The following is a 57,060-nucleotide window of genomic DNA, read 5'->3' as shown; positions in this document are numbered from 1 at the left end:
ATGAACGGGCCTTCGAGGTGGACGCCCGCCAGCAGGCCGTCGTCGATGGCCTTGCCGAGCACGTCGATACGGTCGCGCAGTTCGGCCTCGGTGGCGGAGACGAGGGAGGCGACCAGCGTGGTGGTGCCGCGGCGGCGGTGGAAGTTCGCGGCGGCGGCCACGCCCTCGGGATCGGTTTCCGGGAAGCCGAATCCGCCGCCGCCGTGACAGTGCACGTCGATCAGCCCCGGCAGGATGATCGGCGGCTCGTCCGGCAGGTCCGGCAGATCACCGCCGAATCCCGTTGCCGGGCCCACATAGTCGAGGCGCGCCCCGTCGAACGACACCACCCCGTCGGCGAGCTCGCCCGCCTCGGTGAGGGTGACGACCCGGCCGCGCAGGGTGGTCGTCACGTATCTCGCCCCAATGCCCGGCGCGCGGCCTGGTGCGCGTCGTCGGCGGTGCGGGCCGACAGCACCGCTGCCGCCGCCGCTCTGCACTGCTCCAGGGTGACCTCGCCGAGCTGGGCCCGGACGCCCGCGATCGAGCGGGGCGCCATGGACAGCGTCTCGACGCCGAGACCCACCAGCACACAGGCGAATTCGGGATTAGACGCGGATTCGCCGCAGACGCCGACCTTGACGCCGCGCTTGCGCGCCCCGCCCACCGTCGTGGCGACGGTCGCGGCCAGCGCGGGCTGCCACGGATTGTGCAGCGCCGCCAGCGACGACGCCATGCGGTCCGCGCCGAACAGGTACTGCGACAGGTCGTTGGTGCCGATCGAGAAGAAGTCCACCTCCGCGCCGAGCTGCTCCGAACACAGTGCGGCGGAGGGGATTTCGACCATGATGCCGCAGGTGCCGATCCCGGCGTCGCGGGCGCGGGCGGCGAAGTACCCCGCCTCCTCCGCGGTGGCGACCATCGGCGCCATCACCTGCACCGGCGTGCCGGTCTGCCTGGCCGCGGTGTCGATGGCCGTGAGCTGATCGAGCAGCGTCCCCTCATCGACGCTGCTCAATCGCAGACCGCGCACGCCCAGTGCCGGGTTCTCCTCATCCGGCAGGTCGAGGAACGGCAGCGGCTTGTCGGATCCGGCATCGAGGGTGCGGACCGTGACGGGCCGGTCACCCAGGACTCGGAAAATCTCGGCGTACTGCTCGGTCTGCTCGGCCACCGTCGGGGCCGACTTGCGGTCCAGGAACAGGAATTCGGTCCGGAACAGGCCGACACCCTCGGCGCCGAGTTCGACCGCCAGCCGCGCATCGGCCGCGGAGCCGACATTGGCCAGCAGCGGTACGGCGTGCCCGTCGGCGGTCCGGCCCGGACCGGTCGGCGCGGCCGCCTGCCGGGCGCGCAGCGCGAGCACCTCCTCGCGACGCGCCGCGGTCGGCTCGACCTCGACCACGCCGGCCGTGCCGTCCAGCACGACGTCGGTGTGCTCGGCGATCCCGGCCGCGTCCGGTGCGGCGACCACGGCCGGAATACCCAGCGCCTTGGCCAGAATGGCGGTGTGCGAGGTCGGCCCGCCCGCCACCGTGAGCAGCCCGATGACCCGCTCCGGGTCCAGCGTCGCGGTATCGGCGGGCGCCAGATCCTGGGCGGCGAGCACGAAAGGCGTTGCACTGTCCGGGATCCCGGGCGGATCGACCCCGAGCAGCTCGGCGACCACCCGCTGCCCCACATCCCGCAGGTCCGAGGCCCGTTCGGCCATCATGCCGCCGAGCGCGGCCAGCTGCGCCCCGAAATGCGCCACCGCCTCGGTCACCGAGTGCGCGGTCGGCGTCCCGCCCCGGATCTCGGCGCGCACCTGATCCAGCAGTGCCGGATCCGCGGCCAGCGCCGAGGTCATGAACAGGATGTCCGCCGCCGGGCCCTGCGCGTCGAGGGCCTGCGCGGAATACCGGCCGGCGACCGTCTCGAAAGCGGCCTCCGCGCGGGCGATTTCGGCCTCGACGTCACTCCCGGGCGCGTCGTCCCGGCTGGTGACCGGCGCCGGCGCCAGCCACTTCACCGATCCGACGGCGATCCCGGGAGCGGCGGCGACACCGCGCACCTCACGCGTCAAGGTCTGTCTCCAGCATCGCGACCAGCGTATCGAGGGCCGCGTCGGCGCCGTCCTCGGCGTGCAGGGTGACGGTGTCGCCCTGCTTGACACCCAGGGTCATCACCTGCAGCAGGCTGTTGGCGGCGACGGGGTCCTTGTCGCCGACCGAGATCTGGACGGGGACACCGGCTTCCCCGGCGGCCTTGGCGAACAGGGCAGCGGGACGGGCGTGTAGTCCGGTCTCGGACGCGACTACGGCGGTGCGGGTGATCATGCTGCGATGTTCTCCTTCTCGAACTCGGTCTCGTCCGGTTCCCGGCCGGGTGTCGGCAGGTTCCAGCGCTTGATGATGAAGCTGAAGGTGACGTAGTACAGGGCCGCGTAGCCGAGCCCGATCGGAATCAGCAGCAGCGGATGGGTGGCCTTGCCGAAGTTCAGCAGATAGTCGATGGCACCGGCCGAGAAGGTGAACCCGTCGTGGATCCCGAGCGCATTGGTGAGCGCCAGCGAGGTGCCGGTGAAGAACGCGTGGATCACCAGCAGCGGCCACGCCACGAAGATGAACGAGAACTCGAGCGGCTCGGTGATGCCGGTCAGGAACGCGGTCAGACCGGTGGACAGCATGATGCCGCCGATCATCTTGCGGTGCTCGGGGCGGGCGTGGCGCCAGATGGCGATGGCCGCGGCGGGCAGGCCGAACATCATGATCGGGAAGAAGCCGGTCATGAAGGTGCCGGCCGACGGGTCGCCGGCCAGGAAGCGCGGGATGTCGCCGTGCGCGCCGTGGTAGTCGCCGATGACGAACCAGACCACCGAGTTGATGATGTGGTGCAGGCCCAGTGGCAGCAGCATGCGGTTGGCGAAGCCGAAGATGCCGCCGCCCGCGACCGAGTTGTCGGCGACGGTGGTGCCCAGCCAGGTCAGCGCGGCATTGAAGGCGGGGTAGACGAAGGACATGAGCACGCCGATCACGACGGCCGCGCACGCGGTCAGGATCGGCACCAGCCGGCGGCCGGAGAAGAAGCCCAGGTAATCGGGTAGCTGAGTGCGGTGGAAGCGCTGCCACAGCGTGGCCGTGGTCAGGCCCATCACGATGCCGCCGAGGACGCCGAAGTTGACGAGCTGCGCGGCCGGGGCCTTCGCGACGTCGACGACCGGGCAGTTCCAGTGCGCCACCCGGAACAGCCAGCCCAGCACCGGGCCGCAGCTGCCGTCCAGCACCACCGGTGACATGGCCTTGAGGACACCGGTGAAGGCGAGGTAGCCGACCACCGCCGCGAGCGCGGTGGAACCGTCGGCCTTCTTCGCCCAGCCGATGGCGATGCCGACCGCGAACAGCAGCGGCAGGTTGTCGATGAGGGTGCCGCCCGCGCCGGCGAGCACGGCGGCGGCGGACCGCATCGGCGAGAACCGGCCGAGCATGTCGTCCTGTCCTAGCCGGAGCAACAGTCCGGCAGCGGGTAGCGTGGCGATCGGCAGCATCAAGCTGCGGCCGAGCTTCTGCAGTCCGGATAAATCGAGCTTCTTGCGGGAGCTCTCGACGGCATCGGCCATGGATGGTCCTCAGTCTGTGAATGGAGTCACGCGTACTGTTCACGATCAGTTAGCGTCACTGGTTATAACCAGACATATACTGGTTATAACCAGCTTTGTCTACTCGACACGCACGGAGGAAAAATGTCGAAAGTGGATCAGATCATCGCCGGACTGGGTGGCGCGGACAACATTGTCGAGGTGGAAGGCTGCATCACCCGCCTGCGCTGCGAAGTGAAGGATGCGAACCTGGTCGACGAGAAGGCACTGAAGGCCGCCGGCGCCCATGGCGTTGTCAAGATGGGTGACGCGGTTCAGGTCGTGGTCGGGCCGAGCGCCGATGCCCTGGCCGAAGACATCAACGACCTTATCTGACCGCCATGAGCACCGAGATTCTCGCACCGCTCGACGGGCGTGCCATGCCCCTGTCCGAGGTTCCCGATCCGGTCTTCTCGGCCGAGATGGTGGGCGCGGGCGTGGCCATCGAACCCCTCGACACCGATGCCGCCACCACCGTGGTCGCCCCCGTCACCGGATCGCTGGTGAAGCTGCACCCGCACGCCGCGGTCATCGTCACCGACGACGGCACCGGCGTGCTGCTGCACGTCGGCATCGACACCGTCGGCAAGCCGGACCTCTTCGAGGTGAAGGCCGCCGAGGGCGACCGGGTCACCGCGGGTGATCCGCTGATCTCCTTCTCCCCCAACGCCGTTCGCCGTCTCGGCCTGAGCGCGGCCGTGCCGGTGGTGGTCATGGACAGCAGCCCGGGATCGGCGCGGAACGCCCTGACCGGCCCGGTCACCACGGGCTCGGTGCTGTTCTCCATGTGAGACAGGAAGGACTCCGCACCAGGCCGGAAAAGAATTGAGCCGCTGCCCGATCGGGCGGCGGCTCGTTCCTTGCCGGTAGGCCGGTCAGCTGTCCTCGGCCGAGACGGTCATGTAGACCTGGTACCGATCGGCCCGGTACCAGGACTGCGCGTGCTCCACGGCCCGGTCGCGCGAGTACGAGATCCGGTCGAAAGCCAGTAGCGGCGAACCGGTTTCGGTGCCCAGCCAGCCCGCGTGCCGCTCGTCGGCGGCCACCGCGCGCACGCTCTGCTCGGCCCGGTCGATCGGGCAGTCGTACTCGCGGGAGAACAGCGCGTAGAGCGATTGCGTCAGTTCGTGATCCAGCAGCTCCGGCAGCAGATCGGCGCGGTACCAGCCGTCGTCGATGGACATGGGCAGCCCGTCGGCCAGCCGCAGCCGAACCAGGTGGTACGCCTTGGCGTTCGCGGTCAGCCCCAGCGCGGTCGCCGAGGCCGGGGGCGGCACCGCATGATCGGTGTGCAGCACCACCGTGCTCGGGGTGCGGCCCAGCCGGCGCATGTCGTCGGTGAACGAGGCCATGTGCAGCCGGGAACGGGCCACCCGCTCGGCCACGAAGGTGCCCTTGCCGGGGACGCGCGTGATGACGCCCTCGGATTCGAGCTGACCCAGTACCTCGCGCACGGTCATGCGGCTGACCCGGTAGTCGTCACACAACTGGCGTTCGCTGGGCAGCATCTCACCGGGACGCAGATTCGCGCACAGGGTGGTGAGCGCCGAACGCAGTTGCGCTTGCTTGGTCACGCGCCCTGACACGTCGATCCGGTCCTTTCCGCCCCCGCCGGCTGCGGGCGCGGTCACTTCTCGTTGCGCGCCTTGGGGAATCGCTTCTGGTGTGCGACCCAGCCTGCCATCTTGGCCCAGTGGCCCTTCGCCGGGGTGACCTTGGAGATGAGTTCGCGGTCCCACTCCTCGGTCTCGGACAGGCCGTTCACGGTCTCCACGAGGGACTTGGCGGCCGCCATGGACCCGACGACGCGGTCGCCCAGGACACCGTCGGCGCCGACCAGGGTGATGCGGACGCCGACGCGGCCGATGGGCTGCAGCACCGCGGTCGCGGAACCGCCGTGCTCGGCGACGAATCCCTTCACGGAATCCACGACGGACGGCGACAGCTTCTCGGATGCCGGGGCGGTGGTAGCGCTCATGCGCTGCAGTTTACCCACGGGTAATTCAGCGTCCATGAACCGCCGCACATCTCACACTCCGCGAGCCGCCGCGCACCGCGAGGCCGCGGCGATGTAAGACTGACTCCATGCGCGCCATCCAGGTTTCCGAGCACGGCGGTCCCGAAGTCCTGCGGTACGTGGAGGTGCCGGACCCGCAGGCCGGGCCCGGGCAGTTGCTGGTGCGGACGCAGGCGAGCGGAATCAACTTCATCGACACCTACATTCGGACCGGGCGGTACCCACAGGCGGTGCCCTACATTCCGGGATCCGAGGGCAGCGGCGTGGTCACCGCTGTCGGGCCCGACGTCACCGAGTTCCGGGTCGGGGATCGGGTGGCGTGGGCGGCGGCGCCGGCCAGTTACGCCGAGCAGGTGGTCGTGCCTGCGGCCGTGGCGATTCCGGTGCCGGACGGGGTGGATGCGCCGGTGGCGGCGTCGGCGCTGTTGCAGGGCATGACAGCGCACTATCTGATCGAGTCGATCTACAAGCCCGAGCCGGGCGAGAGCGTGCTGGTGCACGCTGGAGCCGGTGGTGTCGGGCTGATCCTGACGCAGCTGCTGGCGGCGCGCGGGGTCCGGGTGATCACCACGGTATCGACCGACGACAAGGAGAAGCTGTCGCGGGACGCCGGGGCGGCCGAGGTGCTGCGCTATGACGACGACATCGCGGCGCGGGCGCGGGAGCTGACCGACGGGGCGGGCGTCGCCGCGACCTATGACGGCGTGGGCGCCTCCACCTTCGAGTCCAGCCTGGCCGCCACCCGGATTCGCGGCATGGTGGCGCTGTTCGGCGCTGCCAGCGGGCCGGTGCCGCCGTTCGATCTGCAGCGGCTCAATGCGCTGGGCTCACTGTTCGTGACCCGCCCCACACTGGCGCACTACACCCGGGATCGGGCCGAATTGCTGTGGCGCGCAGGCGACATCATGAACGCCATCGCCGACGGCACGCTGCACATCCGGGTCGGCGGCAGCTATCCGCTGGCGCAGGCCGAGCAGGCGCACCGGGATCTGGAGGGACGCCGGACCACCGGCTCGATCGTGTTGGTGCCCTGAGGTTTTCGTCAGTCGAGATCGCGGCCGGTGAGGCCGCGGTAGACGAATCGGGTGAGGGCGTCCACGGCCTGCTCGTCGGTGAGCGCCAGGCCGCCCTCCTCCACCGCCTGCAACAGGCCGGTGGCCGAGACGAACATCATCGCCAGGCTGGCGTCGGCGGAGCCGGGTAGGCGCAGGCCGGCGGGGACGAAACCGTCGAGGTGGTCGGCCACCTCGTCGCGCTGCTCGGTGGCGAAACGCGCTGCGATGCGGGCGAAGTCGTCATTGACCAGGGCCGCCTGCTGGACGGCGCGCAGCACCGGCCAGTTCGTGCGGGCGAAGGACCAGTAGCTCGCGATGTGATAGCGCACCGACTCCGGGTCGGTGAAGTCGGCGGTGTGCGCCGGGTCCTCGGCGGAGGTATCGCTCTCGTCGGCAAGGTCTTTCAGCAGCGACTGGAGCAACTCCTCCTTGCTCGCGAAGTGGTTGTAGAACGAGCCCGCGGCCCGGCCGGCGGCCGCGGTGATGTCGGTGATCTTGGTGTTGAGGTAGCCGCGGTCGGCGAACAGCTGCCGGGCGGCGTGCTTGAGCGCCTGTTCGGTCTCGGCCGACTTCTCACTGCGGCGGGCTGCCACCATCCACCTCCTTGACAGCGGAAGGTACCACCCACAATACTGAATCCACATTCAGTGAATTTCAATTCAGCATTGGAGTTGCCATGAATCCGCAGGTCCTCGTCGCGGGAGCCGGGCCGACCGGGCTCGCCCTCGCCATCGATCTGGCGCGTCGCGGCATCGGGGTCCGCATTGTCGACAAGGCCGGGGAGTTCTTCGCCGGGTCGCGCGGGGACGGGCTGCAGCCGCGCACCCTCGAGGTGTTCGACGATCTCGGGGTGCTCGACGCGGTGCTCGCGCAGGGCGCGCCGCAGGCGCCGCTGCTGGTGCACCTGGACGGGCAGTTCGTGATGGAGCGGCGGATGAGCGCCTGGCGGGAGCCCACATCCGCGGTGCCGCACCCGAATCCGTGGGTGCTGGCCCAGGCCGACACCGAGCGAGTGCTGCGCGAGCGGCTGGCCGAGTTCGGGGTCCGCGTCGAAACCGCCACGGCCGTGGCCGATTTCAGCGCCGACGCCGACGGAGTGACCGTGATCCTGGAGCGCGCGGGTGCGACCGAGACCGTGCGGGCCGGTTATCTGGTCGGCGCGGACGGCGGGCGCAGCACCGTGCGCAAGACGCTGGGGATTCCGTTCGAGGGCACCACCGACGAGTCGATCCGGATGCTGCTCGGGGACGTGTGCGCGGATGCGCTCGATCACTCGGTCGGGTACTGGTTCGCCGACAGCTCCTCCCCCATGGACGGCATCGCGCTGATGCCGCTGCCGGGTGGGCGGAAATTCCAGTTCGCGACCGGCCTGAACACCGAGTCCGGCACCGAGCTGGCGGACCTGCAGGACCATCTCACGCGGCGTTCCCGCCGTGGCGACATCGTTCTGAGCGACCTGACCTGGTCGACGGTGTGGCGGCCGAATGTCCGTCTCGCACAGCGGTATCGGGCCGGGCGGGTGTTCCTGGCCGGTGACGCCGCGCACGCGCATCCGCCGACCGGCGGGCAGGGGCTCAACACCGGCGTGCAGGACGCCCACAACCTCGGCTGGAAACTCGAAGCCGCGCTGCGTCATCCGGGGCCCGCGAGCGAGGCGCTGCTGGACAGCTACGAGACCGAGCGCCGCGCCGTGGCCGCACGGATCCTCGGGTTGAGCAGCGAGCTGCTCGACAAGACCGTGAAGGGCGATCCGGATGCCATGGATCGCGAGGGCACCCATCAGCTCGACATCAGCTACCGGGACACCGGCGACGACGCGGCGGAGCTGCAAGCCGGCGATCGTGCCCCCGACGCACCCCTGGTCGATGCCAACGGAAAGACCGTGCGGCTGTTCGACCTGTTCCGCGGTCCCCACGCCACGCTGTTGCTGTTCGGCCCGGACACGACGGCCGATCAGGCCGGATTCCCCGCGACGGACCTGCGAACCGTGCGCGTGGTCCGGCCGGAATCCGCCTCCGGCAATGGTGAATTCACCGACGCCGCGGGGGACGCACAGCGGGCCTACGACGCGGCCGACGGCAGCTGGGTGCTCGTCCGTCCCGACGGATATGTCGGATCCCGGAGCACGCCTACCGAGCGGTAACTGCCGGAGTTCGCATTCCGGGCGTATCGGGGCGAAAGCCCCTGGGATCCCGAGTCCCGGGCCGACCGTGCAGAATGATCATGCTGCCGCGCAAGACGATTCGCTGAGACCGTACATTTTCGGCCACACGAGGGTGCCGCGACCCCGTAAGGTGGTCGCGGCGAGGGTTCGGGCGGCCGGCAGGTAGAGGCGCATCGGTCAGAGGTGGTTCTGGGATGTTGGTGAAGGTCCGTAACGACGACCCGTCGCGGCTGTCGAGCACCGAACGCACCGTGGTGAACTGGCTCAAATCCTGGAGCGGCCCGCACGCCGTGCCCGGTATCGCGGTCGTGCAGTGCCAGGACGCCGATGTGGTGGTGTGGACGCCGCAGACCTGTGTGGTGGTCGGCGTGCACGGGTTCACCGAGCGGGTGACCGGGACCCTGGCGTGCGCGCAGGATCAACCGTGGACCGTGGACGGCAAGCCCGCGCCCATCGACGGGGACGCCGATCCGCTGGAGCGGGTGCGCCGCCAGACCGTGGACCTCGCCGGGCAATTGCGCTCCGCACCCGGACGCGAGCATGTACCGGTCAGCGGGCTGGTGCTGCTGGTGCCGCAGCTGGGCAGTCGCGTGAAGCTGGAGAAGGGCGCGCTGCCCACCGGTATCGACGTGCTGATCGGCGACGGGCCGTCGTCGCTGCGCGCCTATTTCACCACGCTCGCCGAGGGCGCCCCGGCGTCGTGGGATGCGGGACAGGTCGGGCAGGCGCTGGGGGCGCTCGGGTTCGCCGCCGCCGCAACCTATTCCGATCTGGTGTCGGAGGGATTCCCGGTGCCGGACTCGGCACGCGACGCTCCCCTGCCGTTCCCGAACCGGCCGACCGAGGTGATGGTGCCGTCGGTCCCGTCGGTGCCCGTCCATTCCGGCGAGGGCACGGGCGGGAGCGGCCCGGCCGAGCCGGGACCCGCTGCCGAATCCGCGAGCGGCGGTGATCGTCCTGCCGTACAGCAGGATCCGGCGCGCCGCACCGGCGCGGGCAGTGCCGCCGCGGCCGCGATCGCGGGTGCTACCTCGGCGACCGCGGCCGAGCGGGCCTACCGCGCGCTGGCGGGCAGGTCCGAGCCGACGACGCCGAGCCGGGGCACGCCACCGCCTCCGACACCGATCCCGGGCGCGGCCCCGGCCGGGCGGCCGACGCAGCCCACACCGACCCAGCCCCTGCCCGCACCGCCCGGTGCGCCGCCGTTCGGGCAGCCGCCGCAGCCCCGTCAACCCGCGCCGCCGGGTTTCGGGCCGGGCCCCCAATCCTGGCCGCAGCCCGGTCCTTCCGGTCCGTCGCAGGAGCGTGAGAGGTTCCCGCTGTGGAACGATCGGCAGGCCACGAGCGGGACCGGACAGAAGCGTCGCAAGGATCTGCCGATCATCGGCGGCCTGGTGCTGGCGGTGATCATCCTGGTGATCGCCATCGCCTGCACGGGCCGGACCACGCCGACGCCCAGCAAACAGCAGCCGCCGCACTCCACGGTCGTTCAGGCGACCACCTCGATGCATGCCGTGGACCCGACGCTGCCGTCGACGACCATCGCACCCGCCTGTTTCCCGTTGCAGCCCTGCAACTGACCGCTCCCCCGCGTCGGAATCCGGTGCGGGGCCAGGGAAGCCGGAAAGTCTCCACCCCGGCCGTGGTGCCGAGGATGAGCACGCCGTTCCACCGACAGGAGCACTCCGCAGAGGCCGAGCGCTGTCATCGTATTCCGAATTCCGTGCGCCATCATCACCGCTCATTCGTCGGCCCGGCTGTGCTCCGCCATCGTGACACACCGCCACGGAGCCACCGATGAATTCCGCCGCACGGTACCGTCCCTACCGATATGACCGCACACATCCTCGAAACGCCCGAAGCCGATCTCGCCTACGACCTGCTGGGACCCGCGCCGTCCGCGAGCGCGCACCGGCCGCTCATGATGATCGGCCAGCCCATGACCGCAGACGGATTCGCCACGCTGGCTTCGTATTTCCCGGAGCGGACCGTGATCACCTACGATCCGCGCGGGCTCGGCCGAAGCGTCCGCAAGGACGGGCGCACCGACAATTCGCCGACCGTCCAGGCCGAGGATGTGCACGCGCTGATCACCGCGCTCGGCGTGGGCCCGGTGGACCTGTTCGCCAGCAGTGGCGGCGCGGTCACCGCGCTGGCCCTGGTCACCGCGCATCCGGACGATGTGGCCACACTGGTGGCGCACGAGCCGCCGATGATCCCGGTACTGCCCGACGCGGCGGCCGCCGAGCGCGCCCGCGCCGCGGTCCGCGACGCTTACCAGGCCAAGGGATCCTTCGCGGGCATGGCGGCGTTCATCGCCTGGACCTCGTGGCAGGGCGAGCTCACCGACGCCTACTTCGCCCAGCCGCCGGCCGATCCGGCCATGTTCGGCATGCCCACCATCGACGACGGCACCCGCGACGACCCGCTGCTGTCGGAAGCCTCCTGGGCGGTGACCGACTATGCCCCCGATGTCGCGGCGCTGCAGGCGGCGAGCACGCGGGTGCTGATCGCCGTGGGCGAGGAGTCCAAGGGCGTCTTCACCGGCCGCACCGCCGAGGCCACCGCGGCCATCCTGGGCAGCAGCCCGGTCGTGTTCCCCAGTCACCACGGCGGATTCACCGGTCCCGACGGCGGCTATCCGGGGCAGCCGGAGGCCTTCGCCGAGCGACTGCGCGAGGTCCTCGACGAGAGGTGAGGGGCTCACGCATAGTCCGGTAGCGGATATTCGCCCTGTTTGCCGATCAGATGGGTGAGCAGGGCGCGCGCCGGGTGCAACGGTCGCGACACCAGCACCCGCATCAGGATCTGCATGATCGCGACGCCGCGGCGGGTTTCGGGATGGCGGAGCCGCACCGATTTCTCGGTGCCCTTCTGCACCTCGGTCACCAGCGGCCGCAGGATCTGCTCGTATCGATCGAAGGCCCGCTCGAAATCCGCAGGCGCGCTGAGGAGTTCACCCGCGAGCAGGTAAGCGCCGATCAGCGCGAGCGCGGTGCCCATACCGGTCATCGGCGATCCGCAGTAGGCGGCGTCGCCGAGCAGCACCACCCGGCCCTGCGACCAACGCGGCATCCGGACCCGGGTCACCTCGTCGAAGTAGAAGTCGGGCGCCGCGGGCATCGCGTCCAGAATCGCCGGAATCACCCAGCCGCAGCCGGTCAGCCGTTCGCGAATCAGGTACTGCTGCATCGTGATATCTCCGCGCAGGGCGGGATCGGCGGGTATCCGGGTGGAGATGATGGCCATCGAGGTCGCCGGATCCGGATCGGGCCGCAGCGCGACCGTGCTGCCCGGCACGGGCAGCACTCCGACCCAACCGGTTTCCAGACCAGTGCCCGGCGGCGTCGGAATGGTGAAGAAGGCGATGTAGGCCCCGAGATACTCGGAGTACCGCTCCTCCGGGCCGAACACCCGTTCCCGCAGGGCCGAATGCAGTCCGTCCGCGCCGATCACCACATCGAACTCGTCCGTCGCGCCGGAGGCGAACCGGACCTTCACCCTGTCGCCGTCCTGCTCCAGCTCCTCGACCCATTCACCGTACCGATAGTCGAGTACCCCGGATTCCGCAGGCAGATCGGCGATCTCGTCGAGCAGCACCTGATTGAGCTCGCCGCGGGCGATCTCGATCTCGGCGACGAGCCCCTCGCCGCCGAACATCTCCGCCGGCATCCGGGAGCGCTGCCGGCCCGCCTCGTCGACGAACACCATCCCCCGCTCGTCGAGCTGCCGCTTGCGGATCCCGGGCATCAGCCCCATCCGCTCGGCCACCTTGCGGCTGGGCCCGCGCAGGTCGACGGCCTGCCCGCCCGGCCGCGGGACCGGCGCCCGCTCCACGACGGTGACGGCCATCCCGCCCCGCAACAGCTGCAACGCGACCGCGTTCCCCGCGATCCCGCCGCCACACACCAGAATTCGAACCGGCCGAGACATGACGAACCCTCCTCGCAGTGCTTTCGGTGCAGCCGACGTTCCAGGAGTCGAGCCAAGTCAGTGTTCCAGCGAATTCCGAGTCGGATCAATCGATTATCCGCCGCTCCCCACACCACACCGGCACCGGCCGCCCCCTCGGGCATGCCTGTCTCCGCAGAGCTACGACCGGTCTTCGGAGGACTCCCGATGCCCAGGGCCGGGTAAATGATCTGCTCGAAAAGCGGAGGGCTGCTTTCGCTTACATGCCTTGCGGGTCGCCTGGAGGGCCATCCGCACGGTCGCCCGTCGCCCCCGACCGGCGGGCGACCTCGGGAGTCAGCGCCTGGGGCGCGGGCCGATGATGGAGGCGCGCTCCATGATCCGCACCTGCGGCCAGTAGTCGCTGGCGGCATAGTGCTGGACGGCACGGTTGTCCCAGAAGGCGACCGTGTCGGGCTCCCAGTGCAGGCGGACCTGGTGTTCGGGGGCGTCGGCGGTACGGCAGAGGCGATCGATGAGGGCGCGGCTCTCGTCGAGGTCGAGGCCGTGGATGTGGTCGGCGAAAACGCGGTTGACGTAGAGGTGTTTGCGACCGGTGACCGCGTGCGTGCAGACCACGGGGTGGCGGACCGCCGGATGTTGCGCGCGCATCTTCTCCCGCTGTTCGTCGTTGAGCGTGTGGCCGAAGGCACGAGTGAAATCGTGGACGGCGTCGAGGGTTTCGACGCGTGCGCGGGTCTCGGCGTCGAGTGCGTCGTACGCGGCGTACATGTCGGCGAACAGGGTGTCGCCGCCGATCTCGGGAACCGAGATCGCGTGCAGGACAGCGCCCATCGAGGGCTGCTCGCGCCAGGTGACGTCGTGATGCCAGGCATTCTCGAATCCGCTGACCTGAGCGCTCTTCTCGAACCGGACGAGCTCGGGGCAGTCGGTGCTGGAGGGGATGAAGGGGTGCACCTCGAGCTCGCCGAAGCGGCGCGCGAAGGCCACGTGCTGCTGCGGGGTGAGCGGCTGGTCACGGAAGAACAGCACCTTGTACTCGTGCAGCGCTTGCCGCACCTCGGCGATCACCGCGTCCGGCTGCTCGCGGGTCAGATCGACGCCGGAGATCTCGGCGCCCAGCGTGGCACCCACCGGGCGGGCGTCGAAACTCTGCCAGCGCAGCCCGGCCAGCCGGTCGCGTTCGGCGGCGAGGTGGGTGAACGGGCCCGACCAGACCGGATATCCGGGGATCTGAACGGTTCGGGGCGTGATATCGGCGGTGGGGTCTTTGTCGGCGATCACAGTCATGACGGTCTTCCTTCGCTGATCGAATGGACTGTAGTCAGTTGACTACACCTGATGTGCGCTACTGTAGTCGTATGACTACACCCGCCGCAAGGACTTCGCCGGACGAAGGCGGACCGCTCGGACGCGACGCCGTCGTCTCGGCAGTGCTCACCCACGCCGCCGACCTGTTCGCCGAGCGCGGCCCGGCCGCGACCTCCATCCGCGATATCGCCGACCGGGCCGGGGTCAACCACGGATTGGTCTTCCGCCACCTCGGGGCCAAGGACAAGGTGGTCACGGCCGTACTCGATCACCTGGCCGCCGAAACCGCGGCACTCGCCGCGGCGGGCGTGCTCGCACCGGACGACCCGCGCCTGCGCCGGCACTGGAGCGTGCTGGCCCGTGCGATCCTCGACGGCTACCCGGTCGGGCAGATGCAGAGCCGGTTCCCGGTCATCGAATCCCTGATCGATCAGGCTCGGACGCAGCACGCCGACGACCGGGACGCCGCCCTGGCCGTCGCGAATGTGGCCGCGTTCATGCTCGGCTGGCAGCTGTTCGAACCGTTCCTGCGCAATGCCGCCGGACTCGAGGACATGCCGGCCGAGCAACTGCGGCGAGCCGTCGGCACCGAGGCGGCGGCGATCCTGCGCGGTCCGCTCCCCCGCCCCAGCACCGCGAGTGAATGAGCCGGTGCGCGAACAGGTCCCGCGTGCCCGGGCCTATTGCCTGGTGAACCAGAGGTGGGTGACGGCCCTGGTGCTGATCATGTCCGACAGGCGATAGCCGGACAGGGTGCCGAGATCCTGGAACAGCCGTTCGCCGGAACCGAGCAGGATCGGGACCTGCACCACGTGCAGTTCGTCGATCAGGCCCGCCGCCAGGAACTGGCGGATGGTGCCCGCGCCGCCGCCCAGGCGGACATCCTGACCTCCGGCCGCCTCGCAAGCCTGCTTCAGGACGGCTTCGGGGGTGTCGGAGACGAAGTGGAAGGTGGTGCCGCCCTGCATCGGAAGCGCAGGGCGGGGGTGATGGGTCATGACGAAGGTGTCGTGGTGATACGGCGGGTTGTCGCCCCACCAGCCGGTCCAGGAGTGATCGGGCCAGTCGCCGCGGACGGGGCCGAACATATTGCGGCCCATGATGGTGGCCCCGATACCGCGGTCTCCCGCGGCGAGGAGGTCGTTGTCGGCGCCGAGGTCGCCGCCACTCTCGCCGATCATCTCGCGGCCGTATCGGGTCAGGAAGACCCAGTCGTGCAGGCGTTCTCCGCCGATCCCCAGCGGGGCGTCGGGGCCCTGATCCGGTCCGGCGGCGAAACCGTCCAGGGAGACGGCGAAATTGTGGACGCGAAGTTTCGGCATGACGCGGTCCTCTCGGGTGAGCGGGCGGCGGTTCCGCCCCTACCCTGTCATCGAACGGCCGGGAGCCGAATCGACACGCGCGCCGGGATCAGCCGAAGAGGGTGTGGCCGATGGTGTGCCAGCCGAGCACCGAGTCGACGGCCAGGCCGCAGAACACGACGGCCAGATAGTTGTTGGACTGCAGGAACAGTCGCAGGGGCTTGACCGATTCGCCCTTGCGCACACCGGAGTACAGCTGGTGGGCCATGAGCAGGAACCAGGCGCCGGCCACCAGCGCGACGGCGGCGTAGATCACACCGGCGGCGGGGACCAGGGCGAAGGTGGCCAGGACGGTCAGCCAGGTGTAGATGACGATCTGCTTGGTGACCGTCCGCTCGGTGGCGACGACCGGGAGCATCGGCACGCCCGCGGCCTTGTAGTCCTCCTTGTACCGCATGGCGAGCGCCCAGGTGTGCGGCGGTGTCCAGAAGAAGATCACCAGGAACAGCACGATGGCGGGCCAGCCGATGTTTCCGGTCACAGCGGACCAGCCGACCAGGGCGGGCATGCAGCCGGCGGCCCCGCCCCACACCACGTTCTGCGAGGTCCGGCGCTTGAGGCCGAGGGTGTAGACGAAGACGTAGAACAGGATGGTCGCCACGACCAGCGCGCCCGAGAGCAGATTGGCCTGCCACCACAGCCAGGCGAAGGAGGCCAGACCGAGGGTGACGCCGAAGACGAAGGCATTGCGGGTGGGTACGGCCTCGCGGGCCAGCGGACGCTTGGAGGTCCGCTTCATCACCTTGTCGATGTCGGCGTCAGCGACGCAGTTGAGGGTGTTGGCGCTGGCCGCGCCCATCCAGCCGCCGAACAGGGTGACCAGGATGAGCCGGATGTCGACGTGGCCGCGGTCGGCCAGCAGCATGGTGGGAATCGTTGCGACGAGCAGCAATTCGATGACCCGGGGCTTGGTCAGCGCGATGTAGGCGAGCACCCGCCTGGCCGCCGCCGACAGCGGGCCGCTGCCCGTGACACGGTCGGCGAGCACCGCCCCGGAGGAGCCGTGAGCGCCACCCGGCTGTTGCCCAATCCCCACTGTTTCTCCTCGCACGCCGTGCATTATCCGATCCGGTCTGGAACTAGCAGCGCGCTCTGCCGATCTCCAGACACAGCCCAGTCCGGCGCGGCCACTACTACAGAGCATGGTAGACCTACGGCGACCATGCTCCCGACCAGGTCCACCCCAGCGCGGCCCGAGACCGGTTCGCGATGCGTACGCCGGGTAGTCACGAACAGGTCCGGGAAACGCCACGAACCAGAGACGCGGCGGGCAGTGATTGCGGGTTCCCGTATGACCACGAAACGCCGCCCTTTAGGGTGGTTGTAGATCGGTGCGGCCGCGTCGCACCCGGATCGAACGCAGCGAATCCCCCGCCGCCCACAACCGCATCGTTGACGAGAAGGTCAGGAGAACCTCGGTCGTGTCAGTCACAGACGACATCCGCGCGCTCACTCAGCCGAACCACCCCACCGACTGGACCGATCTGGATACCAGAGCCGTCGATACGGCCCGGGTCCTCGCCGCCGATGCGGTCCAGAACACCGGCAACGGCCATCCGGGCACCGCGATGAGCCTGGCCCCGCTGGCCTACACGCTGTTCCAGCGCGTGATGCGGCTGGATCCGAGTGATCCGGCCTGGGCGGGCCGCGACCGTTTCGTGCTCTCCTGCGGTCACTCCAGCCTCACCCTCTACATCCAGCTGTACCTGGCGGGCATGGGTCTCGAGCTGACCGACCTCGAGCGCCTGCGCAAGTGGGGTTCGCTGACCCCGGGGCACCCGGAGTACCGCCACACCGACCACGTCGAGATCACCACCGGTCCGCTGGGCCAGGGCCTGGCGTCGGCGGTCGGCATGGCGATGGCGGCGCGGCGCGAGCGTGGGCTGTTCGATCCCGAAGCGGCACAGGGCAAGTCGCCGTTCGACCACTTCATCTACGTGGTGGCCTCCGACGGTGACATGGAGGAGGGCGTCACCTCCGAGGCGTCCTCGCTGGCGGGCACCCAGCAGCTGGGCAACCTGATCGTCTTCTACGACGACAACAAGATCTCCATCGAGGACGACACCCGCATCGCCTTCACCGAGGACACCGCCGCGCGCTACCGCGCCTACGGCTGGCACGTGCAGACCGTCGAGGGCGGCGAGGACGTGATCGGCATCGAGGCGGCCATCGCCGCGGCGCAGGCCGTGACCGACAAGCCGTCGATCATTCTGCTGCGCACCATCATCGGCTATCCGGCCCCGAACAAGATGAACACCGGCTCCTCGCACGGCGCCGCGCTGGGCGCCGACGAGGTCGCGGCCACCAAGAAGATCCTGGGCTTCGACCCGGAGAAGAACTTCGACGTGGACGGCGCGGTCATCGCGCACTCGCGCGGCAATGTCGCCGACCGGGCCAAGGCCGCGCGTGCGGTCTGGCAGGAGCAGTACGACGCCTGGGCCGCCGCCAACCCGGAGAACAAGGCGCTGTTCGACCGCCTGCAGGAGCGTCGTCTGCCCGAGGGCTGGGCCGAGACCCTGCCGACCTACGAGGCGGACCCGAAGGGCATGGCCACCCGCAAGGCCTCCGGCAAGGTGCTCGCCGCGCTGGCGCCGGTGCTGCCGGAGCTGTGGGGCGGTTCGGCCGACCTGGCCGAGTCCAACAACACCACCATGCCGGGTGTGCCGTCGTTCGGCCCGGAGTCCATCTCCACCGGTGCGTGGAAGGCCAACCCGTACGGCCGCACCCTGCACTTCGGTGTGCGTGAACACGCGATGGGCTCGATCCTGAACGGCATCGCGCTGCACGGACCGACCCGACCGTACGGTGGCACCTTCCTGGTGTTCTCCGACTACATGCGCCCGGCCGTGCGCCTGGGCGCCCTCATGCGCACCCCGGTCACCTATGTGTGGACCCACGACTCCATCGGCCTCGGCGAGGACGGCCCGACCCACCAGCCGATCGAGCACCTCGCCGCGCTGCGCGCCATCCCGGGCCTGAACGTGGTCCGCCCCGGCGACGCCAACGAGACCACCTACGCCTGGCGCACCATCCTGGAACGCGATAGCGCCGAACGGCATTCGCACTTCCTGGTCTCCGAGCCGCCGCACCAGGACGGCCCGTCCGCGCTGGCTCTGACCCGCCAGGACCTGCCGATCCAGGAGGGCACCAGCTACGAGGGCGTCCGCAAGGGCGGCTACATCCTGGCCGAATCCTCCACCGCCACACCGCAGGTAATCCTGATCGCCACCGGTTCGGAACTGCAGCTCGCCGTCGAGGCGCGCGCTACGCTCGAGGCACAGGGCATCGGCACCCGCGTGGTGTCCATGCCGTGTGTGGAGTGGTTCGACGCGCAGGAGCAGTCCTACCGCGACGAGGTCCTCCCGCCGTCGGTGCGGGCCCGCGTCTCGGTGGAGGCCGGTATCGCGATGCCGTGGCACCGTTTCACCGGTGACGCCGGCGAGAACGTGTCCATCGAGCACTTCGGTGCCTCGGCCGACTACAAGACGTTGTTCCGCGAGTTCGGCATCACCGCCGATGCCGTCGTCGCCGCTGCCACCCGCTCGCTTGCCAAGGTGAAGGGATAGTCCTCATGACCCAGAACGCGAACACCGCGGCCCTGTCGGCCGCCGGGGTTTCGGTGTGGCTGGACGACCTGTCGCGCGATCGCATCAAGTCCGGAAACCTCCAGGGCCTGATCGACTCTCGCAATGTCGTCGGTGTCACCACCAACCCGACCATTTTCCAGGGCGCGCTCTCCAAGGGCCACGCCTACGACGAGCAGGTCACCGAGCTCGCCGCCCGCGGAGCCGATGTGGATTCGGCCATCCGCACCATCACCACCGATGATGTGCGGGCCGCCTGCGACGTGTTCGCCGAGGTCTTCGCCGCGAGCAACGGCCTCGACGGCCGGGTTTCGATCGAGGTCGACCCGCGCCTGGCCTTCGACACGGACGGCACGGTGGCCCAGGCCATCGAGCTGTGGAAGATCGTGGACCGGCCCAACCTGTTCATCAAGATTCCTGCTACCGAGGCCGGTCTCCCGGCCATCACCCGGGTGATCTCCGAGGGCATCAGCGTGAACGTGACGCTGATCTTCTCGGTGCAGCGCTACATCTCGGTGATGGGCGCCTACCTCGACGGTCTGCGCAATGCCGCGACCGCCGGGCACGACATCGCCAAGATCCAGTCCGTCGCCTCGTTCTTCGTCTCCCGCGTGGACACCGAGATCGACAAGCGTCTGGAAGCCATCGGCACCCCGGAGGCGCTGGCGTTGCGCGGCAAGGCCGGAATCGCCAACGCGCAGTTGGCCTATGCGGCCTACCAGGATGTGTTCGACGGCGGCAAGCACACCGACGTCTACGCCAAGCTGGCGTCGGCGGGCGGCAACAAGCAGCGCGCGCTGTGGGCGTCCACCGGTGTGAAGAACCCGGAATACCCGGACACCATGTACGTCACCGACCTGGTCGCCCCCAACACGGTGAACACGGTCCCGGAGAAGACCCTCGAGGCGGTCGCCGACCACGCCGAGATCGTGCCGAACGCGGCCGTCGGCAAGGCGGCCGAGGCGCAGGCGATCTTCGATCAACTGGTCGCGGTCGGTATCGACCTGGACGACGTGTTCGGTGTTCTCGAGACCGAGGGCGTCGACAAGTTCGTCGCCTCCTGGCAGGAACTGCTCGCGGCCACCACCGAAAAACTGCAGGTCGCGGGAGGAAACTGACGGTGGCAGGCGCGGCGACGACGGTCGCGACGCCGAACCCGCTGCGCGATTCACGCGACAGCCGGGTTCCGCGCATCGCTGGACCGTGCAACGTGGTGATATTCGGCGCAACCGGCGACCTGTCGCGCCGCAAAGTGCTGCCGGCCATCTACGACCTGGCGAACCGGGGGCTGCTGCCCCCGGGCTTCTCGCTGATCGGCTTCGCGCGCCGGGACTGGACCGATGAGGACTTCGCGAACCTGGTTCACGAGTCGGTGTCCTCCTCGGCGCGCACTCCCTTCCGGGAGGAGGTCTGGCAGCAGCTGAAGGCGGGTCTGCGTTTCGTTCGCGGCACGTTCGAGGACGACGCGGCCTTCCACAAGCTGGCCACCACCCTCAAGGATCTGGATCGGGATCGCGGGACGGGCGGCAATACCGCCTTCTACCTGTCGATCCCGCCCAGTGACTTTCCGATCGTGCTCGAACAGCTGTCGAAGAACGGGCTGGCCAAGCCGTCGGATTCGCCTGCGGGACAGCCCGATCCGTGGCGGCGGGTGGTGATCGAGAAGCCCTTCGGGCACGACCTGAAGAGCGCCCAGGAGCTCAATGCCCTGGTGAACACGGTGTTCCCGGAGCGTTCGGTGTTCCGCATCGACCACTACCTGGGCAAGGAGACGGTGCAGAACATTCTGGCGCTGCGCTTCGCCAACCAGCTGTGGGATCCCATCTGGAACGCCAACTATGTGGACCATGTGCAGATCACCATGGCCGAGGACATCGGTCTGGGTGGTCGCGCCGGCTACTACGACGGCATCGGCGCGGCCCGCGATGTCATCCAGAACCACCTGCTGCAGCTGCTGGCGCTGACGGCCATGGAAGAACCGGTGAGCTTCCAGCCCAAGCAGCTGCAGATCGAGAAGATCAAAGTGCTCTCGGCGACGAAACTCGTCGAGCCGCTGGACGAGACGACGGCGCGCGGCCAGTACACCGCGGGCTGGCAGGGCAGTGAGCCGGTGGTGGGCCTGCTGCAGGAGGAGGGTTTCGACCCCAACTCCCGCACCGAGACCTACGCGGCCATCACCCTGGCCGTGGAGACCCGCCGCTGGGCGGGCGTGCCGTTCTATCTGCGCACCGGCAAGCGGCTGGGCCGCCGCGTCACCGAGATCGCGGTGGTGTTCAAGCGGGCGCCGCACCTGCCCTTCGACCAGACCATGACCGAGGAGCTCGGGCAGAACGCGCTGGTCATCCGGGTGCAGCCGGATGAGGGCATCACCATGCGATTCGGGTCCAAGGTGCCCGGGTCGTCGATGGAGGTGCGCGACGTGAACATGGACTTCAGCTACGGCGAGGCGTTCACCGAGGACTCCCCCGAGGCCTACGAGCGGCTCATCCTGGACGTGCTGCTCGGGGTGCCGTCGCTGTTCCCGGTGAACGAGGAGGTCGAATTGTCCTGGCGCATCCTCGATCCCGCGCTCGCGCACTGGGCCGACACCGGCAAGCCCGACCCGTACGAGGCGGGCGGCTGGGGCCCGGAATCCGCCGACGAGATGCTCGCGCGCAGCGGGCGGGAATGGCGGCGGCCGTGATCATCGACATGCCCGACACCGACACCCGCGAGGTGTCGAAACGTCTTGTGCAGCTGCGGGAATCCAATGGCGTGGTGACCATGGGGCGGGTGCTCACCCTGGTGGTGTGCACGCTGGACAGCTCCGAGGCCGAGGACGCCATCGACGCCGCCAACGACGCCAGCCGGGAGCACCCGTGCCGGGTGATCGTGCTCGCGCGCGGTGACCGCATGGCTCCGACCCGGCTGGATGCGCAGATCCGCGTCGGCGGTGACGCCGGGGCGGCCGAGGTGATAGTGCTTCGGCTGCAAGGGGATCTGGTGCCGCACGAGTCGAGTGTGGTGATCCCGTTCCTGCTGCCCGACACCCCCGTGGTGGCGTGGTGGCCGCGGGGCGCGCCGGAGTTCCCGTCCAAGGATTCGGTCGGCCGCCTGGCGACCCGCCGCATCACCGACGCGACCTTCGCCTCGGATCCGCAGGAGACCATCAAGGGCCGGCGGCAGTCCTACGCGCCCGGCGACACCGATCTGGCCTGGAGCCGGGTCACCTACTGGCGGGCGCTGCTGGCGGCGGCGCTGGACGAGGCTCCGTTCGAACCCGTTGAGTCCGTGACGATTTCGGGCCTGCAGGAAGAGCCGGCGCTCGACATGCTGGCGGGCTGGCTGGCCGCGCGGCTGGACTGCCCGGTGTTGCGGCGCACCGGCGAGCTCAAGGTGGAGATGCACCGGCCCACGGTGTCGATCTCCATTGCGCGTCCACAGCACGGCCGCACCGCGACGCTCAGCCGGACCGGGGAACCCGATCAGAGTTTCGCGCTGGCCCGTCGCGAGACCAAGGACTGCCTGGCCGAGGAACTGCGCCACCTCGACGCGGACGACATCTACGCCGAGGCCCTCACCGGAATCGAAAGGGTGACCTATGAGTAAGCCCGCCGTCGAAACCTTCGCCACCACCGACGAACTCGTGCAGGCCGCGGCCGCGAAGTTCGTCGCCCAGGTGGTGGAGGCGCAGCGTCTGCGCGGCTCCGCCTCGGTGGTCCTGACCGGTGGCGGCACCGGTATCGCCCTGCTGGAATGGGTCCGCAAGGCCCCCGGCGACATCGACTGGACCAAACTCGACGTCTTCTGGGGCGACGAGCGTTTCGTCCCCACCGGCGACGCCGAACGCAACGAACTCCAGGCCCGCCAGGCCCTGCTGGACCACGTCCCGGTCGACCCGGCCCGCGTCCACCCCACCGAGACCTCCAGCGGCGACTACCCCGACCCGCTCGAGGCCGCCGGCGAGTACTCGGCCACCGTCCACGCCCACCTGGCCGAACACGGCGCCTTCGACCTGCACCTGCTGGGCATGGGCGGTGAGGGCCACATCAATTCGCTGTTCCCCCACACCGCCGCCACCCGCGAGGGACACGAACTGGTTGTGGCCGAAACCAATTCGCCCAAGCCACCGGCGGTCCGCATCACCCTGACCCTCCCCGCCATCCGCAAGTCCCGTCACGTGATGCTCATCGTCTCCGGCGAGGCCAAGGCCGCCGCGGTAGCCGCCGCCCTCCACGGTGCCTCCCCCCTCGACATCCCCGCCGCCGGCGCCATCGGCACCGAATCCACCACCTGGCTCCTCGACGAATCCGCCGCGGCAGATCTCCCGAGCTGAACGGGCGCTGGCCGACGAAAGGGGCGGACTCGCCACAAGAGTCCGCCCTTTCGTCTTGTCACCGGTCTCGCCCGGATGAGAGCAGCCCCGGCGCCGCTGCTCGACATCGGACCATCGCGACCGGTTGCTGGTGATGATCTCCCAATCCAGGTAGCGGGCGACCGCGACACGAATGTCGCGACCGTCCAGCACGGCTATCAGGTTCGAGACGTCTGGCCGAATCCACGTCGATGCGCGGTGCGGCTCCCGCGCCAGGTTAGATTGCTGGGCGAGAGCTGTAGTGAGGTGATCCGTGGGTGACACGCGGGGTGAAGTCGATGACGATGCCGTGCGGCCGCAGGTGCGGTTGCGGGTGCTGGGCGGCCTGGCGGCCACCGTCGCCGGGCGACCGGTCGATCTGGGCGGTGTGCGGCAACGAACATTGCTGGCGGCGTTGATCGTCGCGTTCCCGCACGAAGTATCGGCCGATAGGTTGCTGGAGCAGGTCTGGCACGATGCCCCGGATCCGTCGGTGAGTTCCCTGCATTTCGGGATCTCGAAACTACGCGATCGGCTCGAACCCGACCGCCGCCGCGGCGCCGAGGGTGTGATCGCCCGCTGCGGTACCCGCTATCTGCTGGATCTCACCGCGGACCGGATCGACGCGCACCGCTTCGCCGAGCAGGTCTCGGTCGCCGAATCCGCATGCGCAGCAGGCGATCTCGATGCCGGTTTGCGAGCCTACGAGGCGGCGCTGGGCGAATGGCGGGGCGCGCCGTACGCGGACGTGGCAGACGCCGATTTCGTTCGGCCCGAGATCACCCGGCTGGTCGCGCTCCAACTGCGGGCGCGCAAGGCCCTGGTGGAGTTGCGCCTCGACACCGGCCGCGTCGACGCCGCACTCGCCGACGCGGAGGATCTGGTATCGGCGCATCCGCTCGACGAGCGAGCCTGGGAGCTGGCCGTGCTGGCCCGCTACCGGGCCGGGCGCCAGTCCGATGCGCTTGCGGCCCTGCGGGATGTCCGCCGCCTGCTCGACACCGAGCTCGGTATCGAGCCGGGCGTCCGCTTGCGCGAGCTGGAGACCGCGATTCTGCGCCATGACGAGGCGCTGCTGCTCGGATCGGCGAAGCCCGCGCCGGGCGTCCCGCCCGCGACCGCGGCGGTCTGGCCGATGCCGGTTCCCCGCACCCAGTTGATCGGCCGCACAGGCGAACTCGGCGATATCGGCAGGGCCCTGCGCACCGCACGGCTGGTGACACTGGTCGGCACCGGCGGCGTCGGCAAGACCCGGCTGGCCCTGGAGACCTGCGGCCGGCTGCCCGCCGGGGACGGCACGTGGTGGGTCGATCTGGCCCCGATCGAATCCGATGAGCTGGTCACCGCCACGGTGGCCGCGGCCGTGCAGGTCCGGGGCGCGAGCTCGCCGGATCGGCTCGCGGACATCCTCGCGGACAGGGAATGCACGCTGCTGCTGGACAATTGCGAGCATGTCCTCGACGGAGTCGCCGCCGTGGTGAACACGCTGTTGAGCCACTGCCCTCGGGTCCGGATCCTGGCCACCAGCAGAGAGCCGCTCGAGCTCGACGGTGAGCGCGTCATCGAGGTCTCGCCCCTGGACGAGGCCGACGCCGTCGAGTTGTTCGCCGCCCGGGCCGCCGGTGTGGTCGACGGCTGGGCGCTCGATGCGCGGGTGCGCGAACCGGTGCGGCGGATCTGCGCCGACCTCGACGGCATTCCGCTCGCGGTGGAACTGGCCGCCGCACAGCTGCGGATGCTGTCCGAACAGCAGATCGCCGACGGCCTCGCCGACCGATTCACCCTGCTGGCCGGGGGCGCGCGCACCGCACCCGCACGCCAGCGCCGGTTGGCCGACACCATCGACTGGAGTTACCGTCTGCTCGATCCCGGCGAGGCGCGGCTGCTGCGTGATATCGCCGTCTTCGCCGGAAGTTTCGATATCGACGCCGCGGCCGCGGTGCACGGTGCGTCCGCACCGATGGCGGTCCTCGAACCGCTGACCGGTCTGGTGCGCCGATCGCTGTTGCGGGTCCAGCCCGCGTCGTCGCCGCGGCGCTATCGGATGCTGCAGTCGATCCGCGAATTCGCGCTGGCCCGTTGCGAACCCGACGAACTCGCCCGGGTGCGGGCCGCGCACCGGCGCACCGTGCTGGAGCGGTCCCGGGCCGCGGCGGCGCATCTGCGCGACGCGCGGTCGGCGCAGATGCTGGACGCGCTGAGCGCCGATATCGCCGAACAGCGCAGTGCGATCGCGTCCGCGTTCGCGGCGGGTGACCACGGCTATGTGCTGCGGCTGGCGGCGGCCCTGTACTGGTTCTGGTACCGGCGCGGGTTCATCGGGGAAGGCATCGCGGCGATCACGGGCGCGCTCGCCGCGACCGTGCCGCCGGCGCACGAGGTCGACGGTCCGACGTTGTCGGCCGCGCTGGCCGGTCTCGGCGGGCTGTACTACCTGTCGGGTGATCCGGTCCGGGGTGCGGAGGCGACCGAGCGGGCCGCGCGTGTCGCGGCCGAGGCCGATGATCGGGCCACGGTCGCGTGGATGCGGTCGTGGACAACGTATATGCGCGCGGTCGTCGCGCCCTCGGCCGCGTCGGCGGACGCGGCCCGGGCTGCGGTCGCCGAGGCCGGTGCGGTCGGCCGGCCATGGCAGCTGGCCGAGGCCCTGATGATCGAGGGCATGATCCTGCGCTTCACCGAGCGCCCGGATGCGGCGCGAGACGCACTGCGCGAGGCGGTTTCGGTCGCCGAGCGGTGCGGGCACCGCTGGCCGGTCGCATCCGCGTCGTGGACCCTGGCCCGCTGTGCGATGGCCACCGGCGACGCGGCCGACGCCCGCACGGCGTTGCGCACCATGCAGACCGCGCTGGAGCTGGACGGGGATGTCACCTCGTGGCTGGTGATGGTGCACACGGCCGCGGCGCTCGCCGCCCGCTGGGGCCGCCCTGCCGACGGCGCCCGCCTGCTCGGGGCGGTGCGGGCGCTGGGAGGGCGGATCGGGTTCCTGCCGGAGGTGATGGATCCGCTGGACGCGCCACGCGAGGCCGACGCGGTCCGGTCGGCGTTGCCCCCGGCCGACTTCGACGCGGGCCTGGCGGCGGGTGCGAGCATGACGCGCGCCGAGGTGAACGCACTGGTGAGCGCGATCGGCGCGGAACCCGCCGGTGTTGCTGGGCGGGAGCTAAGTTCGCGCTAAGCGCGCCGCGGTCTCCTGGAAATCGATCAGCACCATCGACTTTCAGGAGCCCCATGTCCAGCGTCTTCGATCCGCCCGCGCCGACCGCCACCGGGCGGCGGCCGATGCCGAGTTCCGTGCTCGCCGAACGCCTGCGAGCGGCGGTCGCCGGTGAGGTCCACACGCCCGGCCAGGACGGCTACCGGTTGTCGGCGACCGGATTCAATGTCGCGACCGAGCATCGGGCCGCGGCCATCGTGGTGGCCAGCAGCGCCGCCGACGTCGCGGCCGCCGTGAGCATCGCGAACGCGACCGGCTACGCGGTCGCGGTGCAGGCCACCGGTCACGGGGCCGCTCCTACGCCGCCGGAGAGCATCCTCATCGACACCGCATTGCTGGACGCGGTGTCGATCGATCGCGATCAGCGCACCGCGACCGTCGGCGCAGGCGTTCGCTGGCAGCGTGTCCTGGACGCGGCCGCCCCGTTCGGCCTCGCCGCGCTCGCGGGGTCGTCCACGAGTGTCGGCGTGGTGGGCTACACCCTGGGCGGCGGTCTGGGCCCGATCGCCCGCACCTACGGTTTCGCCGCCGACCACGTCATCGGCATGGAGGTGGTGACCGCGGACGCCACCCTGCGCCGGGTCTCCCCCGATACCGAACCCGAGCTGTTCCGGGCGCTGCTCGGCGGCGGCGCGGCATTCGGGATCGTCACACAGATGACCTTCCGGCTGTTCCCGATCCGCACCCTGTACGCGGGCGGCCTGACCTACCGGATCGAGGACGCGGCGCAGGTGCTGCGGGCCTGGCGGAATTGGATGGCAACCGTGCCGGAGACCGTGACCAGTTCGGTGGCGATCCTCAATCTGCCTCCGCTGCCGGAGATTCCGGAGCCGCTGCGCGGAGCCACGGTGTTGCACCTGCGCTACGCCCATGTCGGCGACCTGGCCGAGGGCGCCGCGCTGCTGGCGCCGCTGCGGCCGGTGGCGGCGCCGTTGCTGGACACCGTCGCCGAAATGCCCTACGCGGCACTGGCTTCCATCCACAACGACCCGGTCGACCCGATGCCGGCAGCCGATCGCGCGACCCTGCTGCGCGAACTGCCCGACGCCGCCATCGACGCGCTGCTCGAGGCTGCCGGCCCGGCGGGCGGCCTGCCCATCACCATGGCCGAGATTCGCGCCCTCGGCGGCGCGCTCGCGCGAGAGTCGCTCGCCCCGACCACGGTCGCGGGCCGGCAGGCCGCCTTCAACCTCCTCACAGTCGGTGTGCTGGCGCCACCGATCGCAGCGCTGGTCCCGGCGGCGCTGGACACTGTGATCGCTGCGCTCTCCACCTGGAGTCTGAACGCGGCCACACCGAACTTCGCCCCGGATCCGCACGGCCGGCCCAGTGCGGAGACCATGACCGCCTGGACAACCGCACAGCGCGATCGCCTGGTCGAGGCGCACCGCCGCTACGACCCCTCCGGCGTGTTCGCCCCGGCCGCCCGCTGGACCGCACCCCGGCATTGACCTCCGGCGGCGAGCCGGTGTCCGGCGGGACCTGCCACCGGTCGACAGACCACGCGGGGTGCGGCAGGTCCGGTCCGGGGGCACCGGCTCGAGCCGGGTGCCGGCCGCCGTCCGGGCTCGGAATCGGGTAGTTCACTACTCGCGAGCTCGCGCCCGGATCGGCCTAGCGTCGGGCACAGGCGTCGAAAGGTTCGGCGTGCGTGGAGGGAATGCCATGATCGACATCATCACGTTGCGGGGTACCGGGGAGCAGCGGAACAGCGATGGGACGCCGGCGGGCATGCTGCACGATGTCGCCAAACTGCTGGATACGGGGAAGTTCCGGTGTTTCGAGCCGGATTGGCCGGCTTCGATCGGGCCGGATCCGGATGCGTGGGGGCCGTCGCTGGATACCTCGGTGCGGCTGGGGGTGGCGGCGGGGGTCAAGGCATTGCAGGATTCGCCGAATGTGTGTGGGCTGATGAGTTATTCGCTGGGCGGGATCGTCGCGAGCACGATTCTGCAGGGAGTGCGAGCGGGCATCTACACCAATGTCGACGGGTCGCCGCTGGAGATCGCGTTCGTGGTGAATATCGCCAATCCGATGCGGCGGGCGGGGCAGTCGGTCGGGAATCTGTGCCCGGCAACGACGTACGGGCTGCACGGGCAGCGGGGGGCGTGGCCGCTGGGGATGGATGTGCGGGAGTACTCGAATCCCGGCGACATCATCACCGCTTCCCCCGCCGATTCGCCGCTGCGGGCCATCGATACCGCGATTTCGCCGTTCTCGCTGGTCGAGGGGGCACGGATCGGGAATCTGACGCCGGTGATCTTCCATGAGCTGCTGGAGTTCCTGATGCAGAATCCGGTGGCGAACCTGAATCGGTACGAGGCGGCGGTGCGTGGGCTGATCGGGTATCTGACGCCCTGGCCGGACGGGCAGCACGTGCTGTATTCCGGGCACAATATGCCGGGCACGGGCATGCTGTGGACGACGCATGCGGCGGAATACCTCAACGCGAACTTCTGAGACGTCTCAGCCGAGAGTTGGCGTCGAATTGCCGTGCGCCGGTGACAGATTGTCAGCTTTCAGTGCGAATCACCCTGTGCCGGTGCAGTTTCCCGCCAGATATCCGGCGGCACCGCGATACGGGAGCGGCCGTGGCGGTCGAGGATGCGGCCGAGCAGTTTCTCGTGCCGCAGGGTGATGGTGCGTTCGGTCACGACGAGCTCGGGATGCAGTGTGGCGATCTGGTCTTCGAAGCGGGTGACCTCGGCGACCGAGTGCAGTCCGGCCTGCAGCACCAGATTGTGGGTGCCGCTGACGGCGGCGCAGTTGCGGGTCTGCGGGAGCCGGATGAGCCCGTAGCCGATCTCGGGCAGCGCGGCGGTGGGCGCGGTCGCCCAGAAGGTGACCGCGACCGGCCAGCCGCCCAGCGGGCGCGCGAAATCGCAGCGGAAGCTGAGCAGTCCGAGCCGGGTGAGCTCGTCGATGCGGCGTTTGACGGTGGAGGCGCTGGTGCCGAGGGCGGCGGCGAGGACGCTGTGCGCGGCGCGGCCGTCGCGGGCCAGTGCGCCGATGAGGGCCCGGTCCAGCGGGGTGACGCCGCGGCCGCGGTCGACCCCGGCCGGAGCGGGCGTGGTGCGCAGCTGGTCGCGCTGGCCGGGGGCGAGGGCGTCGATGCGCCAGCTGCCGCCCTCGGCGAACCAGTGGGTCACGATGCGGGTGCGCACGGCCGCGATATGCGGGACGGCCGGCAGCACGTCGAGGGTGTAGCGCGACATCTGCCCGAAATCGCCGGTGGCCACGGTGGCGAGAATGCGATTGCTGCCGCCCGCGCGTTCCAGGGTGAGCATGTGCGGATGCGCGGCCAGCGTGGCGACCACCGCATCGGTCTGCCCTGCGGCGCAATCGATGTCGACGAAGGCGGCGCACAGCAGATCGAACACCGACGGGCCGGGTGAGACGCTGATCCACGCCTCGCCGCGGTCACTGAGCCGTTGCCAGCGGCGGGCCACGGTCACCGGGTCCACGCCGAGCACTCGCCCCAGGTCGGTCCACGACGCGCGGGGCCGCAGCTGCAGGGCGTGAATGAGCGCGAGCTCCTCCTCGGTCAGCAGCCTGACGTCATCCTGCACGGTCCGGCACCCTCTGCTCGTATCCTGCGATTCACCCGTGCCCGATGCCCAGTCTCGCACAATCGCAGTGTCGCTTTCGGCAGAGACGGAACTGGAGAGTGCGTCGTGGCATTCGGTGATTTTCAGAACGAGATCTACTTCGACGGGTTGCGCGGGGTGGTGCCGGCGCTGCCGGTGAGCTTCGCGGAGCTGGCCGAGCGGGCGCAGGCGGCGCTGCCGCCGGCGGTGTGGTCGTATGTGGCGGGCGGCGCGGGCGACGAGCGCACCCAGCGGGCCAATGTGGCGGCCTTCGATCGGTGGGGCGTGATTCCGCGCATGTTCGTGGGCGCCAAGCAGCGTGACCTGTCGGTGGAATTGTTCGGAAGCACCTGGCCCGCACCGGTTTTCATGGCGCCGGTGGGTGTGATCGGCCTGTGCGCGCAGGACGGGCACGGTGATCTGGCGACCGCGCGGGCCGCGGCGCGCACCGGCGTCCCCATGGTGGCGTCCACGCTGAGCGTGGATCCGATGGAGGACGTGGCGGCCGAATTCGGTGACACCCCCGGCTTTTTCCAGCTCTACACCCCCACCGACCGGGATCTCGCCGCCAGCCTGGTGGAGCGGGCCGAGCGGGCGGGGTTCAAGGGCATCGTGGTCACCCTCGACACCTGGGTGACCGGCTGGCGGCCGCGCGATCTGTCCACCGGTAATTTCCCGCAGCTGCGCGGGCACTGCCTGGCCAACTATTTCACCGATCCGGTGTTCCGGGCGAGCCTGGCGCAGTCGCCGGAGCAGGATCCGCAGTCGGCCATCCTGCGCTGGATCCAGGTCTTCGGCAATCCGCTGACCTGGGCGGATCTGCCGTGGCTGCGGTCGCTGACCAAGCTGCCGCTGATCGTGAAGGGCATCTGCCATCCCGAGGACGCGCGTCGCGCCCGGGATCTGGGCGTGGACGGCATCTACTGCTCCAATCACGGTGGCCGCCAGGCCAATGGCGGGCTCCCGGCGCTGGACATGCTGCCCGAGGTGGTGGCCGCCGCCGAGGGGCTGCCGGTGCTGTTCGATTCCGGGGTGCGCTCGGGCGCGGACATCATCAAGGCGCTGGCGCTGGGCGCGTCCGCGGTCGGCATCGGCCGCCCCTACGCCTACGGGCTGGCGCTGGGCGGCGCGGACGGCATCGTGCACGTGCTGCGCACGCTGCTCGCGGAGGCGGATCTGATCATGGCGGTGGACGGGTATCCGGCGCTGAAGGATCTGACGCCCGACGCACTGCGCGCGGTCTCGGTCTAGCTCGTCACTGCTCGATGCGGCGGAAGGGGTGGACCGATTCGAGGGCGTAGGCGAGTTCGAGCAGGGTGCGTTCGTCGCCGTGGAGGGCGGAGAACATCATCCCGATGGGGAGACCGGACTCGGATGCGCCCATCGGGAGCGAAAGGGCCGGGGCCCCGGTCACGTTCGCGAACGGTGTGTAGGTGACGTAGTCCAGCAGGCGGCCGAACACCTCGTCGAAGGGCTGACCGGGGCTCAGGTAGCCCAGGCGGGGTGTGAGATTCGCCAGCACCGGGGACACCACGAGTTCGACGTCGTGGAAGGAGGCCGCGTAGGCGCGGCGGAGGCGCGAAAGCCGGTACAGCACAGCGGGTGAGCGCAGGGCGGAGCCGTGGAAGCGGGCGGCCAGGCCACGGGTGAAGGGATCGAGGCGGGCGGGGTCGAAGGACCGGCCGAAGCTCAGTTTGCCGGTGTGGCTGCCCAGGAAGGCCAGCATCGCCCAGTAGGTGGCGAAATCCTCGGCGAACCCCCGGTCCACCGGGTAAGGGATGGGCCGCACCTCGTGGCCGAGGCCCTCCAGCAGCGTGACGGTCTCTTCGAGGACCGTGCGAATCTCCGGGTCCAGGGTTGCCCCGGTGATGGGATCGCTGAGCAGGCCGATACGCAGCCGCCGCTGGGCGGGCCCCTCGACGAGCCCGATCGGCGGCAGCGCGGGATTGCGCCAGAAGCGTTCGGCCGCCGCGAAATAGGTGGCGGTGTCACGGACCGTGCGGGTGAGCACGCCCTCGGAGACCAGGTTGATCGGCATGGAACGAGCCTGCGGGCCGTCGAGGTGACGGCCACGCGTCGGTTTCAGGCCGACCAGCCCGCAGCAGGCGGCAGGAATCCGGATGGAACCGCCACCGTCGTTGCCGTGGGCGATCGGCACCGCGCCCGCCGCGACGAGGGCGGCCGAACCACCCGACGAGGCGCCCGAGGAGAACTCGGTGTCCCACGGATTGGGGGTCGGTTCGGCATCGACGAATTCGGTGGTGGCGTTCAACCCGAACTCCGGCAGCGTGCTCTTCCCGAGCACGGTCACACCGGTGCCCAGAAACTGTTTCGCGAAGGGTCCGTGCGCCTTCGCCGGCCGGGCCCGCCAGGCCGCACTGCCGTGCTGGGTCGGCAGCCCGGCCACGTCGGTGTTGTCCTTCACGAAGGCCGGCACGCCGTACAGCAGCGCCTCCCGGTCCCCCGAGATCAGCGGCGGATCCGCCTCCACCACAACCGCGTGCAACACCGGATCCACGTGGGCCACCCGCTCCCGGGCCGCCTTCGCGACCTCGGCCGCACTCAACTCACCGCTGCGGATCAGCGCGGCAATGGCCACCCCGTCATGCTGGCCGAGCGCGTCATCGCCGAAAGCGTGAACTCGAACTGCCATGAACCGGGCCTCCTGATCGACAACACCCGATATCTGCCCGACGGTACGCCTCTCACTGGACGCCCGAACAGCAGGATCCTCGAATCGACCGGTGACCGGGCCTGGTGTCCCGGGCCACCGGTCCGGTCGGGTTACGCCGGGAGGCCGAGGCTCTTCAGGGCATCGGTCAGGAAGGTGTTGACCGCGTCGGGGCGCTCGAGCTGGACCAGGTGGCCCGCGGCCGGGACCTCGACGACCTCGCGGAGGTCGGGGACGTTGGCGCGCAGGGTGGCCAGGGGGTCGCGGCCGCTGAAGCCCTCCATGTCGGGGTCGTTCTGGCCGTAGAGGAAGAAGGTGGCGACTTCGACCTTGGCGTCGGCGTAGGCGGCGGTGAGTTCCCAGTTGCGGTCGAGGTTGCGGTACCAGTTGAGGCCGCCGGTGAAGCCGGTGCGCTCGAAATCCTGGACCAGGGTGTCGAATTCGGCTTCCGAGAGCCACGGCCAGGGCAGGGCGGGCGCCTGCGGGAGGACGTCGAGGTAGCCGAGGCCGGGCGGGTTCTTCCAGGTGTCGAGGTAGTGGTAGTCGCCGGAGAGCGAGTAGTAGACCCGGGCCAGGAAACCGCGCGGGTCCGCGGCGAGTTCGGCGTCGGCGATGCCGGGGGTCTGGAAGTAGGACAGGTGCAGGAAGTGGCGTTCGGCCGCCTTCGTCCAGAAGGCCGACGGGGCGCGCGGCGGGCGCGGGGCGAACGGGTTGTTCAGGACCATGGCGGCGGCCACCCGCTCGGGGGCGCGCAGGCTCAGCTCCCACACCAGCTGGGCGCCGAAGTCGAGGCCGACGAACACCGCCCGCGCCGCGCCGATGTCGTCGAGCAGGGCCATGAGGTCGCCGATGACGGCGGCGTTGGTGTACGCCTCCGGGTCGGCGGGCGCCTCGGTGCGGCCGTATCCGCGCAGGTCGGGGGCGAGGGCACGGTAGCCGGCCGCGGCGACGGCATCGAGCTGGTGGTGCCACATGAACCAGGTGTGCGGAAACCCGTGACAGAAGACGACCGGGAAGCCCTCGCCCTGATCCGCGACGTGCATGCGGACCTCCCCGGTGTCGATCGTCCGATGCGTCAGTTCCACTCCGCCTCCAATTTCTAGAACACGTTCCTATTTCAAGGTAATGTCCAGAGGTCGTGAGCGAAATACCCAAGATTCTCGCCGGAAAGGTCGCGGTGGTGACCGGCGCGAGCCGCGGCATCGGCAAGGGCATCGCCCTGGAGCTGGGCGCGGCCGGGGCGACCGTGTACGTCACCGGGCGCACCGTCACGGCCGGGCACCTGCCGGGCACCGTGGCCGGGACCGCCGCCGAGATCGACGCCCTGGGCGGGATCGGGGTGCCGGTGGTCTGCGACCACCGTGACGACGCGGCCGTGGAGAAACTGCTCGCGCAGGTGCGCGACGAGCAGGGCCGGCTCGACGTACTGGTCAACAATGTCTACAACTCCCCCGCGTCGGCGCGCTGGATCGGCCGCAAGTTCTGGGAGGTGCCGCCCAGGGCGTGGGACGAGGGCTTCGATATCGGCGTCCGATCCCATTACGTGGCAAGCGTTTTCGCCGCGCCGCTGCTCATCGAGTCGCAGGGCCTGATCGTGAGCGTGTCCTCCCCCGGCGCGATCCGCCAGATGCACAACGCGGTCTACGGCGTCGGCAAGGCCGCCGTGGACCGGCTCACCGCCGACATGGCGCACGACCTCGACGGCACCGGCGCGACCGCAGTCTCGATCTGGCCGGGCATCGTGAACACCGAACTGCTGCAAATGGTTCCGGCCGACGCACAGGGCCGCCGCCTGGTCACCCTGCCCGGCGAGGGCACCTTCGATCTCGACCAGGCCGAGACCCCGCACTTCGCCGGCCGCGCCGTGGTCGCGCTGGCCGCGGATCCGGATCGCCTGGCGCGCACCGGAAAAGCCTGGAAGGTCGCCGACCTGGCCGAGGCCTACGGCTTCACCGACCTCGACGGCCGCGTCCCGCGCGCCGACTAGACATCACGAATTACGTTCCCGAAGAACAGGAGTGGACAACCCTATGCGACGCGTTTTCGTCGTCGGCGTGAACATGACGCCGTTCGTCAAGATCGGTTCCCGCGAGTGGACCTACCCGGAGATGGTCGCCGAGGCCGTGAACGGCGCGCTGAAGGACGCGGGCGTCACCTACGACCAGGTGCAGCGCGCCGCGGTCGGCTACGTCTTCCAGCCCTCGGCCGCCGGCCAGCGCGCCCTCTACGACATCGGCCTGACCGGCATCCCGATCGTCAATGTGAACAACAACTGCGCCACCGGTTCCACCGCGCTCATGTTCGCCCGCGAGTGGGTGGCCGCCGGCATCACCGATGTGGCCCTGGCCGTCGGCTTCGAGCAGATGACCAAGGAGGCCATGGCCGGCCCGGCCACCAAGCCCAAGGTCACCACCGTCGACGCGCACCTGAAGGTGAACAGGGAGCACTTCGAGTTCTCCGCCGCGCCGATCACCACCCAGTTCTTCGGCAATGCCGCCCTCGAGCACATGAAGCGCTACGGCACCACGCCCGAGCAGCTGGCGGCGGTCGCGGTCAAGAACCACGAGCACTCGACCCGGAACCCGCTGGCGCAGTTCCAGGATGCCTACACCCTCGAGCAGGTCCTCGGCGACAAGCCGGTGCACGGCCCGCTGACCCGCTCGCAGTGCTCGCCCATGTCCGACGGCGCGGCCGCCGCGGTCGTGGTGAGCGAGGAGTTCGTCAAGGCCAACGGTCTCGAGGGACAGGCCATCGAGATCCTGGCCCAGGAGCTGGCCACCGACGACGGCACCTCCTTCTCCACCGGTTCCATGATCGACGTGGTGGGCGCGCCCATGACCCGGGCCGCGGCCTCGAAGGTGTTCTCCCGCGCCGGAATCGGCGTCGCCGACGTCGACGTGATCGAGCTGCACGACTGCTTCTCCATCAACGAGCTCATCACCTACGAGGCGCTGGGACTGTGCGGGGAAGGCGAGTCGGGCGCGCTGATCGAGTCCGGCGCCACCACCTACGGCGGCACCTGGGTGGTCAACCCGTCGGGCGGCCTGATCTCCAAGGGCCACCCGCTCGGCGCGACCGGCCTGGCCCAGTGCACCGAATTGAGCTGGCAGCTGCGCGGACTCGCGGGCGAGCGGCAGGTCGCGGGCGCGCGCACCGCGCTGGCGCACAATCTGGGCCTGGGCGGCGCGGTGGTCGTCACCCTGTACGCGGCCCACACGGCGTGACCATCGGACGGAGTTGAGAATCCCATGACCACACTCGATCCCGACACCCTGCTGCGGCTGCCGGTGCACAACGGCCACGCCCTGGTGGCCGGGCTGAAGCGGCACCGCAACCGCCCGGTGCTCACCCTCGGCGACCACGTCCTCACCGGCGGTGAGGTGCTCGACGGCATGAGCCGCTACATCGACGCCTTCGCCGAGCACGGCGTCACCACCGGCACCCCGGTCGGCGTGCTCGCGCTGAACCGGCCCGAGGTGCTGTTCACCATCGGCGCGGGCCAGATCGTGGGCTCGCGGCGCACCGCCCTGCACCCCATCGGCGGCCTGGACGATCACGCGTATGTGCTTGCCGACGCGGGCATTTCGACGCTCATCCTGGATCCGGTGCCCGCGTTCGTGCAGCGCGCCCGGGAGCTGGTCGACATGGTGCCGACGCTGACCAAGATCCTGGTGCTGGGCCCGGTGCCCGAACTGCTCGCCGACGTCGGCGTGGATCTGCTGGCGACCGCCGACAAGTACGCGCCGCATCCGGTGGAGGCGGTGGAGCTGCTGCCCTCCGACGTCATCTCCATCAGCTACACCGGCGGCACCACCGGCAAGCCCAAGGGCGTGATCGGCACCGCGCTGACCATGAACACCATGACGCAGATCCAGCTCTCGGAGTGGGAGTGGCCCAAGCGCCCCAAGTTCCTGATCTGCACGCCGCTCTCGCACGCGGGCGCGGCGTTCTTCCTGCCGGTCGTGCTGCTGGGCGGGCAGTGCGTGGTGCTGCCGCGTTTCGACGCCGGAGAAGTGCTGCGCGCCATCGAGGAGCACAAGATCTCGGCGACCATGCTGGTGCCGTCCATGCTGTACGCGCTGCTCGATCACCCGGATTCCCAGACCCGCGACCTGTCCTCGCTGGAGACGGTGTACTACGGGGCCTCGGCCATCGACCCGAATCGGTTGCAGGAGGCCATCGATCGCTTCGGGCCGATCTTCGCCCAGTACTTCGGGCAGTCCGAGGCGCCGATGGCGATCAGCTACCTGGGCAAGGACGAGCACGACAAGGAGCGGCTCACCTCGTGCGGGCGGCCCTCGGTCGCGGTCCGGGTGGCGCTGCTGGACGGCGAGGACAAACCGGTTCCGCAGGGTGAGGTCGGCGAGATCTGTGTCTCCGGGCCGCTGCTCGCCGCCGGCTACCTGAATCTGCCGGAGGTCACGGCCGATACGTTCAAGAACGGCTGGCTGCGCACCGGCGATCTGGCCCGCCAGGACGAGGACGGATTCCTGTTCATCGTCGGGCGTTCCAAGGACATGGTCGTCACCGGCGGGTTCAATGTGTTCCCGCGCGAGGTGGAAGACGTTGTCTCCGAACACCCGAAGGTGATCACCGTCGCGGTGGTCGGTGTGCCGGACGCGCATTGGGGCGAGGCCGTGACCGCCGTGCTGGTCCTCGACCCCGCCACCGCGGCCGATCCGGCCGCGATCGAGGTGGTCACCGCCGAGATCCAGGCCGCGGTCAAGCAGCGCAAGGGTTCGGTGCAGGTGCCCAAGCACGTGGTGGTGATCGAGGAGCTGCCGCTGACCGGGCTCGGCAAGCCGGACAAGAAGGCGATCCGCGTGCTGGCTCAGGAGCGCCTGGGCATCGCCTGATTTCCCCGAAGGCGCTCGGCTAGGCGAACTTCCGGGTTCGGATCAGCCGGGCGCCCCGGCGGGCGCTGTCGATGCCCGCCTCCACCACGGCCCGGGTCACGAAGTGCCCCAGGGCCGTTGCCACGAACATGGCCGCGATCAGCACCGGCGCCCAGTTCCAGCTCAGCGCCAGCATCATGCGATCGAAGGTGCCACGCGGCTGCACCACCGGCTCCCAGCTGTTCAATCGCACCCAGCGGCCCAGGAAAACGCCTACCGCGCACAGCAAATGGATCGCGAGCGTCACCGGGGTGCGCAGCGCGCCCAGTCCACGTGCCTCCAGGAAGCGGCCCAGCTCGGCCAGCACCAGGTAGTAGGCGACGAAACCGGAGGCGATGAACGCGCCGTAGACCGGCAGGATCGTCGTCACCACCGGGCCGTTGCCGGCCGCGCGGATGTCGTCGCGCAGGTGCACCAGATCGGTCACCACATAGGGCGCATTGGGCAGGAACAGCAGCAACAGCGCCGATCCGCCCCACCACACCGGCGAAATCGGTAGTCGCCGTTCGTCATCGCGCGCGCCGCGGAACACCAGTAGCGCCAAAGCCACCGGGATCCAGGCCAATACGGTGTTCCACACCATCCAGAACAGATTCCGGTCCAGCACCCCCGCAAGGCTCGGCGCGACCGTCTTCACCGGGTCCATTCGTTCATGATGCCGATCTCGGCGCGGCGCGTCATGCGAGTTGGCAACACCCTTTGGCAACACTCCTGCCACCGACCCGCCCGCGCTGTCCGCGACAGGCTGGTCGACAGGTGGCGACCAGCTGTTTTACGATCGTATTATGCGGCCGTGGGATATGAGATTCCCGAGTGGGCCCTCGACGTCGCGGCCCGGCTCAATTAGGCGGAATTGCATCTGACGCAACATTCCGTCGCGATCCCGAAACGCCAAACTAGCTGATCGGAGCGACATTCGGTTCGGTTCGGCGTCGGTGTCCAGAACCTCCCAGCTGCGCCTCGACACGCGGCACATCAATGTTGCATCTACTACAACGTCCATATGACCTTGCAGCCACCTGGTTCGGCGCGGCTGGTACTGGCAGACAACGTCGTTCACCTGGACCCGGCTCCCGCGGTGTTCGAGGCGATGTTGGAGGGGTGGCGACGACAACAGTCGGCCCGGTTCATGAAGACGTCCACGATCGATCCACGGCTTCGATTGATTCGCCGCGTGAAGGATTTCACCGGGTTGTATCCATGGCAGTGGACCCCGGCCGAGGGCGAGGCGTTCATCGATCACCTGCGCAGCGGCGACGATCCGCGGGCGTTGTCGACGTTGCGCGGCTACGAGGTCACTATCGGCCTGTTCCTGGAATTTCTGCTCGATTCTCGATACGGGTGGGCCCGGGTCTGTGACGAGCGCTTCGGCGAAGCGCCGCAACCGATCTTCCACGAGGGCAACTCCATCGCCCACAAGGTCGATTTCGAGGGCGACCCGCGCCGGCGGCCGTTGACCTACGACGAGGTGCAGGCACTGTTCGACGCCGCGGACGCACGGCCGAGTCGCATCTCGGAGCGAGGGGTCAAGGGCGCGTTGAACGCGGCCCGCGACGCCGCTGTTCTGAAGACCATCTACGCGTTCGGGCTGCGCCGAACCGAAACCGCCAAGCTGGATCTGGTTGATCTGCGCCGGAATCCGAAGGCTCCGCAGTTCGATCGGTTCGGCAGCGTCATGGTCCGTTACGGCAAGTCTTCGAAAGGCGCTCCGCCGAAGCGTCGCACAGTGCTGCTGGTGCCAGAAATGGACTGGATAGTCGACGTTCTCGACGGTTGGCTGACCGACCTTCGCCCCAGATTCTCGCCGGGTAAGCATCCAGCTTTGTGGGTGAACGAGCGCGCCGGGCGACTGTCCCCTCGGTCGATCAACGAAGCGTTCGTCGCGACGAACCGAGCCGCCGGGCTCGATGATCGTCTCGATGTTCACTGCTTGCGGCATTCGGCGGTGACCCACTGGACCGAATTCGGTTATCCCCCAAGGTTCGTCCAGGAACAGGTCGGTCATTCGCACGCGGCAACGACCGCGATCTATGCGGGGGTGTCCAACGAATACCGCAATCAACTGCTGGCCGCGGCACTCAAGAGCCGCCTCGGCACGGACTGGGATGTGACGGCATGAACAAGAAGATGGGTTATCGCTGGCGCTTGCGGGATCTGATGGCCGATCAGCAGATGTTCCAGACCTCGAATCTGGTTCCCTTGCTGGCCGAACGCGGCGTCACGTTGTCCCGAGAACAGGTCTACCGGTTGGTAACCCAGCCGCCGCAACGCCTGAGCATGGACGTGCTCGTTGCGCTCTGCGACATCCTCGGCTGCACCCCCAACGACCTCATCGAGCCCGAAGTCGTCAACCAACAGGTCCGCAAGACAGCCGATGGAAACACCGGATCGAATCCAATCGTCGGCCGCCGCACTGTGATCAGGCGACCCGGACAGCCATGACCAGCCGCTCAAGGACAAAGCCCGGCAACCGCAACCTGCGCAATGCGCGAATCTGGCTGGTCGCATTCGTCATGCACACCATCGGACCCGCGATGATCACCGAGAAGGCGATCGATCTTCTGCAGCAGGCGCGAGCCTGGAGTGCCGCGGGCGCGCTCCCGCTGCTGGATCACCTGCTCGAACACCGGGACGCGTTCTTCGCCCCGTCTCCCCATGCTCCCGCAACACTGGTGCGTTTACTGAATCTGCTTGCTGACAACGGATTCGACGATGCCGTTGTCTTGCTCGGGTGCGCCGAATGCGGACGCGCGGGAATAGATCTGGATGAGCTCAGTCCGCGAGGCCGCTGCTGCCAAAGGTGTCGGAAACGCCTACGGCCGGCGCGTCCCTGCACGCGCTGCGGTCGAGACGGACACGTCAACGCTCTCGCTCCCGAAGGGCCGATCTGCGACTCCTGCTACGCGAAGGATCCCGCGAACCGGGTCGAATGCGCAGGCTGCGGGCGATGGCGCCGCCCCCAACGCCGCCTCGATGACGGCACAGCACTCTGCCTGCGATGCCATCTCAATACCAAAGCACCGCAACAATGTTCACACTGCGGGCGATTGGGGCGCACCCACGGCAACAGCGACAAGGGACCGGTCTGCCGCACATGCAGACCCTTTCCGCAACGGGTCTGCGGCATCTGCGGGCAAACGCGCCAGATCGAGGTCCGCGCCAATGGCACCGGCCAACCCGACACCTGCCGCCGCTGCTACGACAACATCGGCCTCTGCGTGGTCTGCCACCGGCACCGGCCCGGCTCCAAATTCAATGGACGCGACTTCCACTGCGGCTCGTGCGTTCCCAAACCCCTTCATGCCTGCGGCATTTGCGGCGAGCGGAAGCCTGCAGTGACAACCTGGCCAGTCGGCAAAGTTTGCCGCCACTGCTACAGCGATCGGTTGCGAAATCCCGAACATTGCACCGACTGCGGCGAAATCCGAGTCCTGTTCGGCATCGCCGACACCGGACCGATCTGCGCATCCTGCGCCGTTGCCGATCTCGACTATCACTGCCGCACCTGCGGTGAGGAAACCAAAGGCTACGCCGACGGTCGATGCATACGCTGCGTCATCAACGACCGCATCCACACGCTGCTCAGCACCGACGACGGGGTCCTCGTCCCGGCACTCGAACCACTGGCCGAAGCCCTGACCACTGCCAATCCGGAATCAGTCGCCAGCTGGCTCGCCGAGCGGCGCTCGGCCGCATTGCTCGCAGACCTTGTCGCCTCGCGAGCCGAGATCACCCACGAGCGCCTCGACGAACTGCCGCAGGACACCAGCACCCGCCGTATTCGAGATCTCCTGATCACAGCCGGAATCCTGCAACCCCGAATGGAAAACCTTGCGCAGATTCAACTTTGGGCTGAACGCACCCTCACCGGCCTGCCCGGCCAACAACAGCACATCCTCCGCGCTTACGCTGAATGGCACGTTCTCCGGCGCGCCCGCCGACGCGCACGCAAGGGCCGATACGGCGACGGCAGCGCCAGCGGCGATCGAGCGCGGATTCGTGTCGCGATCGACTTCCTGAGCTGGCTCGAAGCCATCGACACGCCGATGGCCGCTCTCACCCAGGCCCATATCGACGAATGGTTCGACACCAATCCCACCCGAGCCGGCAAGATCGTCGGCTTCCTGGAATGGGCCAAAGCCCGCCACCTGATCGCCGATCTCTACATCCCGAAACGAAAAAGCGCTCTACCGCAACGATTTCAGGACTTCGACACACAGCAACAGCAGCTACGGCGCTGCCTCATCGACGACACCCTTCCACTGGACGTCCGCGTCGTCGGCGCACTGGTCAGGCTCTATGCCCTGCCGCTGGTTCGCATCGTCGAGCTGACCACCGACCGTTTCCATCGCGACAGCACCGATGCCTACCTGACAATCGACCGCAATCCGGTCCTCCTGCCACCCGTCATGGCCCGTCTCATCGAACGGCTCATCGCGCAGGTCGGCCCCGACACGATGATCAGCACGGAAATTCCCAACCGCCTGGATTATCTGTTGCCAGGTCGCCCACCGACCCGGCCGCGAAACGTCTTCGCCCTGGCCGAACGACTTCGGGCGCACGGGCTTCCAACCATCGCTGCCCGCAACACCGCGATGATGGCCAACATCACCGACCTCGACGCGATCATCGTCAGCGACCTGTTCGGCATTCATCCCAGCACCGCACACCAATGGGCGGGCTACGCCCAATCCAGCTGGATCCACTACCTCGCCGCCGAACCGAAGGGAGCCAACCCAAGATGACAAGCCAACCCGGACCGGAATACCCGCGCAACGCCGAGGAAGCCGAACTCTTCCTCAACAACCTCGTATTCGCGGACACCACCGAGGATGAGCACCAGAAGCCATCACCGAACAGCACCGCACCCCAACCCACCAAGACCGACGAGAGCGAACCCGACACGACCAACACCTCGATCCGACTGCCCAACCACACCCTCGACCGACTTCGCGAGGTCGCCGCCGAGCACAACACCACTGTTTCGGGCTTGATCCGCGACTACATCAACATAGGACTGACCTCCGAGCAACCCGACACATTCGTCTGGTTGTCCGACGCGATCCGCGTCATATCCGCCCTCGCCGTCAGAGGGGAATTGCGCAACACTTGAATACTTACCGTCCCCCGGTTGGCATCGCACCCGAGGAGATCATGCGGGTCCTGACCGGCCCGGGCCGGCGCTGGCCGCGACCGGTGCGCGGAACGGGCGGGCTGCCCGCTCTCATGATCATCGGCCGCACCGGCGCGGGGCAGCCGCTGGCGGTGGTGGTGCGTCCGCTGTCGCAGTGGGACCAGCAGGTCGTCGGCGTCCGGCCGGTGACCGGAAGGCTTCTCGCCCAGTTCGAACAATGGGAGGCGGACCATGACTGACTATCCGGACAAGGGCTACCCGCACACGGCCGACGAAGCCCGCGACTTCCTCGACAGCCTCACCTTCGACGAGGACGCCCCCGAACCCGACCTCCCCGGCCCCGACACCCCCGTCACGGTGCTGCGCACGGTCCGGCTCCCCTACGCCATGGATCAGCGCATCCGCGCCGAGGCCGACCATCGCGGGGTGAGCATGTCCGACCTGATCCGCGACTTCCTCACCATCGAACTGGCCGCCCTCGACGACGACACCCCCATCAGCCGCGCCGACGCCCGCCGGGCCCTCAGCGCCGCCCTCGCGAATCTGTCACCCGTGCAACGTCATCCGCGGTGACCCTGCCGCGCACGACGAACCCTGCCGCGCACGACGAACCCTGCCGCGCACGACGAATCGCCCGGGCACCGATGTGGTGCCCGGGCGATTTCAGGAGCTTGGGGCTAGGAGAACTTGATTTCGAGGCCGATGCCGAGAATGGAGATCAGCCAGATCAACCCCAGGAAGATCGTGATGCGATCGAGGTTCTTCTCGACAACAGTGGACCCCGACAAGCTCGACTGCACACCACCACCGAAGAGGCTGGACAGACCTCCGCCCTTGGCCCGGTGCAGCAGCACCAGCAGCACCAGCAGCACACTGGTGATAACGAGGAGGATATCCAGGAACATCCGCATGGCCGACAGTGTATGCGGTCGACACCGAACACCCCGAATCAGGCCAGGAACCGCTGTGGCCAGCGGCATACGGTGATGGCCGGAACCAAAAGATGATCTTGCCGAGCTCGAACACCCCGATGAGGCGCCTGGTCAATGCCGCACAAGCCAGAGCACAGTCGCAAGTACGACCAGCACGGACCAGACAACCCAGTAAACGGGAGCTGCATGTACCGCGACCAGCACCGCGGCTGCCACGGCAAGCACGACGACTGTGGTTGTTCGCATGAGGAATTGTCTCAGCCCTCTTCGAGACTCCGTCATCGAAAAGGGCCCCGCCCTCTCAGGGGCGGTGCTCCGACCATTGAGCTATGACGACGAACCTGCCACGTCGGGCGGCGGCACGGACAGCGCGCGGCCGGTGAGCAGGGCCGCGCAAGTGCCGGTTGCGGCGCAGCCCAGCACGATCGACCACGCGACCGGTCCCAGTGGTACGCACCCGAAGAACCGGTTCACTCCGGGCACCATGATGATCGTGGCGAGGACTACGGAGCTGCCGGCCACGGTCACCCAGACCAAACTGCTGTGCCGGCCGATCACCAGGGTCTGCCCGAGCTGCGTACCGATCAGGGCGGCCAGTGCCATCGTTTCCGCGCGGCGGCGCCGGCCGGTGGCGCGGCCGAGCAGCCATGCCGCGCCGGCGCCGAGGGTGGTGCAGGCGCCGCGCACGGCGACGGCTTGCAGGAAGTCGCTGTCGATACCGGGCGGTGGCCCGAGTGTCCTGTCGGTCGTTTCGGTGTCGTCGGCGGGCCGGGTGTCGGAGAGTGTGAGCGCCATTGCCGGACCGAGGTCGGTGAGCAGGTTCACCACCAGGAATTGCCGGGTCCCGATCGGGGCTCGGCCGGACAGCAGCGTGCCCAGGACGGTGAACGCCACCTCGCCGGCGTTGCCGCCGACCAGCACGCCGATCGCGTCGCGGACCCGCTGCCACATGCCACGGCCCTCGGCCAGTGCCTCCTGCAGCACGGTCAGGTCGAGGACCTTGCCGGTGTCGGTGAGGATCAGGTCCGCGGCCTCCCGTGCGGCGACCGACCCTCGAGCGGCCAGCCCGATACCGACATCGGCGGTGCGGATCGCGGCCGCATCGTTGCTGCCGTCCCCTGCCATCGCCACCGTGTGCCCGCGGCGTTGGAGCGCGGACACGATGCGCACTTTGTGTTCGGGCGATACCCGTGCGAAAACTGTTGCCTGCTCGATGAGTTCGGCTTGGCCGTCCTCGTCCAGCAGGTCCAGATCGGCGCCGGTGGCCACCGTGTCGGCGGGGATGGCGAGCTGTTCGGCAACCGCGCGCGCGGTGATCGGGTGATCACCGGTGATCATCCGCACGCTGATGTCGTTGCGGGCCAACTCGGCAAGCAGTTCCAGTGCCTGCGGGCGCGGGCTGTCGGCAATACCGAGGAAGCCGAGAAGGGTGAGTTGCTCGATCTCTTCGGTGAGATCGCGCGGAGCAGAGGCGAAATCGCGCCGCGCCACCACCAGCACCCGCAGCCCCTGCGCGGCCAGCCGGCGCAGCGCCGCCTCCGCGGCGGCGCGGCTTTCGGGCGTGAACGGCCGGGCCTCCCGGCGGCCTTCGTCATCGGTGCGCAGGACCTGATCACAATGTGGCAGCAGCACTTCCGGGGCGCCTTTGACGGCGAGCCGGATGTGCTGATCGGTGTGGCCCACCGCTGCGGAGTAGCCGCGGAAGCTCTCGAACGGCAACTCCTCGATGGGTGCCCAGGCATGGGGCTGTCTGTGGCCCAGATATGTGTGTGCCGCCTCGACGACAGCTCGGTCGGTGGCGTGTACCAGTGGAGCATCATCAGGGTTGGGGCAGGCGTAGGCGGCGGCGCGGAGCAGCCCCCGCGACTGGGGCGTGCTCGCGAGATGGTCGCTATCCCAGGTCTGGTCGAGATCGGCAATCGCGACCAGCCGCAATTGACCCTCGGTGAGGGTGCCGGTCTTGTCGAAGCACATGGTGTCGACGCGGCCGAGTGCCTCGATGGTGCGGCTGGAGCGGACCAGCACGCCGCGGCGGGACAGGCGGCGGGTAGCGGCCAGTTGGGCGACCGTCGCCACCAGCGGCAGTCCCTCGGGGACGGCGGCGACGGCCACGGCCAGCCCGTCTGCGAGGGCCGGGCGCAGCGGCAGCCCTCGCAGGAAACTGGTGAGGGTAACGGCGGTTCCGCCGCCGAGGGTGAACGGCAGCACGCGTTCGGTCAAGCTGCGCAGCTGTTCCTGCACACCGCCGCTGGGAGGGGGCCCAGCGGCGGCGAGGGCACGACCGGCCTCGGTTGCGGTTCCGACCGCCACCACTACCGCGGTCGCCTCGCCGCTGACCACCACGCTGCCCTCGAACACCATGCCGGTGCGTTCCGCCAGCAGGGCGCCGGGTGTGGCGGGGGTCTGCTTTTCCACGGTCACGGTCTCGCCGGTGAGGCCGGACTCGTCCACTTCCAGCCCATCGGTCTCCAGCAGCCGCGCATCCGCGGGGACTACCTCGCCGGTGGCCAGAGCGATCACATCGCCGGCCAGCAGACCGTCTGCGGGAGTTTCGATTTCGCCGTCCTCGGTGAGCCGCCGAGCAGTCAAGCGCTCACCGAGCAGGAGTTTGTCCAGCGACAGCCGGGCGCGGCGGCGCTGCAGGGCCGACACCGTGGCATTGAGCCCCAGCACCGTGCCGACGAGCACGGCGTCGGTAGGCGAGCCGAGCAGCGCGGAGGCGACCGCGCCGACACCCAGCAGTGGAGTCATCGGATCGGCCAGCTCGCCGCGCACATCTGCGACGAGACCGGCGAGACTCGTTGCGGGCGTGGCCAATCGCTGCAATATCCGGCTGGCGACGGTGGTGACGTGCGAGCGAGGCGGCGGCGCCGATCGGTGCGGGGCGGGCAGGCGGGCCAGCACCTCGTCCGGTTCCAGTGCATGCCACGGCACCAGCCGCACCTCGGCCGGCCCGGTCGCGCGGGCGGCCCGGCGCCCGCCGTTCAGACCCGTTGCCAACCCCATCAGGGTGGCCGCCGTGACCGGGCTGGTGGCTCGCGCCGCGCGAGACTCCGCGGGACCGGACGCGAGCAACAGACCGCTGAGTGTGGCCGCCGACAGCGTCAGGATCCGGCCGCGCTCACTGACATTGCGTGCCGGGCCGGTAGCGGCGATGATCTGCCGGGCCGAACTCAGATCCGGGCACACCACATCCGCCTGCCAGGGGATGCGTGCCGGAGCGCCGGGAGTTCGGGAGGCGATACCGATGCCCAGATCGGCGGCAGCCAGGGCGCGATGTGCCTCGCCACCGACCACCGCCACCACGTGGCCCTGCTGTTGCAGTCGCCGTACCAGCTCGGACACCGACCCGCCGGCGAGCACGAATTCATCGGCGCTGCGCCGCAATTCGCCGGTGCTCTCGTCACCGATGAGTACCACCCGCAGGCCCGCCTGTCGGGCGGTGGACAGCAATCCGGCAGCACCCGGATGTGGCTCGCTTCCGATCAGCACCCGCCCGACCACGTGTCCGTGCTCGTGCAGCAGGTGCCAGCGCGGGCCCCCTGGATCGCTTTCCGGGCCGGGAGGATCGGTGTCGATGCCGAGTCGCGGGTCGGCATCGATGGCCAGATGCAGATTCTCACGCCGATGCTCGGGCGGTGGCGGGATGGGCAGTTCCTCACCATTGCACCAGAGCAGCCGCTGGGCGGCGCTCCACACGTGTTCGACCGGCCAGCTGTCGTCGCGGGATTCGGCGTCGAGGACCACCGCCCGTTGACCGCGCACAGCATCCCGGTCGACGACCACCGCGGAAACCCGGTCCATGCGGCGCCACATGAACGGATCGAGGGTCAGCACGCCGCGCGCCGCCATGAGGGTCGACAGCGCACCGGCGAAGGTCTCGCGACCGGCCCGCGCCGCCTTCGGCACGCCCGCCGCCACGGCGTCGGCGGCGTCGGCGACCGCGCGGCCGCCGACCAGCGTTGCCGCCGAGGCCAGTGCCGCGGCGGCGCTGACCTGTTCGGTGCAGCGCTCGATCGGTCCGGGCGGCAGCGGTACCGGCCGCGGCTCGGGCCGATCGTAGACGTCGACACCCGGCAGATCCGGGTCGGCGATCAGCTCTTCCCAGCGCCGCCACTGCGCGTAGCGAGCGGTGGCCTCGACCAGCCGCACCGCCCGCTGCATCGCGTCGGCGCACAGGCCGGTCACTTCCGCATCCAATGCCTGACCCACGGCATTTCCGATCGTGATCACGGTGTCGGCGCGGTGGCGGCCGAGCTGGGCTTCCAGTGCCCCGCGCAACCTCGGCTGTCCGTCCACGAGAGCCACCGCCCCCCGGACCACATGGGCCGGCGGCGGTGCCGGAAGCAACCGCCCGGTGACCACCACACCGATCCCGATGAGATCGCCGGCCAGCTGCAGCGCGGATGTCAATACCGGCTCCCGGTCGGAGGGGTGCTCGAGTCGACGGCTCCACGGCTCCGCACTGGTTCCGGCGAGATCTTCGACGCGTTCCAGGATCGCTTCCAGCTGTGCCGGAGACAGGCGTTGCGGGTCCGCGGCCACGACGACCCGCCCGGTGGCGGCATTGACCTGGAACCAGCACACTTCCGGTTCCTGCTCGAGGTGCTTGCGCGCCAACTCGGCTACCCGAGCGCTCTGTGCCGACTGCAAGCCGCGGACCTCGGCATGAATACGGTTGGCATGCACCGTGAGCCGTCGCTGCGTACGCATGCGCTGCGGGTCCACGAGCGCGCTCAGTTCCCGGCCGATGCCCTCGGTGAATTCGGCGACTGCTCGAGCGACTGCCGGGTCCGCGAGCCGCGACGCGACCGCGACCGGCCGCCGGAACAATCCCACCGTGGCTCCGGTGGCCGCGAGGGGCAGCCGGATCGGCGCAGTGGCCAGACCGCGCAGGGATACCACTACTGTGCGGCGGTTCGCGACCGTCGCGAACCCGCGGTGGACTGCTTCGGCCGAGTGCTCTTGCGCTCCCGCGGCCGCGGTCGTTCGGACGTGTCCTGCTTGCCGGATTCGGTTCTGGCGCGCCGTAACAGATAGACCGCACCCGCGACGCCGCCCGCAGCGGCGGCCACGGGCCACTCGATCAGGCCGGTCAAGCCGGCCGCAACGACGCCGAGCACAGTGGCGGCAGACACGTCCATCCCACTGCGAGCGCCGGATACGGCGCCCTCGACTGTGCCGCGCGCCGCGCCGGTCATCGCGCCGACGACGGCTCCACCGGCCGCCTCGACCGCATGCACACTCGCCGAGGCCGTAGCCTCGAGCGTCCTCACAGTGTCCGATGCAACGCTGCTCATCACACCCCAGTCGTCGTAGGTAGCGCAAAGAACTTCGTGCGGAAACTAGTGCGTTGCCAGAATACTCCGCGATGCTCTAATCGGCCCTACGTTATCGAAACGAAAGGCGGCGCACTCGACTCGTCCACGTGAGACGTAGGCAGAAAATGCCATTTCCAAGCGGTGCCGACCCGATCCGACCGTTGTAGCGACGATATTTCGCTACCCGAGCTGCCGAAATTGCAGGCTAGTTGCTATTGCAAATTGGATCTACGCCTCTTCGAGGGCTTCGCCGATCTGATGAGCGATGCGATTGTGCTGATCGTGTAGCAGCCAATGACCTGTTGCGAGGACCAGTGCGACAGGCCATTCGATGATCTCCGCGGCGGCCAGCGCGCCCAGTACGCCGTAGTACGCCAATTGCTCGGGCCGGGGGATGCGAACCCGGCCGATCACCGGCAGATCTACTGCGAAACCCTGCGCAGCCAGCACACGGTCGACGGCGTTCTGGTGGCCGGTTGATGGTTTTTCGGCCATTTGTTGCCTCCCGGTCATAGTGCGTTCGAGTGTTCGACGCCTAGGATCCGCAGTGTGTCGAGGGTGATGAGTACTGGTGTGGGCGGCGGGTCGGATCCATTGACAGGGGCACTGACGCAGATGCTCGCTGTGCCGTTGCGTGAGCTGTATGCGGTCCTGCTGCGGCTGGATCTCATCGAGATCGTCGACTGATCATCCGGCCGGCAACCTCCAGCGGCGAACGGCCGAGGAGGGACGGCGGTCGCGGCAGCGACGGTGAATAGCGCCCGCCAGCAGCCGGATCAGGATCCTGGCCCAGTCCCATCGCAGCGATCAACGTTTGTTCTGCGCGTGTCGCGCCAACGAAGCTAACCAGAGTTTAGCCCCGGGCAAATCATCTCGCCGACTGAACCGTCACGGTTTCGGGGGCCGCTTCGGGCTGTCTCGAGTGAGATTCAGAGTGCCGGGCCGGCGCGGCACGAGGTCGTTAGGTGACGTAGGTCGGAGTCGAACCGACGTGGATCCTGAGTGAAAGTCAGGCTGCCCGTGCCGACAGAGCAACTACGCCATTGTCCGGCCGGATGGAATCGAACCACCTGTGCCCGAAGACGGGAGGTCGCCACATCGCTACGCCATTCGGTCTCGTTTCAGGACGGAACACCGCGGAATGCTGAGGAGCCGAACCCCCGGGACACGTTGCCCGCCTTCGGTTTTCAAGACCGGCTGATCTCCACAGGCCGGAACCTTCCGAAACCGCCGCCCCATCGAGCTTGCGGTACAACAACATTCGCAGCCGACCAAGGAAAGCCGCAACCGAATTTCCGGGCCGCATCAGGGCCATGACATCGATGAATTCCTCGTCACATCGACAGCTTATTTACAGCTATCAACCTGACGAAGGAGTATCCCACCCGGAATTCCCGCCGCCACCGCAAGACGAGCGAGCCACCTGTAGTATCCGTTAACCAGTGCTGAAACCAATAGCACATGACCAGCTATCTAAGGTGGTTCACTACAGGAGAGGCACTCATGACGATGAAAACTCGATCTGTCCTGCTCGCCGCCGCGGCCGGGAGCGCCCTGTTCCTCAGCACCGGCATCGCTTCCGCCGACCCCACCGATCCGTCGGGTTTCCTCATCGGAGACACCGCTTTCTTCAATGTCGGTGGCTTCAACTGTTCGATCGCCGCCAATGGCATTGTCGGCTGCGATATCAACCCGGCGGGCGTGCTGATGTACGTGTCACTGGCCGGACCCAGTGGCCAGGCCTATCCGGTGCCGTATGCCCCGGCCGCGATCATCGACAACGCCGCCTGGCCCGCCCATCCGGAGTGGAGCGGCGGCGGCCACACCCAGCCCGGCGGCAACCAGGCGCTGCCGTCCAGCGGTGACGTGTGGTCTCCGGCCAGCATCAGCTACGCGGGCGCGACGTGCACGCAGGGCTACCGCGGCGGGGTGCAGTGCAGCTCGATGGGCCACCAGTTCTCGTTCAACGCCGGCCAGGTCTACGGCAGCTGAGCCGTGCGCGCGTGAAAAGCCCTGCCGGGCACGCGTTTCGCGGCCCGGCAGGGCTTCACAGTGTCCGGCGGACGTATTCGTCGAGCGAATCACGCACGAACGCAGCGTGTTCGGGCCCGCCGTAGGCCGCGGCGAACCGCTCGTCCTCGACGTACATCCGCCCGAGACCGCCGATCATGGCGATGGAACGCTCCCGATCACCGTCCGCCAGTGGCGTTCCGGGGATGGCCCGCAACCACGCCACGTGCCGGGCGGCCAGCGCCTGCGCGCGCCCGGAGTCCGGGGCGCACCCGTCCTTGCGGGCGGCGATCCAGCACGCGATCAGATCGTCGGTGTCACGCTTCCACTCCCGCTGCTCGCGCAACGACTTGCCGTGCCACCACTGGTTGCTCACAGCGAAAGCGCGTTCACCCCAGCGGGATACGACCTCGTCGCGGTAGGGATCGTTGAAACCCTCCAGCATCATCTGCAGTGATCCGTCGACTCCGGCGCGCGCGTCGAGGGTGTGGCGCAGGATCCGGATGCGCTCGTCGAGGCGGGCGCGTTCGTCTTGCAGCAACCGCAGATGGGTGTGCAGGGCCTTGTCCGCGTCGTGTTCGCGATCGAGGACCTCGGCGATCACCGGCAGGCTCAGGCCGAGCTCGCGCAGCAGCAGGATGCGCTGCAGCCGGGCCACCGAGTCGGCGTCGTAGAAGCGGTAGCCGTTGTGGCCGACCCGGGCGGGCGGGAGCAGCCCGATCTCGTCATAGTGACGCAGCGTGCGGCTGGTGACGCCGGCGCTGTCGGCCAGTTGCTGAATCGTCCACTCCACGAAGCCCTCCCGTCTCGTCGCTAATTCTTGCCGACCCAGTCACCCTCGAAGGTCGCCGCCCATTCCTTGGCCCGGTCCAGCTCGGCCTCGCGGGCTGCGGTGAAGATGACCCGGTTGCCGTCCGGATCGTCGAGGGTGACATCGGTGGTGTACCACGCGGTGTCCGCGGGACCTTCGACGCCGAGGCCCGGGAGATCGAACTCGCGCAGGGTTGTCGCCAGTGCGGCGAGGTCCGCGCCGCCGGCGGCGAAGGTGACCGTCGTGCTGCCCGGCGCCGGTTCGCCCGGGACCAGCAGCAGGTCCTGGTACTTCATCCGCCGCAGGTGCACCAGGACGGGTGTGCCGTCGGCGCCGGGAATGGTTGCCAGCGCGATGAATCCGGCGGCCTGGTAGCAGGCGGTCGCGGCGGCGAGGTCGCGCACCCGGAAGGTGGCGAACATGGGCATGGGGTAGATGGTCCGGTCGATGGCCGGTTCGGTGGGCTCGCTCATGGCCTCGACGCTATGAGTTGACGTAGCGGCAAGGTCAACCCGGCGCCGCCGGGGTCGAGGTATGCGCGGAGTAAACCGCCAGGCCCGGCGCAGGAAGCGCAGCGCCACGTCGAGCGGATTGTCCTGGGCACCAAGGTGTTCCATGGTGATGGCGTAGCCGATGAGCTGGCGGTCGAAGACCTCCTCGGCGGTGCGCAAGATCAGGTCCGGGCGGGTGTCGAACTGCCAGGACACGGCCCCCGGCGCTCCTGCTGAGTGCGGCGCGGGCGGGAAACTTCACTCACGACCGACCATCCTGCCCGCTGCCGGGCGTGCAGCAAACATCCGGCCCGACCGTGGCAGGACGGGATCGACACGGGCCGCATGGCGATGGTGCGCGGGCGAAGCGGCAAATGGGACCACCCGGAGAGTCGCGGTGACATGGCCCACACGATCGATAACAATGCAGCCCCATGACGGACACGGCCGGGAGCGGATTGATATATCGGCAGGCAGACCGGGTTCAGCATGCATCGTCGCCCCGGGAGGGATTCCGGCCCGATATCGAAGGGTTGCGAGCAGTCGCGGTGCTGGCCGTCGTCTTCTTCCATGCGGGTGCGCCCGGGCTCGGTGGTGGATTCGTCGGCGTGGATGTCTTCTTCGTGATATCGGGCTTCCTGATCACCGGAATACTCTGCCGGGAGGCGACGGCCACCGGCACCATCGAGCTGGCCCGGTTCTACGGTGCACGGGCTCGTCGGCTGCTGCCCGCGGCGTGCATCGTCCTGGTCACCACCGCGATCGGCGCGGCGGTACTGCTGCCGCCGCTGCAGGCCCGCCAGGTCCTCGGCGACGGGATCGCGAGTGCGTTGTACGCCGGGAACTACCGGCTCGCCCTGCACGGTACCGACTACCTCGCCGCCGATGCACCGCCGTCGCCGTTCCAGCAGTTCTGGTCGCTCGGTGTGGAGGAGCAGTTCTATCTGCTGTGGCCGGTGCTCATCATGGCGACGGCCTGGCTCGTGCGGCGGCGCCGCACCGGGTCGGCCACGCCGCTGCCGTATCTGATCGTGCTCGCGGTTGTCGCGGCCGCCTCGTTCACGATCTCGCTGGTGTGGACCCGTGTGCTGCCGCCCTGGGCCTTCTTCTCGCTGCCCGCTCGGGCCTGGGAGCTGGCGGTCGGCGGCATGGTCGCGCTCTCGGCCGTCGCATGGTCCCGGCTGCCGAAATTGGTGGCCGCGCTCGCCGGATGGATCGGCCTGGTCCTGATCGTCACGGCCTGCACCCAGCTGAACGGCAAGACACCGTTTCCCGGCGCCGCGGCGCTGCTGCCGGTCCTGGGCACGGCCCTGGTGATCGTGTCCGGCTGTGCCGCACCACGATTCGGGGTCGGCCGGGTACTGGCTCCGGCTCGGGTGCGGGCGATCGGCGGCCTGTCCTACACCTTGTATCTGTGGCATTGGCCGGTGTTGCTGTTGGCGCCCCTGGCGCTCGGCCACCCGCTCGGGCGAGTCGGCGCACTCGGCGCGGTCATGATGACCGGCGGACTCGCCCTGCTGACGCACTGGTCGGTCGAGAATCCGGTCCGCTTCGCCGCACAGTTGCGCAGCTCTGCCAGGCTCAGCCTCGCCTGCGGCGGCACGTGCACTGCTGTCGCCATCTGTGTGGCGGTGGTACTGCTCGTGCTCGTCCCCGCCCCGGTCGGCCACGGCATGTCGGCGCCGGCGCTCACGCTCGTCGCGCCAGCCGTACCGTCCACTTCTGCCGCCGACCCCGGTGAGGAGGCGGTTCGGCAGCTGGTGACGCAAACGCAGTCGGCGGTCGCCGACTCGGCCGAAATCCGGGCTGTCCCATCGAATCTCACTCCCTCACTCGGCAACGCGTCCGGCGACAAGGCCGACGTGTTCAACAACGGGTGTGTGCGTTCCTGGCGCGATGTGGGCCAGCCCGAGTGTGCCTCGGGTAATCCGGACTCGGACACCACGGTGGCCCTGGTCGGTGATTCGCACGCCGCGATGTGGAGTCCGGCCTTGGAGCCGATCGCCGCGGCGCGGGGCTGGCGGCTGGAAACCATGGCGAAGGTCACCTGCCCACTGCTGGACCTGCCCATTACGAGTCCTTATCTGGACCGGGAGTACACCGAATGCGAGCAATGGCGCGGCCAGGTGCTGACCCGGCTGCAGAGCGAACGCCCACGGCTGATCGTGGTGAGTATGTCCCGGCGCTATGGCGGAGACTTCGGCTTCGTCTCCTATGACGCTGCCTGGATCGATGGCCTGACCCGCCTGGTTGCCCAGCTGCGCGCGATCGGCTCGGCCGTCCTGGTTCTCGGGCCGATACCCGATCCGCACACCACCGTGCCGGCATGCCTGTCCGAGCACGTCGACGATGCCCTGGCATGCACCCCCGAGCGACCGGTCGCGGTGAACGACGCGGGTGTCGTGGCCGAGCAGACTGCGGCCGTCGCCGGAGGCGGCCGGTACGCCGACCTCACCCCGCTGTTCTGCACTGCCGTCCGTTGTCCCCTCATCGTCGGCAACACCCTGGTGTACCGCGACGACAACCACGTCACGGTCAGCTATGCCCGGACACTCGGACCGGTCGTCGGCGCACTCACCGACCAGGCGCTCGCCCACGGCTGAGCTGCGCGGGCTCGTTCGTGCACTCGGCCGGGCGGACGATCGCGTCGGCACTCGGGATACCGGTGTGATCGCCGTACGATCGGGGATATGCCAGCAACTCGTCTGTGGGTCTTGCTCGCGCTGACCGCCGTGACCGCGGCCGGATGCTCCTCCAACGGCGGCGTCAACGACATCCCGTCCGTCTCGCTCATGGGCCGCTCCTTCGTCTCGACCGCGGTGGCGGGCACCCCCATCCCGGGTGGCGGGCCGTTGACCCTGACCTTCGCCGACGGGCGCATCTCGGCCACCTCCGGCTGCAATACCGCCACCGGACCCGTTGACCTGCAAGGCAATACAATCCAGGTGGGTGAGATGGCGACCACGCTCATGGCATGCCCGGGCGATCTCGCGGGCGCGGACGGCTGGCAGGACGGCCTGCTGCGCTCCCAGCCGACCTGGACGCTGACCGGCGACACGCTCACCCTGAAGGGCAACGGCTCCACCGTCACCATGCTCGACCGCAAGGCCGCCCACCCGGACAAACCGCTGATCGGCACGCCCTGGATCGTGACTGCCCTGCTGCGCCCCGACGCCGAGATCCACTCGGCCACCCTCGACGAGGTCCGCCCCGCCCTGACCATCACCCCGGACGGCAAGGTTTCGGGCAGCGCGGGCTGCAACACCATGACCGGCACGGCCCAGATCGACGACGGCACCGTCACCTTCCAGATCGCGACCACCCGCATGATGTGCGACCCGCAGGTCATGGAGGTCGAACAGCAGGTGCTGCATGCTCTGGACGGAAAAACCAAGGCCACCATCGATTCCAACGAACTCACCCTCCGCAACTCCGCCAACGACACGGGATTGGAACTGCGCGCGGAGTGAGTGGCGCTCCGCTGGCACGCCACCGAAAACCGTTGTCGTGCGCGGGTATCCACCCGCTGGCGTGCGGTCGTATGGCCGAGAGTTATCTGAACATGGTGGATGTGGAGGCCACCTGCTGGGAGGGGCCCAATCCGCCGGGGACAGCCGAAGGCCGATCGAATGCCGGATTCCGGGCAGCCCCACCTGTCGCGGCAACCCGACGGAATCCTCTTTCGCCATCCACAGGGGATCGGACGGGACGCGACGCTGAACACGAAACCATTCGGTTCCCGGGGTGCAGTCCCTGCTGAAGGACAACCGCGGGTGATCGGCGAAGATCTGGATGCCCGACCGGAGGATGAAGATCAACAGAAACAGGTTGAAGAAATCCGCCACCCGACCCAGGCCGGGATTCCCCCGATCGCCGCGGCGCTTACCCTCTGACCGCTGGATGACTCCACCGGTCGAAATCGGGCCGGTCGATCGACATTTCCCATACCCACTACCTCCGTGCTGATTACGGGCTGGTCTTGTGGTCAGCCGGCGAAGTCGAGGCTTGCGCGATGTGCCGGGTGAACGGCGGTGTATTTGCCGAGGGCATTGCCGACCTCTGGACCCCCACCGGTCCCGCCGTCGCCGCAGTTCCCGTCGGTCTCGTAGCAGGGCTGGCCGTTGTTGTCACAGTTCCCGCCGGTGCTTTGGCAAGTTCCGCCGTTGCCGTTGCAGTCCTGGTTGTCACAGCCGTGTGGCGGGGGGACCGGTGGGGGTACGGGCTGGGCGCTATTACTGCCCCACCCCCCAGGCCGATCGACCTGCACCATTCCGGGCACCGGGGTCGGCGCCGCCACGCCCGGAACTGCCGCCATCACCGGAGTCGCCATCGCCACCGCCGCCAGCGCGGCCTTGGCGAACAGCCGACGCGTGGTACATCGATAAATCGCGTTGGCCATCATCATCACCCTTCCGTTCAGCGTCCTTCCGTTCAGCGAACTGCCGATCCGGCGGACATAGGGACCGCATCCGATGTCGGAATTACTTGGCCAGCAAGGATTTCCATTCGACCGCACCGCCTACCGCCTACCGCCTCATCGAACACGGACTACCGCGCTGACTGCGTTGCGGTAGCCGGGTCGGCCAGCGCGTCGACCAGGGGTGCCAGTCGTTGCAGTTCTTCCAGGTGGGTGGCGGTGAGCCGGGCCAGGGTTTGCTT

At 69.0% G+C, this 57,060-nt stretch carries 51 protein-coding genes, 1 tRNA gene and 1 pseudogene (1 of these 53 only partly in view); 29 read left to right on the top strand and 24 right to left on the bottom strand.

Features of this window, described 5'->3' with window-relative positions:
• The 4 genes in view from ACFXKA_RS30350 to ACFXKA_RS30335 are tightly spaced (each overlapping or abutting the next) and all read right to left on the bottom strand, a layout consistent with a single transcriptional unit that may run on beyond the window.
• Positions 1-392 carry the 5' portion of an N-acetylglucosamine-6-phosphate deacetylase gene (locus ACFXKA_RS30350; protein WP_379429914.1) on the bottom strand. Its footprint begins 775 nt before the window's first position, so 392 of the gene's 1,167 nt are visible here — the first part of the coding sequence; the start codon lies at positions 390-392; its stop codon lies off the left edge, out of view.
• Positions 389-2,044: a phosphoenolpyruvate--protein phosphotransferase gene (gene ptsP / locus ACFXKA_RS30345; protein ID WP_379429913.1), complete on the bottom strand. Its 1,656-nt coding sequence runs from the start codon at positions 2,042-2,044 to the stop codon at positions 389-391. The genes ACFXKA_RS30350 and ptsP overlap by 4 nt, the downstream gene beginning before the upstream one ends.
• Positions 2,034-2,297, bottom strand: coding sequence for an HPr family phosphocarrier protein (locus ACFXKA_RS30340; protein ID WP_364612775.1), 264 nt, complete (start codon positions 2,295-2,297; stop codon positions 2,034-2,036). Before ACFXKA_RS30340 ends, ptsP begins: the two co-directional genes overlap by 11 nt.
• Complete coding sequence (locus ACFXKA_RS30335) at positions 2,294-3,577, bottom strand: PTS transporter subunit EIIC (RefSeq protein ID WP_379429912.1); 1,284 nt, start codon at positions 3,575-3,577, stop codon at positions 2,294-2,296. The genes ACFXKA_RS30340 and ACFXKA_RS30335 overlap by 4 nt, the downstream gene beginning before the upstream one ends.
• Positions 3,578-3,700: 123 nt before the next feature.
• Here ACFXKA_RS30335 and ACFXKA_RS30330 point away from each other — a divergent pair, with 123 nt between their 5' ends.
• Together ACFXKA_RS30330 and ACFXKA_RS30325 are read left to right on the top strand one after the other, a co-directional pair.
• Positions 3,701-3,931, top strand: a complete 231-nt coding sequence (locus tag ACFXKA_RS30330; protein WP_354846627.1) for a PTS glucose/sucrose transporter subunit IIB — start codon at positions 3,701-3,703, stop codon at positions 3,929-3,931.
• Positions 3,932-3,936: 5 nt separating this feature from the next.
• Positions 3,937-4,386, top strand: coding sequence for a PTS glucose transporter subunit IIA (locus tag ACFXKA_RS30325; protein ID WP_354846625.1), 450 nt, complete (start codon positions 3,937-3,939; stop codon positions 4,384-4,386).
• Between the two features lie 84 nt (positions 4,387-4,470).
• Here ACFXKA_RS30325 and ACFXKA_RS30320 read toward each other — a convergent pair whose 3' ends face one another.
• Together ACFXKA_RS30320 and ACFXKA_RS30315 are read right to left on the bottom strand one after the other, a co-directional pair.
• A complete protein-coding gene (locus ACFXKA_RS30320) occupies positions 4,471-5,226 on the bottom strand; it encodes a GntR family transcriptional regulator (protein ID WP_354846622.1) in 756 nt (251 codons plus the stop codon).
• A complete protein-coding gene (locus ACFXKA_RS30315; protein WP_379387206.1) occupies positions 5,223-5,573 on the bottom strand; it encodes a hypothetical protein in 351 nt (116 codons plus the stop codon). The genes ACFXKA_RS30320 and ACFXKA_RS30315 overlap by 4 nt, the downstream gene beginning before the upstream one ends.
• A gap of 107 nt (positions 5,574-5,680) precedes the next feature.
• Here ACFXKA_RS30315 and ACFXKA_RS30310 point away from each other — a divergent pair, with 107 nt between their 5' ends.
• Entirely contained in the window at positions 5,681-6,646 is a 966-nt protein-coding gene (locus ACFXKA_RS30310; protein WP_379429911.1) for a quinone oxidoreductase family protein, read from the top strand.
• An 8-nt stretch (positions 6,647-6,654) separates the two neighbouring features.
• On the opposite strand, the gene ACFXKA_RS30305 is transcribed toward ACFXKA_RS30310, so the two are convergent.
• Entirely contained in the window at positions 6,655-7,263 is a 609-nt protein-coding gene (locus tag ACFXKA_RS30305; protein ID WP_379429910.1) for a TetR/AcrR family transcriptional regulator, read from the bottom strand.
• A gap of 80 nt (positions 7,264-7,343) precedes the next feature.
• Between ACFXKA_RS30305 and ACFXKA_RS30300 the strand changes: the two genes are divergently transcribed.
• From ACFXKA_RS30300 to ACFXKA_RS30290, 3 genes are all read left to right on the top strand, one after another.
• The gene (locus tag ACFXKA_RS30300) at positions 7,344-8,810 is read left to right on the top strand and encodes an FAD-dependent monooxygenase (RefSeq protein WP_379429909.1); all 1,467 of its coding nucleotides are present in this window, start codon (positions 7,344-7,346) and stop codon (positions 8,808-8,810) included.
• A gap of 215 nt (positions 8,811-9,025) precedes the next feature.
• A complete protein-coding gene (locus ACFXKA_RS30295; protein WP_379429908.1) occupies positions 9,026-10,411 on the top strand; it encodes a hypothetical protein in 1,386 nt (461 codons plus the stop codon).
• 251 nt (positions 10,412-10,662) lie between these two features.
• Positions 10,663-11,529 carry an alpha/beta fold hydrolase gene (locus tag ACFXKA_RS30290; RefSeq protein WP_379429907.1) on the top strand — a complete coding sequence of 289 codons (867 nt, stop codon included), beginning with the start codon at positions 10,663-10,665 and terminating at the stop codon, positions 11,527-11,529.
• Positions 11,530-11,534: 5 nt separating this feature from the next.
• Here the strand turns inward: ACFXKA_RS30290 and ACFXKA_RS30285 are convergent, their stop codons facing one another.
• Positions 11,535-12,764 carry an FAD-dependent monooxygenase gene (locus ACFXKA_RS30285; RefSeq protein WP_379429906.1) on the bottom strand — a complete coding sequence of 410 codons (1,230 nt, stop codon included), beginning with the start codon at positions 12,762-12,764 and terminating at the stop codon, positions 11,535-11,537.
• Positions 12,765-13,079: 315 nt separating this feature from the next.
• Positions 13,080-14,033 carry a TauD/TfdA dioxygenase family protein gene (locus tag ACFXKA_RS30280; protein WP_379429905.1) on the bottom strand — a complete coding sequence of 318 codons (954 nt, stop codon included), beginning with the start codon at positions 14,031-14,033 and terminating at the stop codon, positions 13,080-13,082.
• Between the two features lie 71 nt (positions 14,034-14,104).
• On the opposite strand from ACFXKA_RS30280, the gene ACFXKA_RS30275 reads away from it, so the two are divergent.
• Complete coding sequence (locus ACFXKA_RS30275; protein WP_379429904.1) at positions 14,105-14,701, top strand: helix-turn-helix domain-containing protein; 597 nt, start codon at positions 14,105-14,107, stop codon at positions 14,699-14,701.
• A 33-nt stretch (positions 14,702-14,734) separates the two neighbouring features.
• Here ACFXKA_RS30275 and ACFXKA_RS30270 read toward each other — a convergent pair whose 3' ends face one another.
• Together ACFXKA_RS30270 and ACFXKA_RS30265 are read right to left on the bottom strand one after the other, a co-directional pair.
• On the bottom strand, positions 14,735-15,376 hold the full coding sequence (locus ACFXKA_RS30270) for a dihydrofolate reductase family protein (RefSeq protein ID WP_354846594.1): 642 nt from the start codon (positions 15,374-15,376) through the stop codon (positions 14,735-14,737).
• A gap of 88 nt (positions 15,377-15,464) precedes the next feature.
• Positions 15,465-16,451, bottom strand: a complete 987-nt coding sequence (locus ACFXKA_RS30265) for a heme o synthase (RefSeq protein WP_354846591.1) — start codon at positions 16,449-16,451, stop codon at positions 15,465-15,467.
• Between the two features lie 385 nt (positions 16,452-16,836).
• On the opposite strand from ACFXKA_RS30265, the gene tkt reads away from it, so the two are divergent.
• From tkt to ACFXKA_RS30225, 8 genes are all read left to right on the top strand, one after another.
• Positions 16,837-18,981 (top strand): transketolase, encoded by a 2,145-nt coding sequence (gene tkt, locus ACFXKA_RS30260; protein WP_379429903.1) that lies wholly within the window; start codon positions 16,837-16,839, stop codon positions 18,979-18,981.
• Positions 18,982-18,986: 5 nt separating this feature from the next.
• Positions 18,987-20,117, top strand: coding sequence for a transaldolase (gene tal / locus ACFXKA_RS30255; RefSeq protein ID WP_354846585.1), 1,131 nt, complete (start codon positions 18,987-18,989; stop codon positions 20,115-20,117).
• A 2-nt stretch (positions 20,118-20,119) separates the two neighbouring features.
• Entirely contained in the window at positions 20,120-21,682 is a 1,563-nt protein-coding gene (gene zwf / locus ACFXKA_RS30250) for a glucose-6-phosphate dehydrogenase (RefSeq protein ID WP_354846582.1), read from the top strand.
• Positions 21,679-22,587, top strand: coding sequence for a glucose-6-phosphate dehydrogenase assembly protein OpcA (gene opcA / locus ACFXKA_RS30245; protein WP_379429902.1), 909 nt, complete (start codon positions 21,679-21,681; stop codon positions 22,585-22,587). Before zwf ends, opcA begins: the two co-directional genes overlap by 4 nt.
• Positions 22,580-23,314: a 6-phosphogluconolactonase gene (gene pgl, locus ACFXKA_RS30240; protein ID WP_379429901.1), complete on the top strand. Its 735-nt coding sequence runs from the start codon at positions 22,580-22,582 to the stop codon at positions 23,312-23,314. The genes opcA and pgl overlap by 8 nt, the downstream gene beginning before the upstream one ends.
• 292 nt (positions 23,315-23,606) lie before the next feature.
• Entirely contained in the window at positions 23,607-26,510 is a 2,904-nt protein-coding gene (locus tag ACFXKA_RS30235; protein ID WP_379429900.1) for a BTAD domain-containing putative transcriptional regulator, read from the top strand.
• 53 nt (positions 26,511-26,563) lie between these two features.
• Positions 26,564-28,000 carry an FAD-binding oxidoreductase gene (locus tag ACFXKA_RS30230; protein WP_379429899.1) on the top strand — a complete coding sequence of 479 codons (1,437 nt, stop codon included), beginning with the start codon at positions 26,564-26,566 and terminating at the stop codon, positions 27,998-28,000.
• A 214-nt stretch (positions 28,001-28,214) separates the two neighbouring features.
• Positions 28,215-29,009, top strand: coding sequence for a hypothetical protein (locus tag ACFXKA_RS30225; protein ID WP_379429898.1), 795 nt, complete (start codon positions 28,215-28,217; stop codon positions 29,007-29,009).
• Between the two features lie 59 nt (positions 29,010-29,068).
• Here ACFXKA_RS30225 and ACFXKA_RS30220 read toward each other — a convergent pair whose 3' ends face one another.
• A complete protein-coding gene (locus ACFXKA_RS30220) occupies positions 29,069-30,118 on the bottom strand; it encodes an Lrp/AsnC family transcriptional regulator (protein WP_379429897.1) in 1,050 nt (349 codons plus the stop codon).
• Positions 30,119-30,223: 105 nt separating this feature from the next.
• Between ACFXKA_RS30220 and ACFXKA_RS30215 the strand changes: the two genes are divergently transcribed.
• Positions 30,224-31,387: a lactate 2-monooxygenase gene (locus ACFXKA_RS30215; protein WP_379429896.1), complete on the top strand. Its 1,164-nt coding sequence runs from the start codon at positions 30,224-30,226 to the stop codon at positions 31,385-31,387.
• 4 nt (positions 31,388-31,391) lie between these two features.
• On the opposite strand, the gene ACFXKA_RS30210 is transcribed toward ACFXKA_RS30215, so the two are convergent.
• Both ACFXKA_RS30210 and ACFXKA_RS30205 read right to left on the bottom strand, forming a co-directional pair.
• Positions 31,392-32,789: an amidase gene (locus tag ACFXKA_RS30210; RefSeq protein ID WP_379429895.1), complete on the bottom strand. Its 1,398-nt coding sequence runs from the start codon at positions 32,787-32,789 to the stop codon at positions 31,392-31,394.
• A 131-nt stretch (positions 32,790-32,920) separates the two neighbouring features.
• Complete coding sequence (locus tag ACFXKA_RS30205) at positions 32,921-33,892, bottom strand: alpha/beta fold hydrolase (RefSeq protein ID WP_379429894.1); 972 nt, start codon at positions 33,890-33,892, stop codon at positions 32,921-32,923.
• Between the two features lie 53 nt (positions 33,893-33,945).
• Between ACFXKA_RS30205 and ACFXKA_RS30200 the strand changes: the two genes are divergently transcribed.
• From ACFXKA_RS30200 to fadD8, 3 genes are read left to right on the top strand one after another with little or no spacing between them, the layout of a single operon-like run.
• Positions 33,946-34,794 (top strand): SDR family NAD(P)-dependent oxidoreductase, encoded by an 849-nt coding sequence (locus tag ACFXKA_RS30200; protein WP_379429893.1) that lies wholly within the window; start codon positions 33,946-33,948, stop codon positions 34,792-34,794.
• A 43-nt stretch (positions 34,795-34,837) separates the two neighbouring features.
• Positions 34,838-36,031, top strand: coding sequence for a Nonspecific lipid-transfer protein (locus tag ACFXKA_RS30195; RefSeq protein ID WP_379429892.1), 1,194 nt, complete (start codon positions 34,838-34,840; stop codon positions 36,029-36,031).
• A 24-nt stretch (positions 36,032-36,055) separates the two neighbouring features.
• Positions 36,056-37,663 (top strand): fatty-acid--CoA ligase FadD8, encoded by a 1,608-nt coding sequence (gene fadD8 / locus ACFXKA_RS30190; RefSeq protein WP_379429891.1) that lies wholly within the window; start codon positions 36,056-36,058, stop codon positions 37,661-37,663.
• A gap of 19 nt (positions 37,664-37,682) precedes the next feature.
• Here the strand turns inward: fadD8 and ACFXKA_RS30185 are convergent, their stop codons facing one another.
• Positions 37,683-38,348, bottom strand: coding sequence for a DUF1361 domain-containing protein (locus tag ACFXKA_RS30185; protein ID WP_354846548.1), 666 nt, complete (start codon positions 38,346-38,348; stop codon positions 37,683-37,685).
• A gap of 357 nt (positions 38,349-38,705) precedes the next feature.
• On the opposite strand from ACFXKA_RS30185, the gene ACFXKA_RS30180 reads away from it, so the two are divergent.
• From ACFXKA_RS30180 to ACFXKA_RS30155, 6 genes are read left to right on the top strand one after another with little or no spacing between them, the layout of a single operon-like run.
• Positions 38,706-39,821: a tyrosine-type recombinase/integrase gene (locus ACFXKA_RS30180; RefSeq protein ID WP_379429890.1), complete on the top strand. Its 1,116-nt coding sequence runs from the start codon at positions 38,706-38,708 to the stop codon at positions 39,819-39,821.
• Complete coding sequence (locus ACFXKA_RS30175) at positions 39,818-40,144, top strand: helix-turn-helix domain-containing protein (protein WP_379429889.1); 327 nt, start codon at positions 39,818-39,820, stop codon at positions 40,142-40,144. The genes ACFXKA_RS30180 and ACFXKA_RS30175 overlap by 4 nt, the downstream gene beginning before the upstream one ends.
• A complete protein-coding gene (locus ACFXKA_RS30170) occupies positions 40,141-42,447 on the top strand; it encodes an XRE family transcriptional regulator (protein ID WP_379429888.1) in 2,307 nt (768 codons plus the stop codon). The genes ACFXKA_RS30175 and ACFXKA_RS30170 overlap by 4 nt, the downstream gene beginning before the upstream one ends.
• Positions 42,444-42,815, top strand: coding sequence for a hypothetical protein (locus tag ACFXKA_RS30165; protein ID WP_379429887.1), 372 nt, complete (start codon positions 42,444-42,446; stop codon positions 42,813-42,815). Before ACFXKA_RS30170 ends, ACFXKA_RS30165 begins: the two co-directional genes overlap by 4 nt.
• 41 nt (positions 42,816-42,856) lie before the next feature.
• The gene (locus ACFXKA_RS30160) at positions 42,857-43,075 is read left to right on the top strand and encodes a hypothetical protein (protein WP_379429886.1); all 219 of its coding nucleotides are present in this window, start codon (positions 42,857-42,859) and stop codon (positions 43,073-43,075) included.
• Positions 43,068-43,409 (top strand): hypothetical protein, encoded by a 342-nt coding sequence (locus ACFXKA_RS30155; protein WP_354846543.1) that lies wholly within the window; start codon positions 43,068-43,070, stop codon positions 43,407-43,409. Before ACFXKA_RS30160 ends, ACFXKA_RS30155 begins: the two co-directional genes overlap by 8 nt.
• Positions 43,410-43,513: 104 nt before the next feature.
• Here ACFXKA_RS30155 and secG read toward each other — a convergent pair whose 3' ends face one another.
• The 4 genes from secG to ACFXKA_RS30135 all read right to left on the bottom strand — a co-directional run bounded on the left by secG (position 43,514) and on the right by ACFXKA_RS30135 (position 49,584).
• The gene (gene secG / locus ACFXKA_RS30150) at positions 43,514-43,747 is read right to left on the bottom strand and encodes a preprotein translocase subunit SecG (protein WP_040858416.1); all 234 of its coding nucleotides are present in this window, start codon (positions 43,745-43,747) and stop codon (positions 43,514-43,516) included.
• 348 nt (positions 43,748-44,095) lie between these two features.
• Positions 44,096-48,607, bottom strand: a complete 4,512-nt coding sequence (locus ACFXKA_RS30145) for an HAD-IC family P-type ATPase (RefSeq protein WP_379429885.1) — start codon at positions 48,605-48,607, stop codon at positions 44,096-44,098.
• Positions 48,608-48,672: 65 nt separating this feature from the next.
• Positions 48,673-49,044 carry a hypothetical protein gene (locus ACFXKA_RS30140; protein WP_379429884.1) on the bottom strand — a complete coding sequence of 124 codons (372 nt, stop codon included), beginning with the start codon at positions 49,042-49,044 and terminating at the stop codon, positions 48,673-48,675.
• 273 nt (positions 49,045-49,317) lie between these two features.
• Entirely contained in the window at positions 49,318-49,584 is a 267-nt protein-coding gene (locus ACFXKA_RS30135; protein ID WP_354837540.1) for a hypothetical protein, read from the bottom strand.
• 66 nt (positions 49,585-49,650) lie between these two features.
• Between ACFXKA_RS30135 and ACFXKA_RS30130 the strand changes: the two genes are divergently transcribed.
• Positions 49,651-49,776 carry an Rv1535 domain-containing protein gene (locus ACFXKA_RS30130; protein ID WP_354837538.1) on the top strand — a complete coding sequence of 42 codons (126 nt, stop codon included), beginning with the start codon at positions 49,651-49,653 and terminating at the stop codon, positions 49,774-49,776.
• Between the two features lie 279 nt (positions 49,777-50,055).
• Here the strand turns inward: ACFXKA_RS30130 and ACFXKA_RS30125 are convergent.
• Positions 50,056-50,131 (bottom strand) — tRNA-Glu (locus ACFXKA_RS30125).
• A gap of 461 nt (positions 50,132-50,592) precedes the next feature.
• Here ACFXKA_RS30125 and ACFXKA_RS30120 point away from each other — a divergent pair.
• Complete coding sequence (locus tag ACFXKA_RS30120; protein ID WP_379429883.1) at positions 50,593-51,081, top strand: hypothetical protein; 489 nt, start codon at positions 50,593-50,595, stop codon at positions 51,079-51,081.
• A gap of 55 nt (positions 51,082-51,136) precedes the next feature.
• Here the strand turns inward: ACFXKA_RS30120 and ACFXKA_RS30115 are convergent, their stop codons facing one another.
• Positions 51,137-51,892 (bottom strand): MerR family transcriptional regulator, encoded by a 756-nt coding sequence (locus ACFXKA_RS30115; protein WP_379429882.1) that lies wholly within the window; start codon positions 51,890-51,892, stop codon positions 51,137-51,139.
• A 20-nt stretch (positions 51,893-51,912) separates the two neighbouring features.
• Complete coding sequence (locus ACFXKA_RS30110; RefSeq protein ID WP_379429881.1) at positions 51,913-52,617, bottom strand: hypothetical protein; 705 nt, start codon at positions 52,615-52,617, stop codon at positions 51,913-51,915.
• Positions 52,618-52,835: 218 nt separating this feature from the next.
• Here ACFXKA_RS30110 and ACFXKA_RS30105 point away from each other — a divergent pair, with 218 nt between their 5' ends.
• Positions 52,836-55,004, top strand: coding sequence for an acyltransferase family protein (locus ACFXKA_RS30105; protein WP_379429880.1), 2,169 nt, complete (start codon positions 52,836-52,838; stop codon positions 55,002-55,004).
• A gap of 87 nt (positions 55,005-55,091) precedes the next feature.
• Positions 55,092-55,871 carry an META domain-containing protein gene (locus ACFXKA_RS30100; protein WP_379429879.1) on the top strand — a complete coding sequence of 260 codons (780 nt, stop codon included), beginning with the start codon at positions 55,092-55,094 and terminating at the stop codon, positions 55,869-55,871.
• 147 nt (positions 55,872-56,018) lie between these two features.
• Here ACFXKA_RS30100 and ACFXKA_RS30095 read toward each other — a convergent pair.
• Together ACFXKA_RS30095 and ACFXKA_RS30090 are read right to left on the bottom strand one after the other, a co-directional pair.
• Positions 56,019-56,269, bottom strand: a pseudogene (locus ACFXKA_RS30095) (oxidoreductase); the annotation flags it as partial.
• A gap of 117 nt (positions 56,270-56,386) precedes the next feature.
• Positions 56,387-56,800 carry a hypothetical protein gene (locus ACFXKA_RS30090; protein ID WP_379429878.1) on the bottom strand — a complete coding sequence of 138 codons (414 nt, stop codon included), beginning with the start codon at positions 56,798-56,800 and terminating at the stop codon, positions 56,387-56,389.
• Between the last annotated feature and the right edge of the window lie 260 nt (positions 56,801-57,060).

It is taken from the genome of Nocardia sp. NPDC059228 (assembly GCF_042754245.1).
GTDB lineage: Bacteria > Actinomycetota > Actinomycetes > Mycobacteriales > Mycobacteriaceae > Nocardia.
The sequence above is the reverse complement of the archived record's forward strand: the minus strand, read 5'-3'. Positions and strand labels throughout refer to the sequence as shown.

Bases quoted from the DNA above. Each gene is read 5' to 3' on its own strand.
- ACFXKA_RS30340 (WP_364612775.1), bottom strand. From the start codon at position 2,297: ATGATCACCCGCACCGCCGTAGTCGCGTCCGAGACCGGACTACACGCC.
- ACFXKA_RS30335 (WP_379429912.1), bottom strand. From the start codon at position 3,577: ATGGCCGATGCCGTCGAGAGCTCCCGCAAGAAGCTCGATTTATCCGGA.
- ACFXKA_RS30330 (WP_354846627.1), top strand. From the start codon at position 3,701: ATGTCGAAAGTGGATCAGATCATCGCCGGACTGGGTGGCGCGGACAAC.
- ACFXKA_RS30325 (WP_354846625.1), top strand. From the start codon at position 3,937: ATGAGCACCGAGATTCTCGCACCGCTCGACGGGCGTGCCATGCCCCTG.
- ACFXKA_RS30315 (WP_379387206.1), bottom strand. From the start codon at position 5,573: ATGAGCGCTACCACCGCCCCGGCATCCGAGAAGCTGTCGCCGTCCGTC.
- ACFXKA_RS30310 (WP_379429911.1), top strand. From the start codon at position 5,681: ATGCGCGCCATCCAGGTTTCCGAGCACGGCGGTCCCGAAGTCCTGCGG.
- ACFXKA_RS30305 (WP_379429910.1), bottom strand. From the start codon at position 7,263: ATGGTGGCAGCCCGCCGCAGTGAGAAGTCGGCCGAGACCGAACAGGCG.
- ACFXKA_RS30300 (WP_379429909.1), top strand. From the start codon at position 7,344: ATGAATCCGCAGGTCCTCGTCGCGGGAGCCGGGCCGACCGGGCTCGCC.
- ACFXKA_RS30295 (WP_379429908.1), top strand. From the start codon at position 9,026: ATGTTGGTGAAGGTCCGTAACGACGACCCGTCGCGGCTGTCGAGCACC.
- ACFXKA_RS30290 (WP_379429907.1), top strand. From the start codon at position 10,663: ATGACCGCACACATCCTCGAAACGCCCGAAGCCGATCTCGCCTACGAC.
- ACFXKA_RS30285 (WP_379429906.1), bottom strand. From the start codon at position 12,764: ATGTCTCGGCCGGTTCGAATTCTGGTGTGTGGCGGCGGGATCGCGGGG.
- ACFXKA_RS30280 (WP_379429905.1), bottom strand. From the start codon at position 14,033: ATGACTGTGATCGCCGACAAAGACCCCACCGCCGATATCACGCCCCGA.
- ACFXKA_RS30275 (WP_379429904.1), top strand. From the start codon at position 14,105: ATGACTACACCCGCCGCAAGGACTTCGCCGGACGAAGGCGGACCGCTC.
- ACFXKA_RS30270 (WP_354846594.1), bottom strand. From the start codon at position 15,376: ATGCCGAAACTTCGCGTCCACAATTTCGCCGTCTCCCTGGACGGTTTC.
- tal (WP_354846585.1), top strand. From the start codon at position 18,987: ATGACCCAGAACGCGAACACCGCGGCCCTGTCGGCCGCCGGGGTTTCG.
- pgl (WP_379429901.1), top strand. From the start codon at position 22,580: ATGAGTAAGCCCGCCGTCGAAACCTTCGCCACCACCGACGAACTCGTG.
- ACFXKA_RS30230 (WP_379429899.1), top strand. From the start codon at position 26,564: ATGTCCAGCGTCTTCGATCCGCCCGCGCCGACCGCCACCGGGCGGCGG.
- ACFXKA_RS30225 (WP_379429898.1), top strand. From the start codon at position 28,215: ATGATCGACATCATCACGTTGCGGGGTACCGGGGAGCAGCGGAACAGC.
- ACFXKA_RS30210 (WP_379429895.1), bottom strand. From the start codon at position 32,789: ATGGCAGTTCGAGTTCACGCTTTCGGCGATGACGCGCTCGGCCAGCAT.
- ACFXKA_RS30195 (WP_379429892.1), top strand. From the start codon at position 34,838: ATGCGACGCGTTTTCGTCGTCGGCGTGAACATGACGCCGTTCGTCAAG.
- fadD8 (WP_379429891.1), top strand. From the start codon at position 36,056: ATGACCACACTCGATCCCGACACCCTGCTGCGGCTGCCGGTGCACAAC.
- ACFXKA_RS30185 (WP_354846548.1), bottom strand. From the start codon at position 38,348: ATGGACCCGGTGAAGACGGTCGCGCCGAGCCTTGCGGGGGTGCTGGAC.
- ACFXKA_RS30180 (WP_379429890.1), top strand. From the start codon at position 38,706: ATGACCTTGCAGCCACCTGGTTCGGCGCGGCTGGTACTGGCAGACAAC.
- ACFXKA_RS30175 (WP_379429889.1), top strand. From the start codon at position 39,818: ATGAACAAGAAGATGGGTTATCGCTGGCGCTTGCGGGATCTGATGGCC.
- ACFXKA_RS30170 (WP_379429888.1), top strand. From the start codon at position 40,141: ATGACCAGCCGCTCAAGGACAAAGCCCGGCAACCGCAACCTGCGCAAT.
- ACFXKA_RS30165 (WP_379429887.1), top strand. From the start codon at position 42,444: ATGACAAGCCAACCCGGACCGGAATACCCGCGCAACGCCGAGGAAGCC.
- ACFXKA_RS30160 (WP_379429886.1), top strand. From the start codon at position 42,857: ATGCGGGTCCTGACCGGCCCGGGCCGGCGCTGGCCGCGACCGGTGCGC.
- ACFXKA_RS30155 (WP_354846543.1), top strand. From the start codon at position 43,068: ATGACTGACTATCCGGACAAGGGCTACCCGCACACGGCCGACGAAGCC.
- secG (WP_040858416.1), bottom strand. From the start codon at position 43,747: ATGCGGATGTTCCTGGATATCCTCCTCGTTATCACCAGTGTGCTGCTG.
- ACFXKA_RS30135 (WP_354837540.1), bottom strand. From the start codon at position 49,584: ATGGCCGAAAAACCATCAACCGGCCACCAGAACGCCGTCGACCGTGTG.
- ACFXKA_RS30130 (WP_354837538.1), top strand. From the start codon at position 49,651: ATGAGTACTGGTGTGGGCGGCGGGTCGGATCCATTGACAGGGGCACTG.
- ACFXKA_RS30120 (WP_379429883.1), top strand. From the start codon at position 50,593: ATGACGATGAAAACTCGATCTGTCCTGCTCGCCGCCGCGGCCGGGAGC.
- ACFXKA_RS30105 (WP_379429880.1), top strand. From the start codon at position 52,836: ATGACGGACACGGCCGGGAGCGGATTGATATATCGGCAGGCAGACCGG.
- ACFXKA_RS30100 (WP_379429879.1), top strand. From the start codon at position 55,092: ATGCCAGCAACTCGTCTGTGGGTCTTGCTCGCGCTGACCGCCGTGACC.
- ACFXKA_RS30090 (WP_379429878.1), bottom strand. From the start codon at position 56,800: ATGGCCAACGCGATTTATCGATGTACCACGCGTCGGCTGTTCGCCAAG.